54 protein-coding genes, 2 tRNA genes and 3 rRNA genes (2 of these 59 only partly in view) are annotated in these 57,294 nt (G+C 57.5%); 17 read left to right on the top strand and 42 right to left on the bottom strand.

Annotated features, from left to right (window positions below):
* The 9 genes from DWY76_RS03070 to DWY76_RS03030 form a co-directional block, all read right to left on the bottom strand.
* Positions 1-596, bottom strand: partial view of an NFACT RNA binding domain-containing protein gene (locus tag DWY76_RS03070; protein ID WP_120079778.1) — the 5' end (the start) only. 1,159 nt of this gene lie to the left of the window's left edge; 596 of the gene's 1,755 nt are visible here — the first part of the coding sequence; the start codon lies at positions 594-596; its stop codon lies beyond the left edge, outside the window.
* A gap of 192 nt (positions 597-788) precedes the next feature.
* A complete protein-coding gene (locus tag DWY76_RS03065; protein WP_120079776.1) occupies positions 789-1,565 on the bottom strand; it encodes a Nif3-like dinuclear metal center hexameric protein in 777 nt (258 codons plus the stop codon).
* Positions 1,566-1,653: 88 nt separating this feature from the next.
* The gene (locus DWY76_RS03060) at positions 1,654-2,364 is read right to left on the bottom strand and encodes a class I SAM-dependent methyltransferase (protein WP_120079774.1); all 711 of its coding nucleotides are present in this window, start codon (positions 2,362-2,364) and stop codon (positions 1,654-1,656) included.
* A 1-nt stretch (position 2,365) separates the two neighbouring features.
* Complete coding sequence (locus DWY76_RS03055; RefSeq protein ID WP_005938058.1) at positions 2,366-2,620, bottom strand: DUF1858 domain-containing protein; 255 nt, start codon at positions 2,618-2,620, stop codon at positions 2,366-2,368.
* 108 nt (positions 2,621-2,728) lie between these two features.
* Positions 2,729-3,598, bottom strand: a complete 870-nt coding sequence (locus DWY76_RS03050) for a YitT family protein (RefSeq protein ID WP_165852555.1) — start codon at positions 3,596-3,598, stop codon at positions 2,729-2,731.
* Positions 3,599-3,712: 114 nt separating this feature from the next.
* The gene (locus DWY76_RS03045; protein WP_120079770.1) at positions 3,713-4,414 is read right to left on the bottom strand and encodes a P-II family nitrogen regulator; all 702 of its coding nucleotides are present in this window, start codon (positions 4,412-4,414) and stop codon (positions 3,713-3,715) included.
* A gap of 12 nt (positions 4,415-4,426) precedes the next feature.
* The gene (locus DWY76_RS03040) at positions 4,427-5,974 is read right to left on the bottom strand and encodes a DUF1538 domain-containing protein (protein ID WP_120079768.1); all 1,548 of its coding nucleotides are present in this window, start codon (positions 5,972-5,974) and stop codon (positions 4,427-4,429) included.
* Between the two features lie 153 nt (positions 5,975-6,127).
* A complete protein-coding gene (locus DWY76_RS03035; protein ID WP_120079766.1) occupies positions 6,128-7,444 on the bottom strand; it encodes an NAD(P)-dependent oxidoreductase in 1,317 nt (438 codons plus the stop codon).
* A gap of 138 nt (positions 7,445-7,582) precedes the next feature.
* Positions 7,583-8,788: a nucleotidyltransferase family protein gene (locus DWY76_RS03030; protein WP_120079764.1), complete on the bottom strand. Its 1,206-nt coding sequence runs from the start codon at positions 8,786-8,788 to the stop codon at positions 7,583-7,585.
* 255 nt (positions 8,789-9,043) lie between these two features.
* Here DWY76_RS03030 and DWY76_RS03025 point away from each other — a divergent pair, with 255 nt between their 5' ends.
* Both DWY76_RS03025 and DWY76_RS03020 read left to right on the top strand, forming a co-directional pair.
* The gene (locus tag DWY76_RS03025; RefSeq protein WP_097774388.1) at positions 9,044-10,240 is read left to right on the top strand and encodes an acetate kinase; all 1,197 of its coding nucleotides are present in this window, start codon (positions 9,044-9,046) and stop codon (positions 10,238-10,240) included.
* A gap of 308 nt (positions 10,241-10,548) precedes the next feature.
* Entirely contained in the window at positions 10,549-10,836 is a 288-nt protein-coding gene (locus DWY76_RS03020; RefSeq protein ID WP_005921120.1) for a zinc-ribbon domain containing protein, read from the top strand.
* Between the two features lie 113 nt (positions 10,837-10,949).
* Here the strand turns inward: DWY76_RS03020 and DWY76_RS03015 are convergent, their stop codons facing one another.
* Complete coding sequence (locus tag DWY76_RS03015; protein ID WP_120079762.1) at positions 10,950-12,542, bottom strand: phospholipase D-like domain-containing protein; 1,593 nt, start codon at positions 12,540-12,542, stop codon at positions 10,950-10,952.
* A gap of 212 nt (positions 12,543-12,754) precedes the next feature.
* Here DWY76_RS03015 and udk point away from each other — a divergent pair, with 212 nt between their 5' ends.
* Positions 12,755-13,384 carry a uridine kinase gene (udk, locus tag DWY76_RS03010; protein WP_097781254.1) on the top strand — a complete coding sequence of 210 codons (630 nt, stop codon included), beginning with the start codon at positions 12,755-12,757 and terminating at the stop codon, positions 13,382-13,384.
* A 129-nt stretch (positions 13,385-13,513) separates the two neighbouring features.
* Here the strand turns inward: udk and atpC are convergent, their stop codons facing one another.
* From atpC to DWY76_RS14485, 16 genes are all read right to left on the bottom strand, one after another.
* A complete protein-coding gene (atpC, locus tag DWY76_RS03005) occupies positions 13,514-13,912 on the bottom strand; it encodes an ATP synthase F1 subunit epsilon (protein ID WP_005938085.1) in 399 nt (132 codons plus the stop codon).
* A 3-nt stretch (positions 13,913-13,915) separates the two neighbouring features.
* A complete protein-coding gene (gene atpD / locus DWY76_RS03000) occupies positions 13,916-15,310 on the bottom strand; it encodes a F0F1 ATP synthase subunit beta (protein ID WP_005938088.1) in 1,395 nt (464 codons plus the stop codon).
* Positions 15,311-15,336: 26 nt separating this feature from the next.
* The gene (gene atpG / locus DWY76_RS02995; protein WP_005938091.1) at positions 15,337-16,185 is read right to left on the bottom strand and encodes an ATP synthase F1 subunit gamma; all 849 of its coding nucleotides are present in this window, start codon (positions 16,183-16,185) and stop codon (positions 15,337-15,339) included.
* 17 nt (positions 16,186-16,202) lie between these two features.
* Positions 16,203-17,723, bottom strand: coding sequence for a F0F1 ATP synthase subunit alpha (atpA, locus tag DWY76_RS02990; RefSeq protein ID WP_097774385.1), 1,521 nt, complete (start codon positions 17,721-17,723; stop codon positions 16,203-16,205).
* 51 nt (positions 17,724-17,774) lie between these two features.
* Positions 17,775-18,314 (bottom strand): ATP synthase F1 subunit delta, encoded by a 540-nt coding sequence (gene atpH, locus DWY76_RS02985; RefSeq protein WP_097781253.1) that lies wholly within the window; start codon positions 18,312-18,314, stop codon positions 17,775-17,777.
* A complete protein-coding gene (gene atpF, locus DWY76_RS02980; RefSeq protein WP_120079760.1) occupies positions 18,311-18,817 on the bottom strand; it encodes a F0F1 ATP synthase subunit B in 507 nt (168 codons plus the stop codon). Before atpF ends, atpH begins: the two co-directional genes overlap by 4 nt.
* A 36-nt stretch (positions 18,818-18,853) precedes the next feature.
* Positions 18,854-19,135, bottom strand: coding sequence for an ATP synthase F0 subunit C (atpE, locus tag DWY76_RS02975; protein WP_005930278.1), 282 nt, complete (start codon positions 19,133-19,135; stop codon positions 18,854-18,856).
* A gap of 53 nt (positions 19,136-19,188) precedes the next feature.
* Positions 19,189-19,932, bottom strand: a complete 744-nt coding sequence (locus DWY76_RS02970) for a F0F1 ATP synthase subunit A (RefSeq protein WP_120079749.1) — start codon at positions 19,930-19,932, stop codon at positions 19,189-19,191.
* A gap of 3 nt (positions 19,933-19,935) precedes the next feature.
* The gene (locus DWY76_RS02965; protein ID WP_005938105.1) at positions 19,936-20,436 is read right to left on the bottom strand and encodes an ATP synthase subunit I; all 501 of its coding nucleotides are present in this window, start codon (positions 20,434-20,436) and stop codon (positions 19,936-19,938) included.
* A gap of 22 nt (positions 20,437-20,458) precedes the next feature.
* Positions 20,459-20,719 carry an AtpZ/AtpI family protein gene (locus DWY76_RS02960; protein ID WP_044953278.1) on the bottom strand — a complete coding sequence of 87 codons (261 nt, stop codon included), beginning with the start codon at positions 20,717-20,719 and terminating at the stop codon, positions 20,459-20,461.
* A 459-nt stretch (positions 20,720-21,178) separates the two neighbouring features.
* Positions 21,179-22,597 (bottom strand): glycogen/starch synthase, encoded by a 1,419-nt coding sequence (locus DWY76_RS02950; RefSeq protein WP_097774381.1) that lies wholly within the window; start codon positions 22,595-22,597, stop codon positions 21,179-21,181.
* Positions 22,598-22,763: 166 nt separating this feature from the next.
* Positions 22,764-23,891: a glucose-1-phosphate adenylyltransferase subunit GlgD gene (gene glgD / locus DWY76_RS02945; protein ID WP_005938113.1), complete on the bottom strand. Its 1,128-nt coding sequence runs from the start codon at positions 23,889-23,891 to the stop codon at positions 22,764-22,766.
* Positions 23,885-25,078, bottom strand: coding sequence for a glucose-1-phosphate adenylyltransferase (locus DWY76_RS02940; protein WP_005938116.1), 1,194 nt, complete (start codon positions 25,076-25,078; stop codon positions 23,885-23,887). The genes glgD and DWY76_RS02940 overlap by 7 nt, the downstream gene beginning before the upstream one ends.
* Before the next feature lie 87 nt (positions 25,079-25,165).
* Positions 25,166-27,328, bottom strand: a complete 2,163-nt coding sequence (glgB, locus tag DWY76_RS02935) for a 1,4-alpha-glucan branching protein GlgB (RefSeq protein ID WP_120079745.1) — start codon at positions 27,326-27,328, stop codon at positions 25,166-25,168.
* Positions 27,329-27,634: 306 nt separating this feature from the next.
* A complete protein-coding gene (locus DWY76_RS02930; protein WP_223388534.1) occupies positions 27,635-28,669 on the bottom strand; it encodes a 3D domain-containing protein in 1,035 nt (344 codons plus the stop codon).
* Positions 28,670-29,146: 477 nt separating this feature from the next.
* Positions 29,147-29,275, bottom strand: a complete 129-nt coding sequence (locus tag DWY76_RS14485; protein ID WP_279221591.1) for a hypothetical protein — start codon at positions 29,273-29,275, stop codon at positions 29,147-29,149.
* Between the two features lie 141 nt (positions 29,276-29,416).
* Between DWY76_RS14485 and DWY76_RS02925 the strand changes: the two genes are divergently transcribed.
* From DWY76_RS02925 to DWY76_RS02905, 6 genes are read left to right on the top strand one after another with little or no spacing between them, the layout of a single operon-like run.
* Positions 29,417-30,877: a hypothetical protein gene (locus DWY76_RS02925; protein ID WP_133300781.1), complete on the top strand. Its 1,461-nt coding sequence runs from the start codon at positions 29,417-29,419 to the stop codon at positions 30,875-30,877.
* A gap of 18 nt (positions 30,878-30,895) precedes the next feature.
* A complete protein-coding gene (locus DWY76_RS02920) occupies positions 30,896-31,288 on the top strand; it encodes a hypothetical protein (protein WP_097774377.1) in 393 nt (130 codons plus the stop codon).
* The gene (locus tag DWY76_RS14480; RefSeq protein ID WP_263287078.1) at positions 31,288-31,401 is read left to right on the top strand and encodes a CD1375 family protein; all 114 of its coding nucleotides are present in this window, start codon (positions 31,288-31,290) and stop codon (positions 31,399-31,401) included. Before DWY76_RS02920 ends, DWY76_RS14480 begins: the two co-directional genes overlap by 1 nt.
* Positions 31,394-31,789, top strand: coding sequence for a D-Ala-D-Ala carboxypeptidase family metallohydrolase (locus DWY76_RS02915; RefSeq protein ID WP_120079741.1), 396 nt, complete (start codon positions 31,394-31,396; stop codon positions 31,787-31,789). The genes DWY76_RS14480 and DWY76_RS02915 overlap by 8 nt, the downstream gene beginning before the upstream one ends.
* 14 nt (positions 31,790-31,803) lie before the next feature.
* Positions 31,804-32,031 (top strand): hypothetical protein, encoded by a 228-nt coding sequence (locus DWY76_RS02910; RefSeq protein WP_044953283.1) that lies wholly within the window; start codon positions 31,804-31,806, stop codon positions 32,029-32,031.
* Between the two features lies 1 nt (position 32,032).
* A complete protein-coding gene (locus DWY76_RS02905; RefSeq protein WP_005938144.1) occupies positions 32,033-32,284 on the top strand; it encodes a phage holin in 252 nt (83 codons plus the stop codon).
* A 434-nt stretch (positions 32,285-32,718) separates the two neighbouring features.
* Here DWY76_RS02905 and lepA read toward each other — a convergent pair whose 3' ends face one another.
* From lepA to DWY76_RS02885, 4 genes are read right to left on the bottom strand one after another with little or no spacing between them, the layout of a single operon-like run.
* Positions 32,719-34,530 carry a translation elongation factor 4 gene (lepA, locus tag DWY76_RS02900; RefSeq protein WP_120079739.1) on the bottom strand — a complete coding sequence of 604 codons (1,812 nt, stop codon included), beginning with the start codon at positions 34,528-34,530 and terminating at the stop codon, positions 32,719-32,721.
* Between the two features lie 20 nt (positions 34,531-34,550).
* A complete protein-coding gene (gene alr / locus DWY76_RS02895) occupies positions 34,551-35,753 on the bottom strand; it encodes an alanine racemase (RefSeq protein ID WP_120079737.1) in 1,203 nt (400 codons plus the stop codon).
* A 3-nt stretch (positions 35,754-35,756) separates the two neighbouring features.
* On the bottom strand, positions 35,757-36,536 hold the full coding sequence (locus DWY76_RS02890) for a tRNA 2-thiocytidine biosynthesis TtcA family protein (protein WP_120079735.1): 780 nt from the start codon (positions 36,534-36,536) through the stop codon (positions 35,757-35,759).
* On the bottom strand, positions 36,533-37,102 hold the full coding sequence (locus DWY76_RS02885; protein WP_097781246.1) for a hypothetical protein: 570 nt from the start codon (positions 37,100-37,102) through the stop codon (positions 36,533-36,535). The genes DWY76_RS02890 and DWY76_RS02885 overlap by 4 nt, the downstream gene beginning before the upstream one ends.
* A 310-nt stretch (positions 37,103-37,412) precedes the next feature.
* Here DWY76_RS02885 and rplM point away from each other — a divergent pair, with 310 nt between their 5' ends.
* The 3 genes from rplM to DWY76_RS02870 all read left to right on the top strand — a co-directional run bounded on the left by rplM (position 37,413) and on the right by DWY76_RS02870 (position 39,107).
* Positions 37,413-37,841, top strand: a complete 429-nt coding sequence (gene rplM, locus DWY76_RS02880; protein ID WP_005938158.1) for a 50S ribosomal protein L13 — start codon at positions 37,413-37,415, stop codon at positions 37,839-37,841.
* A gap of 17 nt (positions 37,842-37,858) precedes the next feature.
* On the top strand, positions 37,859-38,257 hold the full coding sequence (gene rpsI / locus DWY76_RS02875; protein WP_005938160.1) for a 30S ribosomal protein S9: 399 nt from the start codon (positions 37,859-37,861) through the stop codon (positions 38,255-38,257).
* A 295-nt stretch (positions 38,258-38,552) separates the two neighbouring features.
* Positions 38,553-39,107: a hypothetical protein gene (locus DWY76_RS02870; protein ID WP_133300780.1), complete on the top strand. Its 555-nt coding sequence runs from the start codon at positions 38,553-38,555 to the stop codon at positions 39,105-39,107.
* A gap of 107 nt (positions 39,108-39,214) precedes the next feature.
* Here the strand turns inward: DWY76_RS02870 and rrf are convergent.
* The 12 genes from rrf to DWY76_RS02810 all read right to left on the bottom strand — a co-directional run bounded on the left by rrf (position 39,215) and on the right by DWY76_RS02810 (position 53,027).
* Positions 39,215-39,331 (bottom strand): 5S ribosomal RNA (gene rrf, locus DWY76_RS02865).
* Between the two features lie 127 nt (positions 39,332-39,458).
* Positions 39,459-42,293, bottom strand: a 23S ribosomal RNA gene (locus tag DWY76_RS02860).
* A 207-nt stretch (positions 42,294-42,500) separates the two neighbouring features.
* A tRNA-Ile gene (locus tag DWY76_RS02855) sits at positions 42,501-42,577 on the bottom strand.
* Between the two features lie 3 nt (positions 42,578-42,580).
* Positions 42,581-42,656: transfer RNA gene (locus tag DWY76_RS02850), tRNA-Ala, on the bottom strand.
* Positions 42,657-42,776: 120 nt separating this feature from the next.
* Positions 42,777-44,287, bottom strand: a 16S ribosomal RNA gene (locus tag DWY76_RS02845).
* The 16S, 23S and 5S rRNA genes sit together here with 2 tRNA genes alongside, the layout of an rRNA operon.
* 441 nt (positions 44,288-44,728) lie before the next feature.
* Positions 44,729-45,400: a sigma-70 family RNA polymerase sigma factor gene (locus DWY76_RS02840; RefSeq protein ID WP_097776626.1), complete on the bottom strand. Its 672-nt coding sequence runs from the start codon at positions 45,398-45,400 to the stop codon at positions 44,729-44,731.
* Between the two features lie 27 nt (positions 45,401-45,427).
* Entirely contained in the window at positions 45,428-45,862 is a 435-nt protein-coding gene (gene spoIIAB / locus DWY76_RS02835) for an anti-sigma F factor (protein ID WP_005945484.1), read from the bottom strand.
* A 3-nt stretch (positions 45,863-45,865) separates the two neighbouring features.
* Positions 45,866-46,183 (bottom strand): STAS domain-containing protein, encoded by a 318-nt coding sequence (locus DWY76_RS02830; RefSeq protein ID WP_120079732.1) that lies wholly within the window; start codon positions 46,181-46,183, stop codon positions 45,866-45,868.
* A gap of 96 nt (positions 46,184-46,279) precedes the next feature.
* The gene (locus DWY76_RS02825; protein ID WP_097780824.1) at positions 46,280-47,545 is read right to left on the bottom strand and encodes a folylpolyglutamate synthase; all 1,266 of its coding nucleotides are present in this window, start codon (positions 47,543-47,545) and stop codon (positions 46,280-46,282) included.
* Positions 47,546-47,548: 3 nt separating this feature from the next.
* A complete protein-coding gene (locus DWY76_RS02820) occupies positions 47,549-48,061 on the bottom strand; it encodes a VanZ family protein (protein WP_243111902.1) in 513 nt (170 codons plus the stop codon).
* A 1-nt stretch (position 48,062) separates the two neighbouring features.
* Positions 48,063-50,768 (bottom strand): valine--tRNA ligase, encoded by a 2,706-nt coding sequence (locus DWY76_RS02815; RefSeq protein ID WP_097780825.1) that lies wholly within the window; start codon positions 50,766-50,768, stop codon positions 48,063-48,065.
* Positions 50,769-51,239: 471 nt separating this feature from the next.
* Positions 51,240-53,027: a bifunctional homocysteine S-methyltransferase/methylenetetrahydrofolate reductase gene (locus DWY76_RS02810; RefSeq protein ID WP_120079730.1), complete on the bottom strand. Its 1,788-nt coding sequence runs from the start codon at positions 53,025-53,027 to the stop codon at positions 51,240-51,242.
* A gap of 151 nt (positions 53,028-53,178) precedes the next feature.
* Here DWY76_RS02810 and DWY76_RS02805 point away from each other — a divergent pair, with 151 nt between their 5' ends.
* The 5 genes from DWY76_RS02805 to DWY76_RS02785 all read left to right on the top strand — a co-directional run.
* Entirely contained in the window at positions 53,179-53,784 is a 606-nt protein-coding gene (locus DWY76_RS02805; RefSeq protein ID WP_097776630.1) for a GNAT family N-acetyltransferase, read from the top strand.
* The gene (hflX, locus tag DWY76_RS02800) at positions 53,781-55,046 is read left to right on the top strand and encodes a GTPase HflX (RefSeq protein WP_120079728.1); all 1,266 of its coding nucleotides are present in this window, start codon (positions 53,781-53,783) and stop codon (positions 55,044-55,046) included. The genes DWY76_RS02805 and hflX overlap by 4 nt, the downstream gene beginning before the upstream one ends.
* 531 nt (positions 55,047-55,577) lie before the next feature.
* The gene (locus tag DWY76_RS02795) at positions 55,578-56,018 is read left to right on the top strand and encodes an Lrp/AsnC family transcriptional regulator (RefSeq protein WP_005945452.1); all 441 of its coding nucleotides are present in this window, start codon (positions 55,578-55,580) and stop codon (positions 56,016-56,018) included.
* A gap of 151 nt (positions 56,019-56,169) precedes the next feature.
* Positions 56,170-56,727 carry a DUF4358 domain-containing protein gene (locus DWY76_RS02790; RefSeq protein ID WP_005945446.1) on the top strand — a complete coding sequence of 186 codons (558 nt, stop codon included), beginning with the start codon at positions 56,170-56,172 and terminating at the stop codon, positions 56,725-56,727.
* A gap of 103 nt (positions 56,728-56,830) precedes the next feature.
* Positions 56,831-57,294: the beginning of a glycosyltransferase family 2 protein gene (locus DWY76_RS02785; RefSeq protein ID WP_120079726.1), read on the top strand. The gene runs 538 nt beyond the window's last position; 464 of the gene's 1,002 nt are visible here — the first part of the coding sequence; the start codon lies at positions 56,831-56,833; its stop codon lies off the right edge, out of view.

The following is a 57,294-nucleotide window of genomic DNA, read 5'->3' as shown; positions in this document are numbered from 1 at the left end:
GCCACGGTCTTGTTGAGGGCATCTGCCACCGGCAGATCTCTCTGGCAGGCTGCTGCCACGATGGACGCACTGCTCACCAGCAGGAAGTCCGGTCTTGCAGGCTTGGGCGGCGTGGTGTAGGGCAGGCCCGGCAGCAGCTGGCGCACATCGCTGTCCTCAAAATCCACGCGCTTGAGTGCGTCAATGATCTTGCCGTTCTGCACCAGAACCAGATTGGAGTAGCGGCCCATCAATTCGGCACACAGGGTGTTGCGCACAAGGTCGCCCATCTCGTTGGTGCACTGAAAATCAAAATAGACGATGCGGTCTCCCGGCTCCATGTGCACGTCCAGCAGCCTGCCGCCGGTAAGATGCTTGCGCATCAGCATACAGAAGGAGGGCGGCGTTTCCGGGTTTTCAAAGCTTTCTTCGGTCAGGCACACGCGGGCGGAACCGCTGCGGGCCGAAAGCAGCAGCGCATAGGTATCCGTGCGGGTGCGCAGGGTGAGCACCAGCTCATCACGGGTGGGTTCAAATAGTTTTGCGATCTTGGCGTCGGTCAGCGTTGCTTTGAGCTCTGCTGCCGTAAGGGCCAGTGTCGCGGCATCCAATGCCATAGTGTTTACCTCATTTAACGATTTTAAATGGCCGCCGCATTCGCTTTGGCCATAATCAGCGGAATTTTTATTTGTATTTGTAATTCGGCCAAGCCTGCGGGCTTTGCCGAATTACTCTTTCACAGAAGAGGCTGCAGCGGCAATCTTCATCTCAGCCGGAAAATCGCCGCAAGAAAAAGCAGCAGCTTTCCCTTATAAATACGTATACGGGTCCCGGTTTTCAGTGCTCACCAGCACGTCCAGCTCCGGCAGGGCGGCGCGCAGCTTTGCAGCCACGGCGGCAGTCACCGGAAATTCGGTGGCGTAGTGGCCCGCCGCAATGAGCGAAAGGCCCAGCCGCTTGGCATCGATGGCGTGGTGGTGGTTGGCTTCACCGGTCAGCAGGCAGTCCGCGCCCATAGCAATGGCATCTGCAAACAGGCTTCCGCCCGCACCGCTGATGACCGCCAAGCGCTTGACCGGCTTACCCGCATCCACAAACTTCACCTGCACCGCCGGGCCGTTCTTCGGCTGGTTGCAGCGCGCAGCAAGCTCCTGCTGTGCCTTGCGGGCAAGCTCCGGAACCGCGATTTCTTCAATGGCTCCCACACGGCCGCAGCCCTCGGCAAAGGTTTCCATATTCTTCATGTCAAAGATGCCTGCCAGCACTTCGTTCACGCCGCCCTCGGCAGCATCCAGATTGGTGTGCATACAGATGGCAGAAATGCCCGCCTGCACCAGCTGGAAAGGCACATCCTGCGGGCCGATCTTTTTGAGCGGATCAAAAATGACCGGGTGGTGGGACACGATCATCTCACACTGCTTTGCGGCGGCTTCGGCCACCACCTCGGGGGTGATGTCCAGTGCTGCCAGCACCCGGTGCATCTGCCCGCCGCAGTCCACCAGCAAGCCGGGATTGTCCCAGCTTTCGGCCAGTTCCAGCGGCGCGATGGCCTGCATTGCTTCGTATACCTGATTAACTGTTATCATATCTTCACCATCCTCGCCCTCTCCGTCATTGCTTACGCAATGCCACCTCTCCCATGGTGAGAGGCCTTGGCATTCCATGCAGCGTTCATCATTTTGCCAAAGGCTCTCCCTTTGGGAGAGCTGGACGCGAAGCGGCCTGAGAGGGCAAGCCAGCTAATAAACTATCGATTTCCTGCGCCAGTTCGCTGCCATCCGGCACGCCAAGGCGCATCCGGGGCAGCTTTGCCTTCTGCCAGTCGGCGTAGCCTTTTCCCTCGGGCCACTCTCCCGTACTGCCAAACAGGCACTCGGCAAAGGTGGGCGCATACACCCTGCCGGTGTACTCCGCCGCCATCACCGCGTACCAGCGGCCCGCCGCCTGCACCGGGCGGTCGGCTGCAAAGGAGAAGCCATGCTCCCACAACCAGCGGCGCAGCGCGTCGTGGCGGGTGGCCGGGATCATGATGATCCGCGGCCCTCCCACGGTGAACACCCACGGGGCTTTCTCTAAAATTTCCCAAGTGGTCTGGGCGGAAACGCCCGCCAGCACGATGCTGCCTACTTCGTTCTCCGTAAGCACAGAAAGACCGTCGCCAAGCCGAAGCTCAGCGCGGTCTTTACAGCCTGCATGTTCCAGCGTCTGCTCTGCCTTTGCCAGCGGGCCGGGCCGCAGGTCGGCACCGATCACCTTCGGGTATTTTCCCGAAGCCGCCAGCACCGCCGTCAGCTTGCCGTGGTCGCAGCCGATGTCTGCCACCGGCTCTCCCGGCCGCACAAGCTCTGCAGCGGCAGCCAGACGCGCATCCAGTGTGGGCAGCAATTTATGCCTTCTTTGCGGCCAGATGCTCGTTCAGCTTCTCGATCAGCTCATCGCAGTCCACGCCGTGGACAGCACAGGCCTCCTCGATGCTCTCGCCGCGGGATGCAGGGCAGCCCAGGCAGTGCATGCCGATCTCCATGAAGTAGGGAGCGGTGGTCTGGTCCATATCCAGGATATCGCCGATGATGGTCTCGCGGGTCACCTGCTTTGCGTCCTTGTGTTCTTCCTTCTTGAGCATATTGAAAATATCAAACATGATGGTTTTCCTTTCCTGTTGGGTAAAATCACGGCATCACCTACCGTTCTTCTATACTATACCCTAAACCGGTACTGTTTTTCAAGTATCTGCTGGGATTTTCAGCGTTTACTGGTAATTCTTATCCAGCGAGAAGCCGCGCCCGCTCACCTCGGTCACATGGCTCACGATCATAAAGCAGGTGGGGTCGATGGCATGGGCCAGCTTTTCCAGCTTCGGCAGCTGGCGGTTGCTCACGATGCTCAGCAGCACCTGCTCCGGCTCGTGACTGTAGCCTCCCTCGCCATGCAGCACGGTCACACCGCGGTCCAGCTGGGTGAAGATGGCCTCGCGGATATCATCGGCGTGCTGGCTGATGATCTTTACCTCGGTGCGGGTAGTGCCGAAGATGAGCACCTTGTCCAGCACCACTGTATACACGATCACCATCACGATGCCGTACAGACACTGCTGCAGCGGGCTGAACGCCGCCTGCATGCAAAGGATGAGCATATCGAACACCAGCATACTGGCCGACACCGGGATGTGGAAATATTTGTTCAGCACCAGCGGAGGGATGTCCATGCCGCCGGTGGATGCGCCTGCCCGGATGGTGATGCCCAGCGAAATGCCTACGCCGAGGCCTGCAAAAATGGTGTTGAGCACCAGATCATCGGTGAGCACAAAGCCTGTGAACACCCGCTCCCACAGGGCCAGAAACAGGGGGCTGAGCACGGTGCTGGCAATGGTGGTGATGGCAAAGCGCCGCCCCAGCAGCACCCAGCCCACCGTAAGCATGGTCATGTTGATGACGAACAGCACACCGGACACCGGCAGTCCCAATGCACGGTTGATGCCCAGTGCGATGCCGGTGGCACCGCCGGTGATCAGGCCTGACGGCACAAGAAACAGCACCACCGTGAGCGCATACAGTGCATTGCCCGCGATGATGGACAGCGAATTGAATGCGATCTGCTGCTCATATGAAAGCTTTATCATCTTTTGTCCCTCATTCTTGAATTTCTTTCTTCTATGATAACGAAAAAATCCGCATTTATCAAGCGTTTCGCCCATAAATGCGGAATAATCCCGGAATAAATTACATTTTGTTGTTTACTGCGCAGAGGTTTCCTGCACCGGTTCTTCGTCCTCCAGCAGACGCAGACCGGCGGTATCCGTCACCGGCAGCGAGAACACGATCGCGCCCGCCTTTGGCCCGGCACCGTCCATGATGGCTTTCATGATGCGGTTCTTTTCCGGCGTGCGGGCCACGATGAGCACCAGCTCTTTTTCATTCACCAGCTCCACGCCAAGGAACTGGGCTGCGCCTTCCATGCCGGTACCCTTGGCGTGGATCACCGTGCCACCGCCGGCACCTGCTGCGCGGGCGGCATCCATAATGGTGCCGGTGTGGCCCTGATTGGCGATTACCAGCAGCAGTTCGTAACGGGTATCCTTCAAGGTGCTCTCCTCCTTCAATGTCAGCGGCTGGTGCTGGGTGAGGAACATCAGCGCCCTTCTGCCGCCGATGCTGCTCAGCGGCACCGTGAATGCAATGCCGGTGCCCGGCACGTCGATGCGCATTTTGCGGCGCAGGTCTGTCCGGACGGCCTTCCATATATCCTCTGTCACCACCGCCAGCAGCACGGCCTTCTCGGTCTTTTCCAGACCCAGCGTGGCCAGCGTTTCCCGCACCGCTGTGCCGCTGCCCACCGTGCGCAGGTTCACATCCACGCCGCGCTGCTCATACAGCTGCAAAAAGGCATCGGTGGAGCGGCGGTCGGTGATGGTCACCATCAAAAACAACGAACTCATGCCGAGCCCTCCTTACAGTTCAATGATATCATCGTCCGGCAGACCGGCAAAGGCCGCACCCATGGCCGCAGGCTGCAGCCGCCGGGCCTTGCGGGTGCGCAGCTGTGCCACAAGGCCCATCAGCTGCACCGTAATGAGCGGGGTCATGGCCACCATGGCCACCACGCCGAAAGCGTCGGTGACGATATTGCCGCCCACGGCCACGCAGGCACCCTGTGCCAGCGGCAGCAGGAAGGTGGCCGTCATGGGGCCGGATGCCACGCCGCCCGCGTCAAATGCAATGGCGGTGAACAGCTTTGGCACCACAAAGGAGATGCCGATGGCAAACACATAGCCCGGCACGAGGAACCACAGGATGGAAACGCCGGTGAGCACCCGCACCATGGCAAGGCCCACCGAGATGGAAACGCCTGCCGAGAGTGCCATGCCCATGGCCTTGGCCGAAATGGCACCGTCGGTCACCTCTTCCACCTGTTTGTTCAGCACATAGACGGCCGGCTCGGCCTTGACGATGAAGTAACCGATGAGCATTCCAATGGGAATGATGATCCAGCGGAAGCTCTGCCCGGCCAGCACCTGACCCAGATAATTACCGGCGGGCATAAAGCCCACATTTGCGCCGGTGAGGAACAGCACAAGGCCCACGTAGGTATACGCAAGACCCACCGCAATGCGGCCCAGCGACAGGCGGTCCATGTGCAGAGCCACAAATTGAAAAATGCCGAACATCACGATGATGGGCAGCAGCGAGACAGCGATCTCTTCCAGATACGTAGGCAGGCTGACATGGAACAGCTGCCACAGCTCCACCGAGTCGCTCACCTCCGGCAGCACCGGCGGGATATAGGTGCTGTCCGAGGCGCGGAACACGATGCCCAGAATGAGCACTGCCAGAATGGGGCCGATGGAGCACATGGCCACCAGACCAAAGCTGTCGTCCGCCGCATGGCGGTCGCCGCGGATAGCTGACACACCCACGCCCAGTGCCATGATGAAGGGCACCGTCATGGGGCCGGTGGTCACGCCGCCGGAATCAAAAGCCACAGCAAGAAATTCCTTGGGCACAAACGCCGCCAGAAGAAAGATCATGCCGTAGAAAAGCACCAGCAGCTTTGGCAGCGAGATGCCAATGAGCATACGCAGGAAGGCAAACACCAGAAACAGGCCCACGCCCGCCGCCACCGATAAAATAAGGGTGCGGTTCGGGATGGAGGGCACCTGATTTGCCAGCACCTGCAGGTCCGGCTCCGAAATGGTGATGAGGAAGCCCAGCAGAAAGCCGATGCCCAAGATCACCGGCAGCTTCCGGCTTTTGGTGATCACCGCACCCACGCGCTCGCCCATGGGGGTCATGCTCATCTCCGCGCCCAGTGTGAAGAACATGATGCCCACCACGATCATGGCGGCCCCCAGCAAAAAGCACAGCAGGATGCTGGGCGACACCGGCGCAATGGTAAAGCAGAGCACCAGCACGATGGCTGCAATGGGCAGCACTGCCTGCAGCGCTTCCAATAGTTTTTCCCGCAGTTTCGGGAGGGATGCTTTCAGGATAGCGTCCACCGCCTTTCGCCGTTTTATATCCAGTTTGTACAAATCATAAACAAGTATATGAATAGTATACAAGGCAAAAGCCGCCCCGTCAACAAACGGAGCGGCAAAGATCGGCAAAGACGCAAAAGCTTTACAGTTTCTTCCAAGTTTGTCTTTATTTCGTCAGATCTCCTGCTTTGCCAGCACGTCCGAGGTGGGGGTCTGGAACACCGGGATATTGGCATAGGGGTCAGCCACTTCTTCTGCAGGCAGGCTCTTCATGTAGGCATCCATGCTCTCGGCCACCTTCTTGGCCACAGCTACCGCCTCCACCACGGTGCGTGCGCCCATCACGGCATCACCGCCGGCAAATACGCCCTCGCGGGTGGTGCTGCCGTCCTCGCTGACGGTGAGCAGACCCTTCTGGTTGGTCTCGATGCCGGTAGTGGTCTTGACGAGGTTGCTCTCCGAGCCCTGGCTGACCGACACGATCACGCCGGTGTGGGGGTAGAAAATCTCACTGCCCTCCACCTGAGTGAACCTGCCATCTTCGCCCTTGACGGTATCGCGGCAGATCAGGCCGTTCTCGCGGATCTCCACCGGTGCTTTGCAGAAGCGGAAGCCCACGCCCTCCAGCTTTGCATAGCTCACCTCGTACTCGGAAGCACTGATGCAGCTCTCGTCGCGGCGGGCATAGCAGGTGACGTGGCGGGCACCGTTGCGGATGGCGGTGCGGGCGCAGTCCATGGCAGAGTTGCCCACGCCGATCACGGCAATATCATCGCCCAGACGGAACGCCTTGGAGTTTGCCAGATAGTCGATGCCAAAGGCTACATTTCCCAAAGTTTCGCCCTTGATATGCATAGCGTTGGCCTTCCACAGACCGGCACCGATGAACACGCTCTTGTAGCCGTCGCGGAACAGATCATCGATGGTGATGGTCTTGCCGATGGTGGTGTTGGGCCGCACCTTGATGCCCTTCAGCTCCAGATGGCGGTACTGGAAATCGTCCAGCACGCTGTCCGGCAGGCGGTAGTTGGGGATGCCGTAGCGCATGACGCCGCCGATCTTATCGCGGGCATCAAAGATGGTCACATCGTAGCCCCAGCGTGCCAGCAGCACCGCAATGGTCAGGCCCGCCGGGCCGGAGCCAACGACTGCCGCCTTCATGCCGTTTTTGGGGGCAGGGCCGGCGGTCATTTTGTTGGCGTAGGTCGTGGAAATGTAGTCCTCAATAATGGAGAAGTGCACCGGGTCGTGGCTGGGCATCCGGTTGCGCACACAGTGGCCCTCGCACTGGTTCTCGTGGTTGCACACCAACGCACAAACGGTGGTCAGCGGGTTATTCTCAAACAGCATTCTGCCAGCTTCGTCCATCTGGTTTGCCTTGAGCAGCCGAATGACCTCCGGGATGTTGGTGTGGATGGGGCAGCCCTGCTGGCACAGCGGCTTTTTGCAGCCCAGACAGCGGTTGGCTTCGTCCAGAACGTGAAGTGCCATGAAGTTTCCTCCTTATTGCGTGCGGTTTTCTGATTCCATTCTCATTTTGTTGTATCCAACATTGCATTGCTTTAATCATACACCACAAACCGTCCGGACACAAGTGTTTCTGCATAAATTTTTTTCGATTATTTTTTGTCAATTCGTCAAAAAGATAATTTTTTGACGATATACTCCCCCCATCGGCCCGGGCACCCGGCGGCACAGTGCGCCAAAATCGCTGGCTCCTGCCTGTGCCGCCGCCATGCGGGCGCAGTCTGCATTTTCTTTTTCCAGCTTTGCCAGCGAATGGCTCACCGGCAGGGCCGTATTTTTGAGCATCGGCAAAGCTTCCCGCCGGGCTCCCAGCAAATGCAGATAGGGCGGCAGGGCAGGCACGGTATCTGCCGTATAGCCCAGCGCCGCATCCATGGCAAGGCGGCGCATCCGCGCCCGGGGGTAACGCACAGTGGTCAGCGCGTCCAGCAGCTGGGGCAGGCCGGTGCAGCTGCGCACGGCGTTCTCCAACCGGTGGTCCAACCCCTCGGAAACGCCCCGCACTGCGGCAAAAGGTTCCGGTCGTGCACAGGCCGCCCGCAGCAGAGCCAGCTCACACCGGCCCGCAGCGGCATGATCCGTATACATTCCGTCGATTTCCGCTTTTTTATACAGTTCCAGTGCTTTTTCCGGCACATAAGGAGTCAGCGCATCCGCGCCCTGCTCTGCCCAGAGGGCGCGCAGCGCGCTGGCGCTGGCAAACTGTGTGTGGCCGCTTTCGGCAAGGGCCTGCCCGTGGCCCGCCCCCACGCGGGGCAGCGGCACCGGGGTCATGGGTGCCTCCTGTTCCAGAATGGCCTTGCAGTATTCCACTGCCAGATTGTTGTTGGGCTTATCCAACAGCGCAGCCAGTGCCGTGCCAGGGCAGAGCGCTTCCACCGCCGCTTGCCGCGCCGCCGCAAAGCTGCGGGCACCGGCTGCAAGCTGGCGCTTCAGCTCGGTGCGGTAGGCTGCGCTGTTCAGTACCCGGGCAACTTCCATCAGCAGGGCTGCGTCCGGCGTCTCTGCCCCGAACACCAGTGCATCGCACCCGGCGGCGGCAAGGATGCGCACCCCCGCCCGGGCAAAAGCCTCTGCCCCCGCACAGGCACAGGGCGCAGGCAGCGCAAATATCAGATCTGCCCCGCACTGCAGGGCGGCCTGCACCCGCACCGCTTCCGGCAGTAGCGGCAGTGCGCCGCGCTGGGTCAGCCCGCAGCTCATGGCCACCGCCACATGCTGTGCTCCCAGCGCTTTTGCCTGCGCCAACTGCCATGCATGGCCGTTGTGAAAGGGGTCGTACTCTGCAATGATACCGGCAAATTTCATAGATAAGCTCCTCTGCAGGGCTGCTGCGCCCTCGGAAAGATTGTTAAATTTATATCGTATATACAGAAAACTGCAGTGGTTTTGCGCATTTGTGGGCAGGATGTACAAAAACCTTGTACACAAGCTTTACCGCTTTGCCCGGGTTGCGGCTTGAAAAGCCGCCCACCCTATTATATAATAAACACAGGAATCTGTAAAATTCTGTCCTCAGGTTTAAAAAGAGGGCAGACCAAAAACATACAGGAGGCAACACAGATGAAAGTTCTGGTTATTAACTGCGGCTCTTCTTCCCTGAAGTATCAGCTGATCGATATGGACGGCGAGAAGGTGCTGTGCAAGGGCCTGTGCGAGCGCATTGGCATGGAAAGCAGCATGATCACCCATGAGGCAAACGGCCACAAGGCCACCACGCCCGCCATCTTCCCCACCCACACCGAGGCTTTTGCCGAGGTCGTGAAGAAGATGACCACCGGCGAAGGCAAGTGCATCAACGACGTCAGCGAGATCGATGCCATCGGTCACCGTGTCGTGCACGGCGGCGAGAAGTTCAAGGAGAGCTGCCTGATCACCGACGAGGTCATCGAGACCATCCGCGAGCTGAGCCCTCTGGCTCCCCTGCACAACCCCGCCGGCATTCTGGGCATCGAGGCCGCACGCAAGGTGTTCGGCAACATCCCCATGGTGGCTGTGTTCGATACCGCTTTCCACAGCACCATGCCTCCGAAGGCTTATATGTACGCCATTCCGTATGAGTACTATGAGAAGTACGGCGTGCGCCGCTACGGCTTCCACGGCACCAGCCACAAGTACGTTGCGCACAAGGCTGCCGAGTATCTGGAAGAGCCCATTGAGCGCCTGAAGCTGATCACCTGCCATCTGGGCAACGGTTCCTCCATTGCCGCTGTGGATCAGGGCAAGGTCGTGGACACCTCCATGGGCATGACCCCGCTGGCCGGCCTGATGATGGGCACCCGCTGCGGCGACCTGGACCCCTCTGTGGTCAACTACTTGAAGTACACCTTGAACATCACCGGCCACGAGCTGGACGAGATCCTGAACAAGAAGTCCGGCCTGCTGGGCATCTCCGGTGTTTCCAGCGACAAGCGTGACGTGGAAGAGGCAGCTGCTGCCGGCAACAAGCGCGCACAGCTGGCTTCCGACATGCTGAACTACCAGATCAAGAAGACCGTTGGCGCTTACATCGCTGCAATGGGCGGCGTGGATGCCATCGTCTTCACCGGCGGCATCGGCGAGCACGATGCAATTGCCCGTGCAAAGGTCTGCCACCACATGGATTGGCTGGGCATCCGCATCGATACCGAGAAGAACAAGCACCCCGTGGGCGATGTGTGCGAGATCACTGCCTGGGGCGCAAAGGTGCGCACTCTGGTCATCGCTACCGACGAGGAGCTGATGATCGCCCGCGACACCAAGGAAGTCATTGAGAAGTAACCGTTTTCCAAAGGGCTTTGCAGGGGCTGCTGCACGGAATGTGCGGCAGCCCCTTTTTCATCTTCCGGCAGTTATTTTACCCAAATCAGCCCTGTCGGATTGTGCTATCTATACAAATAACAAGGCGAATGGTTGTTTTTTGGTTGACAAATTTCAAAAAGAACGGTACAATAGAAAAGTCCTCAATTGGAGGACGTCCATTCATTCAAGCCCCTGGTAAGCTTACTGATCAGCGCGATGGTCCCAAAACCAAAGGTATGGTTACAATCCTTCCGTGGGCAAGAACTAACTAAAGAGGAGATACTACTATGTTTGAAGACAAGACTCTGGTCTGCAAGGACTGCGGTAAGGAATTTGTTTGGACTGCTGGTGAGCAGGAGTTCTACGCATCTCGCGGCTTCGAGAATCAGCCCCAGCGCTGCAAGCCCTGCCGTGACGCCCGCAAGAACGGCGGCGCACGCAGCAACAGCGGTGAGCGTCAGATGTTCGATGCTGTCTGCGCAGCTTGCGGCAAGGCTTGCAAGGTTCCCTTCCAGCCCCGTGAGGACCGTCCGGTCTACTGCTCTGACTGCTTCGCTCGCATGAAGCAGAACTAAGCGCTGATTTTTATTTAAATCGGTAACAAAAGGCCCGCTGTCGAAAGGCAGCGGGCCTTTTTGTATTCAGAGCTTCTCCAGTCTGATTACGCAGCCATAACGGAGGAAGTCTTTCACACCAGCGGCGCAATAAACTTGAGCAGGATGCCCGCCAGATGCAGCAGCTTTTTGCCCTGCCAGATGCTTTCTTTCGTCTGCTCCACCCTGCGGCACCGGGTGAGCGTATCCTGAAAATCCGCTTCCATGTTGGCAATGCAGTCGGTGCCGCGCATCCAGACCGCGTTTTCAAAGTGATGGTACAGGCTGCGGTAGTCCAGATTGATGGTGCCTGCCACGGCTTCCACACCGTCGGCGATCACGATCTTCGCATGGGTAAAGCCGGGCTGCCACTCGCTGATCTTCACACCCGAAGAAATCAGCGCCTTGTAGTGGGTCTTGGCCAGTGCATAAACGAACCACTTATCCGGCTTGCCGGGCAGGATCAGGTGCACATCCACACCGCGCTCTGCCGCAAAGCGCAGGGCCGTTTCCAGCTCGCCGTCTAAAATCAGATACGGCGTGATGATGTGCACATACTTCCGGGCGCGGTTGAGCATATCCATGTACACCATTTCGCCCACCCGCTCACCGTCCAGCGGGCAGTCTCCGTAGGGCACCACAAAGCCCTTGGCGTTTGCTGCCGCCGGGATGGGATCGGACAGGAACTGCTCAAACTCTGGCTGGCGCAGGATGCTCCACATCTGCAAAAACAGTGCCGTCATGGAGCGCACGCCTTCGCCTTCCAGCATCAGGGCCGAGTCCTTCCAGCGGCCATACTTTTCTATGTGGTTGATGTACTCATCTGCCAGATTCACGCCGCCGGTAAAGCCCACCTGGCCATCAATGACCAGAATTTTGCGGTGGTCGCGGTAGTTGTAGTGAGTGGAAACAAAAGGCGTGACCGGCGAGAACACCTTGCACTGGATGCCCAGCGCTTCCAGCCGGCTGGGGTAATCCCGCGGCAGGGTGGAAAACTCGCAGGTGCCATCATACATCACCCGCACATCCACCCCCTGCGCCGCCTTGCGGGCCAGCACTTCCAGAATGCGGCCCCACATCAGGCCTTCATCCACGATGAAATATTCCAGAAAGATGTATTTTTTTGCCGTTTCCAGCTGGCGCAGCATTTCATCGAACATAGCTTCGCCGCCGTTGAAGTAGGTGGCCACCGTGTCGGCATAGACCGGAAAGCCGCCGCCCTTGCCCCGCAGATACCGTGCCAGCGGCATCGCTTCGGGTGCCTGCGCCTGCAAAAGCTCCACGGTCTGCTCATTCTGCGGCAGCTGGGCGCGGGTCTGGCCCTCCAGATCCAGCAGGCGGCGCTTCAGGGCATTGTGGCCCACATCACTTTTGGTGTACCAGAACAGCGGCACGCCCAGCACCGGCATCAGCGCTGTGACCACCAGCCATGTAATGCGCACGCTGTTGTCCATGTCCTGATTGAGCAGATAGACCATCATTGCCGCTGTTACCAGCAGGGTGCCGCCAAAATAATGCGGCAGCAGCTCGCCGAACCACTGCAGCAGGCTGAACAGCGCGAACGCCTGTAAAAGCAGCAGAACCAGCACTAGGCCAAAACGACTGAAAATAGCGTGTACCACGCCCTTCTGTCCCCGTTTGAGCAGGCGGATGCCGCCATCCTCAAACACCCGGACCTTGTCCTTCATATTTTGCTGAAATTGTTTTTTTTTGCATGGCATTTTCCCTTATCTCACACATTTGCAGCCCTGGGGCTGTAAAAATGTGCCGGTTTGTGTTATGATGTACAGGAACAAGCCCGCCCGGCGCTGTGTCCCGGACAGGCAGCTTTGCACCTATTATAATCCATTCCTGCCCTTTTTTCCACCCAAAGCGGCAGGATGATGCAGGAGGGATCCCTATGAATAATCTGATCATTGGCATTGCAGGCGGTTCCGGCAGCGGCAAGACCACCCTTGCTCTGCGGCTGAAGGAGCGTTTTGGCGAGGATGAAGTGCGCCTGATCTCCCACGACAGCTATTACAAGCGCCACGACGAGCTGCCCTTTGAGGAGCGCTGCAAGCTGAACTACGACCACCCGGATGCTTTTGACAACGCCTTGCTGATCTACCATCTGCAGGAGCTGAAGGCAGGCCGCGCCATCGACTGCCCGGTGTACGACTACTCCAACCACAACCGCAGCGACAAGGTGCAGCACATTGAGCCCGCACCGGTGCTGATCGTGGAAGGCATCCTGCCCTTTGTGGAGCCGGAGCTGTGCGCCCTGTTCGACTACAAGATCTATGTGGACACCGACGCCGACGAGCGCATCCTGCGCCGTCTGGTGCGGGATGTGAAGGAGCGGGGCCGCAGTCTGGACAGCGTGATCAATCAGTACCTGACCACCGTCAAGCCTATGCACGAAGCCTTTGTGGAACCCAGCAAGCGCAACGCAGACATCATTGTGCCCAACGGCGGCGAGAACACCGCTGCGGTGGAGATGCTGGCCCATCACATCCGCAACCTGATCGAGAAGGCCAATATGATGTAACGTCTTTACGATTTAAATGCCCTCCGCATTCGCTCTGGGCATATTCAGCGGAAATCTTATTTTTAGTTTCATCATGCACGCAAAAGGAGCCACTGCACAGGTTGTGCAATGGCTCCTTTTCTTTTTGTTTTAGTGGATAGAGGTACGCACCAGTGCGCGCTTGAGGCGTGCCTGAGCCAGCTCGTAGTCCCGCTTGTCGAGGTTCTTCTGCGCAAGGATCTCCTCCGCGCGCTTCTTGGAAGCCTCGGCGCGGGCCTGATCGATCTCCTCGGCCCACTCCCATGTGGTGGCGACCAGACGCACTTCGCCATCCAGCACGCTCAGCAGCCCGCCCATGCAGGCGGCGCGGCGGCGCTGGCCCTCGGCATCCACGATATGGGCTTCGCCCATGCCCAGCGCGGTGCAGTAATCCCCGTGTTTGGCAAGGATGGCCAGATCGCCGTCAATGGCGCGGCAGACGATGCGCTCGGCCTGCCCGTCAAAGGCGCAGCCGTCCGGCGTGACCACCGTCAGATGAAAGGTCGTCATGGTTTACCCTTTCTTCGCTTTTGCGAACACGTCATCGATGGTGCCCGCGAACAGGAATGCGCTCTCGGGCAGCTCGTCGCACTCGCCGTTCAGGATCATCTTGAAGCCGCGCAGGGTCTCCTTGAGCGGCACATACTGGCCGGGCATACCGGTGAACTGCTCTGCCACGTGGAAGCTCTGGCTCAGGAAGCGCTGCACCTTGCGGGCGCGGCTGACCGTGCGCTTGTCTTCCTCGCTCAGCTCGTCCATGCCCATGATGGCAATGATGTCCTGCAGCTCCTTGTAGCGCTGCAGCACCTTCTGGACGGCGCGGGCGATCTCGTAGTGCTCCTGACCCACGACCTCCGGGCTGAGGATGCGGCTGGTGGAATCCAGCGGGTCCACAGCGGGGTAGATGCCCTGCGAAGCAATGTCACGGCTCAGGACCGTGGTGGCATCCAGATGGGTAAAGGTGGTGGCAGGGGCCGGGTCGGTCAGGTCATCGGCGGGCACGTAGACGGCCTGCACCGAGGTGATGGAACCCTTGCGGGTGGAGGTGATGCGCTCCTGCAGAGCGCCCATCTCGGTGGCCAGCGTGGGCTGGTAGCCGACGGCAGAGGGCATACGGCCCAGCAGTGCGGACACCTCAGAGCCTGCCTGGGTGAAGCGGAAGATGTTATCGATGAAGAGCAGCACATCCTGATTCTTCACATCGCGGAAATACTCTGCCATGGTCAGGCCGGACAGTGCCACGCGCATACGGGCTCCTGGGGGTTCGTTCATCTGGCCATAGACCAGCGCAGTCTTGTTGATAACGCCGCTCTCGGTCATTTCGCCGTACAGGTCGTTGCCCTCACGGGTGCGCTCGCCAACGCCGGTGAACACCGAGTAGCCGTTGTGCTCGGTGGCGATGTTATAGATCAGTTCCTGGATCAGGACCGTCTTGCCGACGCCTGCACCGCCGAACAGACCGATCTTGCCGCCCTTTGCGTAGGGGCAGATCAGATCCACGACCTTGATGCCGGTCTCGAGGATCTCGGTGGTGGACTGCTGCTCCTCGTAGCTGGGAGCAGGGCGGTGGATGGGCCAGTAGGCCTCCGGGGCCGGGGCGGGCTTGTTGTCCACGGGCTCACCCAGCAGGTTGAACACGCGGCCCAGACACTGGTCGCCCACGGGCACTTTGATGGGTTCGCCGGTATCCACGGCTTCGGTGCCGCGCACCAGACCATCGGTGCTGTTCATTGCAATGCAGCGCACCACGTTATCGCCGGTGTGCTGTGCCACCTCGACCACCAGCTTTTCGCCGTGGTTGTCGATCTCGATGGCGTTGAGCAGCTCCGGCAGCTGGCCATCCTCAAACTGGATGTCCAGCACCGGGCCGATGACCTGGAGCACCTTGCCGATATGTTTTTCGGACATAGGCTACAACTCCTTTTTGATAGGTTTTAAATCTCCGCGCCGGCCACGATCTCGGTGATCTCCTGCGTGATGGCAGCCTGACGGGCACGGTTATAATACAGGTTCAAATGGTCGATCATCTCACCGGCGTTCTTGGTGGCGGCATCCATGGCAGTGCGGCGGGCGGCAAGCTCACTGGCTACGCTCTCGCACACGGCACCGTAGACGATGCCTGCCACATACTCCGGGATGATCGCGCTGAATACTTCCTCGCTGCTGGGCTTGTACAGGATCTGGCTGCGGCGGGCATCCGCCTTCTGCTGCTCGGTAGGTTCGATGGACAGCGGCAGCACCTCCATGGTGGCTGCGGTCTGGGTCATCATGGAATCGAACCGGGTGTAGCAGATCTTCACCGCATCGTACTCGCCCTTGAGATATCCTTCCGTGATCTGGCGGGACAGCTGGAAGCACTCGCCCACCGAGACATCTGCCGCCAGCAGCACCTCCTGCGTGAACAGGGGCACCTCGTGGTGGACGAAATACTCTGCCGAGCGCTTGCCGATGGGCAGCACCAGCACTTCGCCTTCTTCGGCCCCAGCCTGCTTGAGCACGTTGGAATTGTATCCACCGGCAAGGCCGCGGTCGCCTGCAATGACGATGAGCAGGGTGCGCTTCACTTCGTCACGGCGCAGGTAGGGGTTGCGGGCGCGGGGGTCGGCCGCGGCGATCTTGGTCAAAGTCTCATGCAGCGTTTCAAAGTAGGGGCGGCTGTGCTCCACCCGTTCCTTGGCGCGGCGCATTTTGGAGGAAGCCACCAGTTCCATTGCCTTGGTGATCTGCATGGTGCTCTCTACGCTTTTAATGCGCAGCTTGATGTCCTTCATGGAACCAGCCATGCGTTACGCCTCCTTCCTTAGTGCGCCTTGACGAAGCTGTCGGTATAGGCTGTGAGCACGCTCTTAAGCTGCTCCTCAGTGTCCTTATCCAGATTGCCGGTGGTGCGGATGGTCTCCATGACGGCGGCACCCGCAGCATTGTTGTCTAGATATTCGTACAGTCCCTTCTCATACTCGGCCACGTCCGGCACCTTGACCTTCACAAGGTGATCGTGAATGGTCGCATACAGGATGGCCACCTGCTTTTCCACAGGCACGGGAGCGGAGCGGTTCTGCTTGAGCACTTCCACAATGCGCTCGCCTTGTGCAAGGCGGGCCTTGGTGTCGGCATCCAGATCGGAACCGAACTGTGCAAAGCTCTGCAGCTCGCGGTACTGGGAATAGATCAGCTTCAGGGTACCGGCGACCTTCTTCATGGCCTTGATCTGGGCATTGCCGCCCACGCGGGACACCGAGATGCCGGGGTTGACTGCCGGCATGACACCGGAGTGGAACAGCTCCGTCTCCAGGAAGATCTGACCATCGGTGATGGAAATGACATTCGTGGGGATATAGGCGGAAACATCGCCCGCCTGCGTCTCGATGATGGGCAGAGCCGTCAGGCTGCCGCCGCCCAGCTCATTGGAGAGCTTGGCCGCGCGCTCCAGCAGACGGGAGTGCAGATAGAACACGTCGCCGGGGTAAGCCTCACGTCCCGGGGGACGGCGGATCAGCAGCGACAGTGCACGGTAGGCCACGGCGTGCTTGGACAGATCGTCGTAGATGATGAGGACGTGCTTGCCCTGATGCATGAAATATTCGCCCATGGCACAGCCGGAGTAGGGTGCGATATACTGCAGGGGCGAAAGCTCGGATGCCGTTGCGGACACCACAATGGTGTAGCCCATAGCACCGGCCTCAGTCAGGCTCTGCACAAGGTTTGCCACGGTAGAGCGCTTCTGACCGATGGCAACGTAAATGCAGATGACGTCCTTGCCCTTCTGGTTGATGATGGTATCGGAGGCGATGGTGGTCTTGCCGGTCTGGCGGTCGCCGATGATCAGCTCGCGCTGGCCGCGGCCAATGGGGATCATGGAGTCGATGGCCTTGATGCCGGTCTGCAGCGGCTCCTTGACCGGCTGACGGTCGATGATGCCGGGAGCGCGGCTTTCAATGGCGCGGAACTCGGTGGTCTCGATGGGGCCTGCACCGTCGATGGGCTGGCCCAGCGCGTTGACCACGCGGCCGATCATGGCTTCGCCCACCGGCACGGACACCACCTTGCCGGTGCGCTTGACAGTGCTGCCTTCCTTGATACCGACGTCGGAGCCCAGCAGAACGATGGAGACAGTGTTCTCCTCCAGATTCTGGGCCATGCCGTATTCGCCGTTATCAAACTGAAGCAGCTCACCTGCCATGCACTTTTCCAGACCACTGGCGCGGGCGATGCCGTCGCCCACCATAATGACCGTGCCGGTCTCGCTCTGCTCGATGGCATTTTCGTAATGCTTGATCTGCGCACGGATGATCTTGGAGATCTCTTCAGGTTTCAGTTGCATCTTTGTTTGTTCACCACTCAATTCTTAAAAATCTTTCGGGTGGAAATTCGATCACAGTGTCACGGAAGCAATGTCCCTGCGCAGGGCCGCCAGACGGTTCTGCACCGTGCCGTCCAGCTCGGTGCCTTCAATATCCAGCCGGATGCCGCCCAGCACTGCCGGATCGACCTTTGTTTTCAGGTCGATGGTCTTGCCGGTGAGTTTTTCCAGCTTTTCGTGCAGGCTCTTTGCCTGCTGCTCCGTCATTGCCACTGCAGTGGTCGCCGTTGCTTCCAGAATGCCGTGCGCCTGATTGTAGCGCACACGGTAAGCCCGTGCGCAGCCGGACAGCTCCCGCAGGGTGCCCTTCTCGCACAGGATCTTCAAAAAGTTCAGCACATAGAGGTGGACCTGATCCCGCAGTGCTTCATCCAGCAGGCCGCAGCGCTCTCTTTTCGGGATGCTGGGGGTGCTGAGCAGATGCAGGTAGTCCGGGTTTGCCTTAAAAAGCGCCACGGCTTCGTCCAGCTCACCCAGAATGCGGGCCTCCAGCCCTTCCTCCGCCGCCAGATCGTACAGGCTTCCGCCGTACATCCTTGCAGTCTCGGTCATGATGCTTCACCCACATTTTTGATAAATTCGTCGATCAGATTCTTGTGGTCCTTCTCGCTGATCTCACGCTCCACCACCTTGGAGGCGATCTCCATGGCGATGCCGCCGATCTCGTCCTTGACCTCGTTCACGGCCTTCTTGCGCTCCTGCGCAATGTCGGCTTCGGCCTTCTGCTTGAGGGCAGCAGCCTGTGCGCGGGCCTCGCCCACGATCTCTTCGCCGCGGGCGGTGGCCGTCTTCTGCGCATTGGCAACGATCTCGTTGGCCTCGGCGCGGGCATTCTGCAGGTTCTGCTCGTACTCTGCCTTCATGGCTTCGGCTTCAGTGCGCAGCTTGGTGGCATCGGCGATCTGGCTGTCTGCCTTCGCCTTGCGCTCTGCGATCACGTTTTTGACCGGATTCAGCAGGAACTTTTTGAAGATGAACAGCTGGATCATCAGGTTGCAGATCTGGGCCAGAAAGGTCCAGCCGTCCAGCGTGATCAACGCCTGGTACAGTTCCATAAGCGTCTCCTTTCGTTATTTTGTAAAAGGTTCCGCTTATGCCAGGAACTTCATGAACATACCGGGTGCCAGGAAGATCAGCAGCAGGCCGGTGACGAAGCCGTAAATACCGGTGGTCTCGGAAAGTGCAACGCCCAGAATCAGGGTGCTGGTAACGTCGCTCTTGCACTCGGGCTGACGGCCCACAGCTTCACAGGCAGCAGCTGCTGCGTTGCCTTCGCCGATACCGGGGCCGATACCTGCGATCAGTGCGCAGCCTGCGCCGATGCCGCAGCCTGCCAGAGCGATACCACGAGCGAGGTACTGAAAGTCAGTCATAAGATTTGTCCTCCAAAAAAGTTTTTTGTTTTGGGAGATGCCGTTGTGAGGGCTTATTCCTCACCGGCAGCACGTTTGATGAAAATTGCGGTCAGGGTACAGAAGATGAACGCCTGAATGCAGCCGCCGAACCAGTCGAAATACAGGCCCGTAAAGGCCGGGATGCCGATCTGGAACAGCTGGATCTGACTCAAGGCACCCGGCAGCCAGCCGAAAATGACGTGGCTCAGGCTTGCCAGCGCCCAGTACAGCAGTGTGGAAATGACCGTACCGGACAAGATGTTGCCAAAGTGACGGAACGCCATACTGACGGGGGTGGAAACCTCCGACAGCACATTGATGGGTGCCATGATGAAGATGGGGTCCAAAAGACCTTTCAGGTAGGAAAGGATGCCGTTGGTCTTGATCTTGTAGTACATGATCAGCACGAACACCACAATGGCCCACGCCGCCTCGGTGTTCAGGTCGGCTGTGGGGCTCCACAGGCCGATGACACTGATGAGGTTGCAGCCGATGCTCAGAGCGAAGATCGCGCCGATGAGCGGGATATACTTATCAAAGTGATAGCCCATGTTGTCGTGCACGAACTGGTCCAGCCGTTCTACGATGAACTCGGCGGCGGCCTGCCGCTTTGAGACATTTTCCAGCTTGAGGTTGCTGCCCAGCCAGATGGCAAGACCCGAAAGCAGCGCCATGACGATCCAGGTGCTGACTAAGGTCTGGGAGATCTTGAAATCACCCAGCAGGGGGATGTCCGTATGGATGGTATACAGGATCTTTGCGCCGTTCAGTTCCATTTGTTACGTTTCACCCCCTTCGTCACGGGGTTCAGCTTCCGGCTCCGGTGCGGGTTCGGGGTCGTCCTCCACAGAGACGTCCACCGAAGGCCCGGCCGGTGCAAGAGGCTTGTACTTGCCGGTTATTTGCAGGTAGTAGATCGTAACGCGCGGGAAAAGCAGGGGCAGAACACCGGCAAACGGCTGGAACACCGGTGCCCCGATGGCAACGATGATCCACACCGCCTGCAAAAGCATCCGGACATTGTAGGAAGCCTGCAATGTCGCTTTGCGCCGTTTCTCATCCTGCTCGTCGATGACCTTCTGGCACACGAGGCAGATGCCCGCAAAGTTGCCGATGGCCACGGCCGCGCCGATGAGACTGCCCAGAACAACAGTGTAATCAAATTTCACCCAGCCAACCAGGTGCAGAGCTGCAAAGATCACCCACATGACGGCGGTACAGATGGCCGTGCCGCAGGCAATGCGGGTCAGCTCCTTTTTGGATTCCGGCTGCAGTTTCATAAAGGGAAACCTCCTGTTAAGTTTACTGATGCGAGTTGAACCCCACCCGCTTTGGTTTTTCCTTTTTGGTGCGGTCCATGTGTTCCTTTGCAAAATACCAGAAGTTCTGTGCCCCGGCAGCAAGCCCCAGCAGGATGGCCGGCAGGAACACCCATTCCGGCCAGCTCCAGTTGTTCACCGCCCACCATGCACCGCCCAGACACATGACCAGCGGCAGCAGCATATTCAGGCCCAGCTGGGTCAGCCAGACAAGATCCTCCAGTGCCTTATACCAGCCCTTCAACCTGCGTTTCCTCCCTGTGTGATGTGCCTTTGCAAAAGCCAGATTCTGGATTCTTTGCCAAGGATTTGCAGTCAGCAAAAAATCTTATAACGATAGTATAATTCAAACCGGCCGTTTTTTCAATCAATTTTCCACTGTTTTCTAGTAAAATTTCATAGTTTGTTTACACTAATGCCGTAACTGTACGCCCTGTATGGAGTTTGTGCGTCTGCGGGCGCATCAATACCAAAAGTTTGATGGATCTGTTGTGCAGAATGCAAAAAAAAACGGGCGAACCCTCTCAGGCGCTGACGCGCCAGCTCTCCCGAAGGGCGAGCTTTTATGCATCTTTCGGGCAGCACAAATAAAGCTCCCCCTTTCGGGGGAGCTGCTGAGCGAAGCGAAGCTGAGAGGGTCACACAAAAAAGCCGCCCGGCTCTTTGGGAACCGGGCGGCAGCCGTTATGTAGTTTTCAGGATATTACCAGAGGTTTGCGGTCTCGTTGTACAGTCCCTCGTAGCTCTTGGCGGAGACATCCCAGCTGAAATCGCACTCCATGCAGTGGTGCACGAGGTTCTTCCAGTTCTCCTTGTCATAGTAAGCATTCTGTGCGTTGCAGCAGGCCACATACAGCTCGTGGGCATTGTAGCCCGCAAAGGTGAAGCCGTTGCCCTCACCCATGGTGCTGTCGTGGATGGAGTCGCGCAGACCGCCGGTCTCGCGGACGATGGGAGGCGTGCCGTAGCGGCAGGCCACCATCTGTGCCAGACCGCAGGGCTCGCTCTTGGAAGGCATGATGAAGGCATCTGCGCCTGCGTAGATCTCCTGCGACAGGGCCGGCTCGAAGCCGATGTAGGTGCCAACGCGGCCCGGGTGGCGTGCGCACAGGTCGGAGAAGAAGTTCTCGTACTGGCTCTCGCCGCTGCCCAGAATGACCAGCTCGATGCCGCGATCCACCAGGCCATCGGCGATGCTCTGCACCAGATCAAAGCCCTTCATGCCGACCATGCGGCTGACCATGGCAAAGACGGGGCTGCCGTCCTTGTTCAGGCCGAACTTATCCTGCAGGGCTTCCTTGCACTTTGCCTTGCCCTCTTCAAAGTTGGTGATGTCGTAGTTGAAGGGGATGTTCTTATCCGTAGCGGGATCGTTGGAATCGGTATCGATGCCGTTCAGGATGCCGCACAGCTTGTACTGCTTCTCGCGCAGCAGAGCGTCCAGACCATAGCTGAACCACGGGTCGAGGATCTCCATGGCATAGGTGGGGCTGACGGTCGTGATCTTATCGGCAGTCTCGAAAGCACCCTTCATGAAGTTTGCGCAGCCGTCGTACTCTACGATGTGCTGGTCGCGGCGGCCGATGCCGCAGGTGTCCTCCAGAATGTCGGTGCCGTACTTGCCCTGATAAGCGATATTATGGATGGTGAAGATGGTCTTGATGCGGTTGAACTTATCCAGATGGCGATAGTACAGGTTCAGGTACACCGGCACCAGAGCGGTCTGCCAGTCGTTGCAGTTGATGATATCGGGGGTGAAATCGATGTAGAACAGGGTCTCTAAAACGGCGCGGGAGAAGAAGGCGAAACGCTCGCCGTCATCGTAGAAGCCGTACAGGCCGCGGCGCTTGAAGTAATACTCGTTGTCCAGGAAGTAGTAGGTCACGCCGTTCCGCTCGGTCTTGAACAGGCCGCAGTACTGGCTGCGCCAGCCCACGGGGACGGAATAATTGGTCACGTACTCCAGCGTATCACGGAACTTCAGGTCGCCGTACAGGGGCATAATGACGCGGGCATCCACGCCGTCCTTGACCAGAGCCTTGGGCAGGGCACCCGCAACGTCGGCCAGACCGCCGGACTTTGCAAAAGGGGCAGCTTCCGAAGCAGCATACAGGATTCTCATAGGATCGCTCCTTCCATATAGTGGGATATTTTCGTTCTCCCCCACCGCCCTTGCAGGCAGCACGAACCATTTTTACAAAAGAGCAGGCGGGGGCACACAGATGCCCCCGCCCCTCTCAAGAGGGGCTACCGGGGAGGAAGCCGCCCCTATGGATAACTCAGTAAAATCAGACGGTGTGCTTCTTCTGCACGTACACCGGGAAGCTCTCGGTGCCGGACAGCTTCTTGCCGGCAGTGATCTTCACGTTCTTATCGGTAACAACGCAGTCCAGCTCGGCATTGGCTTCCACAACGGTGTCCTGCATGAGCACGCAGTTCTTGACGACGGCACCCTTCTTGACCTTGACGCCGCGGAACAGCACACAGTTCTCCACCGTGCCCTCGATGACGCAGCCGTCGGCCAGAATGGAGTCGGTCACCTTGCAGCCCGGCACATAGCGGGTGGGGTTGTCGTCGCGGATCTTGGTGTAGACCGGGCTCTTCTTGGGGAACAGCTTTTCCAGATTCTCGTCATCGGTCAGCTTGAGGTTCTCGTCGAAGTAGCTCTTCATGTCACAGACATGTGCCACATAGCCAGTGTACTCCAGAGCGTGGATGTTCAGGATGTTGACATTGTGGGCCAGAATATCGCGCTCGAAGTAGATCAGGCCGCGGGAGGTCGCATCCCGGACCAGCTTGAGCAGGGTCTCGCGCTCCAGAACATAGATGTTCAGGTCAAGATTCTGCACGCCGGGGCGGTAATCGTTGAACAGCAGCTCGGTCACACGGCCGTCGGCATCAACGGTCAGGGTGTAGTTGTCATTCTTGCGGCCCTCGGGGATCTCGGTCTTCTGGTAAGCGACGGTCACATCGGCACCGCTTGCCTGATGAGCGGCCAGCAGGGCGTTGAAGTCGTAGTTCAGGGCAACGTTGGCATCGCTCATGACCACGTACTTTTCCTTCTGGTTCTCCAGGAAGTTCATGATGGAGCCCAGAGCTTCCACACGGCCGGAATAGATGCGCACGCCCTTCTCAGCGAAAGGCGGCACGATGTTCAGGCCGCCGTGACGGCGGGCCATATCCCACTCACGGCCGGTGCCCAGATGATCCATCAGGGAGTGGTAGTTCTTGCGCACCACGATGGAGACATTGGAGATACCGCAGTTTGCCATGCTGGACAGAACAAAGTCCACCATACGGTAGCGGCCCGCGAAGGGGATCGAAGCCATTGCGCGCTCGGTCACCAGCTCGGGGACGGTATTATCATAACTGTTGGGGAAAATAATACCCAACGCATTGGTGTTCTGGCTCAGCATACTTCCATACCCTCCTTGACGGATTCAAAGACTTTGGCACCTTCCTTGACGGTTGCGCCTGCGCCGACGGTCAGGCCGGTGCCCACATGGGCAATGGGGCCATCGCCGCCCACTCGTGCACCTGCACCGACCACAACATCCTCCGCCAGGATGCAGCGTTTGACAACAGCACCAGCCTTGACCACAACGCCGTCCATCAGGACTGCGTCCTCAACGGTAGCGCCCTCTTCCACAACAACGCCTGCGCTCAGCACAGAGTGATGCACATTGCCGTAGATCTTGCAGCCCTCCGTGACGAGAGAATCCTGCACCACAGCGCGGGGGCCGATCTTCTGCGGAGGCAGGACCGGGTTGCGGCTGTAAATCTTCCACTTCTCGTCGAAGATATCGATGCCGGAGTTTTCGGGATCCAGCACTTCCATGTTGGCTTCCCACAGGCTGTCGATGGTGCCCACGTCACGCCAGTAGCCGGCAAAGCGGTAGGCGTACATCTTGCGGCCGTCGCGCAGCAGGGCGGGGATGATGTTCATGCCAAAATCGTTCTTGGAGTTGGGGTCTGCTTCGTCCTCTTCCAGATACTTCTTCAGCACATCCCAGTTGAAGATGTAGATGCCCATGGAAGCCAGATTGGACTTGGGTACCGGGGGCTTCTCCTGGAACTCGGTGATGCGGTCGTTCTCGTCAGCCACCATCAGGCCGAAGCGGGAGGCTTCCTTCCAGTCCACTTCCATAACAGCCACAGAGAACTCTGCGCCCTTTTCCTTGTGGAAGCGCAGGAAGTCGGCATAGTCCTGCTTGCAGATCTGGTCGCCGGACAGGATGATCACATACTCGGGATCGTAGCTGTCGATGAAGCCAATGTTCTGGTAGATGGCGTTTGCAGTGCCCTTGTACCAGTCGGTGCCCTTTGCCTGCTCGTAGGGCGGCAGGGTGTGCACGCCGCCGTGCAGACGATCCAGATCCCAGGGCTGGCCGTTGCCGATGTACTCGTTCAGCTTCTGGGGCTGATACTGGGTCGCGATGCCAACGGTGTCGATGTTGGAGTTCACGCAGTTGGACAGCGGGAAGTCCACGATGCGGTACTTACCGCCGAAGGACACTGCGGGTTTTGCCGTTTTCTGTGTCAGCGCGTACAAGCGCGAGCCACGTCCACCGGCAAGGATCATTGCCACAATTTCTTTTGCCATAGCTTTATTCTCCCCTTTAACATTAACATTTCCGTTGTTCGGAAATGAGCGTCAACATGTGCGGTATGGGTCGGCCGAAGTGCCGGGTCATTCCTTGGGCTCTTTCGGTTTGCGGGTGCTTTTTGCGGGTGCTTTTTCCGCCTTGGGTTCTGCCTCTGCCTTGGGCTTGCGGGCGGTCTTTTTCACTGGCTTTTCCTCTGCAGCGGCAGCTTCTGCCTTGGGCTTGCGGCCCGGCTTCTTTACCACCTTTGCTGCAGCTTTCTCCGCAGCGGTCTTTGCCTTTTTGGCTGCGGTCTTTTTTCCCGCCTTATCGGTCTTGTCCGCTGCGGCCTTGCGGGTGCGCTTGGCGGGCACTTCAAAATACAGGGTGCTCATGGGCGGCAGGGTGATCGTGATGCTCTGCTCAAAGCCGTGCATCGGCTTTTTGTGGGTGCGCACGGCCTTGTTGTGGACTGCGCCGGAACCGCCGAACTCTGCATCGTCGCTGTTCAGGATCTCCTTGTAGGAGCCTGCCACCGGTGCGCCCAGAGTGTAGCCCTCGCGCAGGACGGGGTTGAAGTTGCACACCACAAGGATCTGCTTGCCGGAAGTGTCCTTGCGCAGGAAGGCGATGACGCTCTGCTGCGAGTCATCCGGCACGATCCACTGGAAACCCTCCCAGCTGTAATCCACCTGCCAGAAGGCGGGATGCTCCTTGTAGAAGGCGTTCAGGGTCTTGACGTAGGTCTGCAGCTCGGTGTGCTTATCGTAGCCCAGCAGCATCCAGTCCAGCGGCTTTGTCTCATTCCACTCGGCGAACTGGCCGAACTCCTGACCCATGAACAGCAGCTTCTTGCCCGGGTGGGCCATCATGTAGCCAAAGAAGGTGCGCAGGTTTGCAAACTTGGCGTCGTACTCGCCGGGCATCTTGTTGATCAGGCTGCCCTTGCCGTGCACCACCTCATCGTGGCTGATGGGCAGCACAAAGTTCTCGCTGAAGGCGTAGAAGAAGCTGAAGGTGACCTTGTTGTGGTTGCCGGAACGGAAGAGCGGGTCAGTCTTCATGTAGCTGAGCATATCGTTCATCCAGCCCATGTTCCACTTGAAGTTGAAGCCAAGGCCGCCGTCCGAAGCAGGCTTTGTGACCATGGGCCATGCAGTGGATTCTTCCGCGATCATGTACTTGTGGGGGTGACGGCCCAGCACGGTGTCGTTCAGCTTGCGCAGGAAAGCAACAGCCTCCAGATTTTCCTTGCCGCCGTTCTTGTTCGGCTCCCACTCGCCCTGCTTGCGGTTATAGTCCAGATACAGCATGGATGCCACCGCGTCCACGCGCAGACCGTCGATATGGTACTGCTCCAGCCAATACAGTGCGCTGGAGATCAGGAAGCTCTGCACCTCGCTGCGGCCGAAGTCGAACACCATGGTGCCCCACTCCTTATGTTCGCCGCGCTTCGGATTCGGGTCCTCGTAGCAGGCTTCGCCATCAAAGTTGTACAGGCCGAACTGATCCTTCGGGAAGTGAGCAGGCACCCAGTCCATGATCACACCGATGCCGGCGGCATGGAGCTTATCCACAAAAGCCATCAGGTCCTTGGGGGTGCCGTAGCGGCTGGTGGGTGCAAAATAGCCGGTGACCTGATAGCCCCAGCTGCCGTCAAACGGATATTCCATGACCGGCAGCAGTTCCACATGGGTATAGCCCATCTCTGTGATATACGGGATCAGCTCGTCTGCCAGCTCGGAATAATTGTAGGGCTTGCCGCCCTCCTTCATCTTCCAGCTGCCGGCGTGCATCTCGTAAATATTCATCGGGCTGTTGATCACATCAGCCTTTTTCTGTGCTGCCTGCCATGCATCATCGTGCCACGCAAAACCACTGATATCGTAGACCTTGCTGCCGTTGGACGGGCGGGTCTCGGCGTGGAACGCATAGGGATCGGCCTTATAGACCAGATCACCTGCGCGGGTGGTCACGCAGTATTTATAAACATCATATTCCTTCATGCCCGGGATGAACAATTCCCATACGGAATCGCCATCCACCTTGCGCATCGGGTGGCTGCCCGGCTTCCAGCTGTTAAAGTCGCCCACCACGCTGATGGCTACAGCATGGGGTGCCCACACGCGGAACACCACACCTGCTTCACCGGCACGTGTTTCCATGTGTGCGCCAAAGTAGCGGTATGCTTCACAGTTATTGCCCTGTTTGAACAGATACACCGGCAGGTCCGATGCATTGCTCTGGATCTTCTCCTCGGTCGGTTTCATAGACTGCTCCTCCCCGTACAGATGCACAAAGCGCACCTGTAGCTTTTTACCCTTTTATATTAAAGAATTTCGGTCTGTTTTTCAAGAGTTTCGCCGCATTTTACTGTAAAATTTACCATAATCTTTTCATTGATATTTTTCTCTTATATACATACCCGCTAAATTTTTACAAATTTTATGGTGAATCCTGCCAATCTGACAATAAAAAAGAGCCTCTGCGCACCCTCCCAAAAGGAAGGTGTACAGAAGCTCTCTGTTTCTGTTGAAAATTTTCAGTTCCGGTTTCCCTGGTTCTTTTCGGCCTGCTCAGTCCACCACGTAGACGTTCACCTGAATGGCTCCATTGATCACGCTCTCGGCGTAGGTCTCGTAGAACAGGTCCACAAGGATCTGGCCCTTCTGCACGGCAATGCCGGTATCGGTAGCCACCGCATAGCCGTACACGAACTTGCCGTCGGTGGAGGTGATATACAGCTTGGTGCCGTAGGGGATCACGTCCGGGTCCACAGCCACAGTGCCGTAGCCCAGACCCAGACCGGAAGAACCCTTGCCGGTCTTGGAATAGTAGCCGGTGGCCTTTCCGGTGAGCACCTTGCTGTAAGAGGCGGGTGCATTGGTGGTGCCGTCCGGTCCGGTCAGCGGGGAGACCGGCGCGCCTGCGCCATAGGTCTTTACGATGTGGTTGGTCGGCTCCACAGTGGTGGTGGAATCCACCACGATGCTGTTTTCCAGCTCGCCGTCCACATAGCGGTCGCGGGTGGTGATAGTCTGCTGGCCTTCCGCACCATGGCGCACCGTGGTGGCGCGGCCGGTGTTGCGGAAATACAGGCTGGTGTAGACGTACTCGGTATCGTAGGGGATGGCCTGCGTCTCCACACGGTCGGTGTAGTCCACGCGGTGCACCGTGATGGTGGAACCTGCGCTCACCAGCTGGTCCAGAGCAGGCTCGGTGTAGTCGTCACCCTCCAGGGTGATACCGGCACGCTTCAGGGCATCCGCCACGGTGCCGAACACCATTTTGACGGGGTACTCCTGACCGTCGGCAGTGATGCTGACGGAGAATGCGCGCTCAATGTTCAGGGCGGCAAGGTTGCCGCTGTAGGCCGTGTAATAGACCTGATCGCCCTCTTCGGACTGGATGCCGGAAAGGTTCATAACCTGTGCAGGGTCGGTCTCGGAGGTGAGGATCACCTGCCGGGCACCATTGGAGTCTGTGACGTAGGTCAGCCGCAGATTCGCAGCGGTCACACTGAGTGTAGCCACAAGGCACACGACCATGACACAAAACGCCAGCACACGGGGAGAGACTGCATGCTTGCAGTCAGACAATGCTTTCTTCAATTTTACGGAAGCGATACGAGACAACTCCTCTCTTTTCAAAATTGGCTGCGGCTGCGGACATGTTTTTCATGCCCCGGCCGCCCGGACTGCGGGGCGGGCAGAAGCCATCTGGCCCCACAATCAAATACGATGCCCTCTTTTTGGTAAAATCGAGCATCGTATACAATTTGGACTCCGCTGCGGAGGGTGCAGTTGCCCTCCCGGCCCGGACCCCATCTGCCCGCGCCGCGCCGTATATAAGACGGCTTTTTACTTCATCCAGATAAATTTTAAACGCTGCAACGTCTGTTGGTTCCGTTGAGCGAGTCTTATTTTACCAGCCCAATGGCCATTTGTCAAATCACCTTCTCATACTTTGTTAGTTTTTTGACGTTATTTTTTGTGCAACTTTAACATTGTTTTCTCCAAAATATTGTTTTTTCGGTTATTTCCTTCCGATTTTCGACCTGTTTTCTGGGGTGTTTTGTTCACGAATTTTTAACATTTATTTTGGACTTTTTGCACCGGAAACTGCACTTTTGGGTTCGTTTTCCCATGCGGCAAGCGGCCAAAAATCGCTGGTTTTCCGTACAAAGCCACCTCTTTTTCATCCCATTTTTCACCCACAAAGAACTGTGCGAATTACCCATGAAAAGCGCCTTCCGGCAAAATGCCGAAGCACAGAAATTTGTGCAGCAAAAGACCACACTGGCAGCTGCCGGGCAGCGGCTGTACAATCAAACAAAAAACAGAAAGGAAGGTTTTCAAGTGAACATCAAGATCATTCAAAGGCAGTGCGGCGGCACCGAATTTCTGTCCCAGCCGCACCGCCTGCACCTCGGTGCACAGAACGCTGCCGGTGTGGACGAGCTGTGCTTTACGCTGCCGGAAGCATGGGCCGGGTGCACCGTTGCGCTCTACCTGCGCCGCAGCGACGGCACCCTGCTGGCACCGGTCTCATTGGACACGCAGCACTGCGTCACCGTGGACCGCCGCCTGACCGGAAGCACCGGCGGACAGTGGATGCTGGCAGCCATCGATGCCAGCGGCTACGCCGCCTATACCCGGCCCGGCAGCTACGACACCTACGCCATCCTGCCCACCGACGGCGGCGCGGAAGAGCTGCCGCCCTCGCAGTATGAGCAGTTCGTGGCGCGTGTGCTGGAAAGTGCCAGTACCGCTTCCACCGCCGCGCAGCGTGCCGCAGCCAGTGCTGCAAGCACGGCATCCAATGCGGCACAGGCCCAGACCGCGGCACAGCGCACCAGCGCCGACAGTGCCGCTGCATCCCGCTGTGCAGCCCGTGCCGAGGCTGCTGCCGCACGGGCAGAGGAGCTTGTGCCTACCGACGGTCAGGTAGTGAGCGTGAACGGCAAAAGCGGCATCGTAAAACTGACGGCGCAGGATGTGGGGGCGCTTCCCTGCCCGGCAGTTCCGGTCTCCGGCCAGCTGCTTCGGGTGCTGAGCGTGGACCCCAACACCGGGGCCGTGTTGACCGATACTGCCGCCATGCCGGATCTGTCGCCCTATCTGCGCAGCAGCACGGTGCCCACGGCTTCGGCCCCCGGCGCAGTGCGGGTGGACCCCGCCTGCGGCATCAACGTGCGCAGCGACGGAACCCTGATCATCGCACCAGCTGCCCGCGAACAGCTGGACAGCATGACGGATGCACTTCTGCCGCTGACCGCAGCCCTGCTGCCTTATGGCGTGAAGAAGGCTCTGACCACCGCCGCAGCCGCCGGGGAATGGACCGCTGCCGAAAAGGCAAACGCCCTGCGCACCTTCGGTGCCGATTTTTCTTCCTATTATACAAAGGAAGATGTCGATGCTCTGCTGGCCGCACCCAGCTCCGCTGCCTACCCGGTGGGCAGCATCTACCAGAGCACCAACCCCACCAGCCCTGCCGCCCTGTTTGGCGGCACATGGGAGCAGATCGCATCGGAGCGCGTGCTGATGGGTGCCAGCAGCAGCCACGCAGCGGGCACCACAGTAAAGGCCGGACTGCCGAACATCACAGGCTCTTTTGTCGCGGATGTAAAAAAGGGTGAACATAAGGTATCCGGCGCATTCACTGCCGGCGACCTGATCGCATCTACGGGCGAATACAATTCCTTTTCTGATGTATATAAGTTCAGTCTGGATGCATCCAAGTCTAATGCCATCTACGGCCGCAGCGCCACCGTGCAGCCTGCCGCCTACTATGTGCACATCTGGCGGCGCGTGGCCTGAGAAAGGAGGTTTTGAACCATGAAGATCATTGACGAGAACGGTGCAGCCATTGAAAACCCTGACCTGACGCTTGGGTATCTGGTGGACGACACCGAGCCAGTGGAGCACCCCGCCGTGGAAGGCGTGGAGGAAGTGAGCCACTACGAGACCGTAACGGAGTATCCCGGCGGCGGCAGGGATGTGCGGAAGGTCATCGACGTGCCGGGCGTGCCTGCGCAGGCCGCATGGACCGAACAGGTGCCGGTGCAGAGATACATCCGCTATACGGAAGAAGAATTGGCCGCGCGGGAAAAAGAGCGCCAGCAGGCCGAGGAAGCAGCCCGTCTGCCCGAGACGATTGCCAGCCTGACCTGCCAGCTGACCGACCTGCAGCTGGCCCTGTGTGAACTGTACGAAGGAGGTGGTGTGTAATGGCAAGGATCTATGCGGCTCTGATCCGCAAGGGCATCAAAACGCTGGAGGATGTGCCCGCCCGGCTGAGGGATGCCGTGGCAGCGCTGCTGCAGGAGGACGGCCATGCTTAACGTTTACTCCCGCGCAAGGGACGGCGAAACGCTGCTGAGCCGCAGCTTCCGCGCAAAGGAATTTGCCTGCAAAGACGGCACCGACCCTTTGTTTGTGGACAGCGAACTGGTGCAGGTGCTGCAGGCCATCCGTGACCATTTTGGCGCACCGGTGGTCATTACCAGCGGCTACCGCACCGCCGCACACAACAGGGCTGTGGGCGGGGCGGTTTACAGCCAGCATCAGTATGGCCGTGCCGCGGATATCCGGGTGTCCGGCGTGCCGGTGGAGCAGCTTGCCGCCTACGCCGAGACCCTGCTGCCCGGCACCGGCGGCATCGGCCGCTACCCCGCAAAAGGCTTTGTCCATGTGGATGTGCGCAAAGCAAAAAGCCGGTGGACCGGGTAAAGGCGGTGAACGGAATGGAAACGATCTTATCCGCTGTCATTGCCGGGGCCGTGACCCTGATCGGCGTGCTGATTGCCAACAGCCGCAGTCAGGCCGTGACCGACACCAAGCTCGAAGAGCTGACCCGCGAGGTGCGCGAGCATAACAATTTTGCCCGCCGCGTACCGATTTTAGAAGAACAGATGAAGGTGGCCAACCACCGCATCGCTGACCTTGAACAAAATGAGAAAGTGAGGAATTGATATGAACTTTGGTAAAATTTCTGCCGCCACCATCGCCCGCACCGCTGTGCTGCTGCTTGCCCTGACCAATCAGGTGCTGAGCGCTCTGGGCAAACCTATGCTGCCCATTGAGAGCCAGACTGTGGAACAGCTGGTGACCGCCGGCATCACCACCGTGGCCGCGCTGATCAGCTGGTGGAACAACAACAGCTTCACCTCTGCAGCCATTCAGGCCGATGCCGAATACGCCCGCCTGAAGCAGAAAAGTGAGTGAGAAAGCCCTCGAAGCAGTGTATCAGTAGTACTTTTTGACTGAAAAGTATTACTGATGCAGTCATCTTTCACAGCAGCCCCGGAAGGCACCCAGACAGCCTTTCCGGGGCTTTTTTGCTGCCCAGATGATTCGTTCACGCAGATTCAAAAACGTTTCGCGCAGGTTTCGATGACTTTTGCACTGAAATCATGTATAATCCGGGCAGAAGCAAATCGGAAAAGAGCAGTCAAGAGACTGTAAGCGGCCCCCTAACGCCCCAACGTAAAGGGACTGTTGCAAAATAGTCCCAACAAAAAAAATGAGATAGGTTTCCCCGAAAGGGGGTGCCTATCTCATTTTTTGTTGTAAACTGAGATTGTGAAAAAACAGAGAGAACCCGCGCGCTGGGTGCATTGCAGCATACCAGAGCGCGGGTTCTCTTTGATCTATAAAGTTTAATCGTCGTCGCTGTCCAGCTTGAGCACAGCGGTAAAGGCTTCACTGGGCAGGGAAACGCTGCCCAGCTGACGCATCTTCTTTTTGCCTTCCTTCTGCTTTTCCAGCAGCTTCTTTTTGCGGGAGATGTCGCCGCCGTAGCACTTGGCAAGCACGTCCTTGCGCATGGCCTTGACCGTTTCACGGGCAATGATCTTGCCGCCGATGGCAGCCTGTACCGGGATCTCGAACAGGTTGCGGGGGATGTTATCCCGCAGCTTTTCGCAGATGCGGCGGCCCTTGGCGTAAGCGTTATCGCGGAACACGATCATGGACAGCGCGTCCACAGGGTCGCCATTGAGCAGGAAGTCCAGCTTGACAAGGTCGCTCTCGCGGTACTCCTTAAACTCATAATCGTAGCTGGCGTAGCCCCGGCTGCGGCTCTTGATGGCATCAAAGAAGTCGTACACGATCTCGCCCAGCGGCAGAGCATAGTGCAGATCAACGCGCACATCGTCCAGATACTTCATGTCGATCAGCACGCCGCGCTTGTTCTGGCACAGATCCATCAGGCCGCCCACATAGTCGTTGGGGGTGTACAGGTGCACATCCACAAAAGGCTCTTCCTGCTTGACGATATTGGAGGGGTCGGGGTAGCTGGAAGGATTGTCGATCATCTCCACAGTGCCGTCGGTCAGGGTAAGGCGGTAGCGCACGCTGGGCGTGGTGGTGATGATATCCAGATCAAATTCCCGTTCCAACCGCTCGGTGATGATCTCCATGTGCAGCAGGCCAAGGAAACCGCAGCGGAAACCGAAGCCCAGCGCGGCGCTGGTCTCCAGCTCAAAGGTGAGGGAGGCGTCGTTCAGCTGCAGCTTTTCCAGTGCATCCTTCAGGTCGGGGTACTTGGCACCGTCGGCGGGGTAGATGCCGCAGAACACCATAGGCTTGACCTGACGGTAGCCGGGCAGTGCTTCGGCGGTGGGATTATTGGCCAGCGTGACGGTATCGCCCACGCGGGTGTCCTGCACGGTCTTGATGCTGGCGGTCAGATAGCCGACCTCACCAGCCTGCAGCTGGGCACAGGGAGAAAGGTTGGTAGCACCCATGTGGCCCACTTCTACCAGCGTGAACTCCGCGCTGGTGGCCATCATGCGGATGGTATCGCCGGGCTTCACGGTGCCCTCAAACACACGGATATAGACGATAACGCCCTTGTAGCTGTCGTAGATGCTGTCGAAGATCAGCGCCTTCAGCGGGGCATCCGGGTCGCCGGTGGGAGCAGGAATGTCGGTGACGACACGCTCCAGCACCTGATCCACATTCAGGCCGGTCTTGGCAGAGACGCGGGGCGCATCCAGACAGGGCAGGCCGATCACGTCCTCCACCTCCTGCGCCACCTCGTCCGGGTGGGCGCTGGGCAGGTCGATCTTATTCAGGATGGGCACCAATTCCAGATCATGCTCCAGCGCCATGTAGGTGTTGGCCAGCGTCTGAGCTTCCACGCCCTGGGTGGCATCCACCACAAGGATGGCACCCTCGCAGGCGGCCAGACTGCGGCTGACCTCGTAGGCAAAGTCCACGTGGCCCGGGGTATCGATGAGGTTGAACTCGTAGGTCTTGCCGTCCTTGGCGGTATAGTTCATGGTGACGGCACGGGCCTTGATGGTGATGCCGCGCTCGCGCTCGATGTCCATGTTGTCCAAAATCTGGTCTTCCATGGTGCGCTCGTCCACACTCTTGGTCAGCTCCAGAATACGGTCCGACAGGGTAGATTTGCCGTGGTCAATGTGTGCAATGATGCAGAAATTGCGGATATTGTCTCTTGCCATGTAGTTCCTCCGGGAGAAATTTAAGCTTCCAGTATCCAATCCTCGACATCCACGATCTTTCCGTGCTCGAGGTAGACGCGGTGCACGCGGCGGGACACGCCGCACAGCACCTCGTAGGAAATGGTGTCGGTCTTGCGGGCGATGGTCTCGGCAGTATCACTGACGCTGCCGCCCCACAGGATGGCTTCGTCGCCCTCGTGGATGTCCGGGATACCGGTCACATCCACCATCATCTGGTCCATGCACACGCGGCCCAGCACCGGGCAGGCCTTGCCGTGGATCTCCACGATGCCCTTGCCGCAGCTCAGCTGGCGGGGATAACCGTCCGCATAACCGGTGCACAGGGTGGCCACCAGCGTGGGCTTATCGGCGGTGAAGCGGCGGCCATAGCTGGCGCTCTGACCGGGCTGCATTTCCTTGACCATGCTCACCACAGTCTTGAGGGTCATCACCGGCCGGAACTGCCCAAAGCGCACCTCGTCGCTGGGGTCGTAGCCGTAGAGGATGATGCCGGGCCGCGCCATGCAGCGCTCCCGGGCCAATCCCTCGGGCCAGTCCGGGTGCAGCATCACGCCCGCAGAGTTGTCACAGTGGACGGTCTGTGGCTCGCGGCCTGCCGCCTTGAGCGCATGGAACGCTCTGACGAACAGTGCGTGCTGCTCCGCGGTGTAGGCAACGTTCTCTTCGGCGGTGTCGTCGGCCACCGAGAAGTGCTGGAACAGGCCGGTCATCTCAAGGCCCGGCAGCGCACACACAGCCAGCATTTCGCGGATGGCGGCATCAAAATCGGTGCGCAGGGCAAAGCCGATGCGGCCCATGCCGGTATCTGCCTTGAGGTGGATCTTTACTCTGCCGCCTGCCTTTACGGCAGCAGCGGAAAGGTTCTGCGCCTGTTCGGTGGAGTAGCACGCTACGGTGATATCCTCGTGGATGAGGGTCTGGGCGTACTCCGGCTGAACATGGCCCAAAATAAGGATGGGCAGAGTCTGCCCGTCCTGACGCAGCTGCACGGCCTCGGTCAGGCAGCTCACTGCCAGCCATGCTGCACCCTCCTGCGCAAAAACGCGGGCACACTGCACAGCGCCGTGGCCGTAGCTGTCGGCCTTGACCACCGCGCACAGCGGCAGGTCGCCGGCCCGGGCTTTGACGGCCCGGAAGTTATGCCGCAGGGCATCGAGGTCGATCTCGGCCCAGACGTGTTTTTCAAAAGGTTGAGTCTTCATGATTCATTCTTCCTCGTTTGTAATTGCAAAGCTGCCGCGCCCGGTGTGGACGGGCCGCCAGCCATCGATGCCGCTCTCCTGCAGTGCGTGCAGGGTTTTCTGGCGGAAAGCATGGTCGGTGCGGCAGCGCTCCTTGACGAACTCCTTGGTCTGTTCGCGCACGGTCACGCCGTCGGCAGGGCAGACGCTCTTGACGATGGGCAGCCCCTCGGCGTTCACTGCGGAAATGACCTCCTGCTCGGTGGCCAGCAGCATGGGCCGGATGAGGGTGAGGTCCCGGCGCGAAAGATAAGTGACCGGCGAGAAGCAGCCGATGCGGCCCTCCCGCCAGAGATTCATGTAAAAGGTCTCCACGGCATCGTCCAGATGGTGGCCCAGCGCCACCTTGTTGCAGCCCAGTTCCTGCGCCGCCGTGTGCAGTGCGCCGCGCCGCAGCTTGGCGCACAGGGCGCAGGGGTTCTTCTCCTTGCGGTAGTCGAACACCACAGGGCCGATCTCGGTGCGGCGGATCTCATAGGGGATATCGTACCGGGCAAACAGCTCCTGCAATACGGTGTAATCCATGGGCCTGCCGCCGAACTGCGGGTCCAGCGTGACGGCCTGCACCGTAAAATCAAAGCCGATGTACTTGCGCAGCTCGGCAAGGCCGATGGTAAGGGCCACGCTGTCCTTGCCGCCGGAAACGCCCACCATCACTTTATCGCCGGGGGCGATCATTTCATAGTCCTGCACAGCCTTGCGCATCAGGCCGCACAGACGCTGCATTGCACGGGAACTGCTCATGACAGGGTCACACTTTCCACAAGGTTCACAATGTCGTTGATGGAGGCAAGCTTTGTCAGGCCGGAAACATACACCACGTCACCGCTGGGGTAGGTAATGGTGGCCAGCACCGCATAATACGCCTGAATGTCGCAGCGCACGGCCTCCACCTCGGCACCGTCCACGGTCAGGTTCACCTTGCGGGGCTTGATGACGCCATAGGCCTGCTTGAGGTCCTTCTCGGACGCATCGATAAAGTCCGCATAGCTGTCGGCAGTGCCGCGCTGCAGCAGCACAGCTTCGTAGTCCTCACCGTCGGCGCTGTCTGCCGTGGCGAGTTCCAGCACGGTGCCAAGGGTGCTGTCCTCGGTCATCTGGCATACCTTCCAGATGGAACTGTCATAGTAGACGGAAACGCCGTTTGTGCCGGTGTAGTGGGTGTCCGGGTTTGCGGGCACGCTGCGGTTGACCAGTAGCGTTAAAATAATGTAAGCAATGATGCCCAGAGCAACAAAGATGCCCATAGCGGCCAGAAGCTTGGAGGTGCGGCGCTGGGCAGAGGCGTTGCGGTCGATGTCGTTTGGCATGTAAAAAATTCTCCTTGTATCAGTGCGCAGCAAAAGCTGCCATATCCTTTATAGTATACCACACCGGCAGACAAAATTGTAGCGGGCAGCGGCAGAAAATGTGCGGCCGTGGGCAGAAAATTTTGCAGAAAATGCGTTTTTAGAAATAATGAGGATTCAAGAGAAAACGTGAGATTTTGCAAGATTGAAAAAATTACAATGAAAAAATCAAAAAATGCTGTTGACAGGCACCTTTTTATGATGTATACTGACACTCGCGCCCCAGAAAGGCGCCTGAAACGTACAAAAAGCTTATCAGGAGGAAATAGATATGAGCACTACTCTCGTGAAGCCCGCTGAAGTCGAGCGCAAGTGGTACCTGCTCGACGCTGCCGGCAAGAGCCTGGGCCACGTCGCTGCTGAGGCCGCTGTTCTGCTGCGCGGCAAGCAGAAGGTCGATTATACCCCCAACGTGGACTGCGGCGATTTCGTTGTTGTCATCAACTGCGATCAGGCTGTTCTGACCGGCAAGAAGGCTGAGCAGAAGTTCCACATCACCCACAGCAAGTACATCGGCGGCCTGAAGAAGGTCCAGTACAGCAAGCTGATGGCTGAGCACAGCGATCTGGCCATGACCTACGCTGTCAAGGGCATGATCCCTTCCAACACCATCGGTGCTAAGGCTCTGACCCGCCTGCACTGCTACCAGGGTGCCGAGCACGCTCACGCAGCTCAGAAGCCCGAGAAGATCGAGTTCTAAGAAGGAGGCAATCGAACATGTACGAAACCAAACCTTATTTCTACGGCACTGGTCGTCGTAAGGATTCCGTTGCCCGCGTTCGTGTTTACACCGGCACTGGCAAGATCACCATCAACGATCGTGATATCGACAACTACTTTGGTCTGGAGACCCTGAAGCTGATCGTCCGTTCTCCGCTGGTCCTGCTGGGCCTGGAGGGCAAGTACGATGTCGTCGTCCGCGTTTCCGGCGGCGGTGTTTCTGGTCAGGCTGGCGCTATCCGCCACGGCCTGAGCCGCGCTCTGCTGCAGCAGAACGAGGAGAACCGTGCTGCTCTGAAGAAGGAAGGCTTCCTGACCCGCGATCCTCGTATGAAGGAACGTAAGAAGTACGGTCTGAAGGCTGCCCGTCGTGCACCTCAGTTCTCTAAGCGCTGATTTTACCCATATTGCAAACTTTGCAGCTCTGCCTTGGCAGAGCTGCTTTTTTATTGCAAGTTTTCTGCTGAACTGGGGGTGCACGATTGCGCACATCATGCGGTTGCCCCGCATTTTTTTGATTCCTATACATCCTGCCTAAAAAGTAGAGAATTATTTTTCACAATGCGCGCGAAAGGGGTTGAAACCTGCGTGAATGCAAATTGACCCGGGGGAAGGGGATGTATTACAATAAACAAGAAAAGGGGGTAAACCCCGACTGTAAAGGATGGAATCAGAAAGGATGTGTTTTATCGTGAGAAAAATCTCAAGACGGGCAGTTTTGCTTTTAGGCGGCGCATTGACACTGACTGCACTGACAGGCTGCTGGCCCAGCGGCATCAGCAGTTCGGAGCAGACAAAAAATGCAGTAAAGACTGCACTGAAAGCGGCAGTTAAGCAAAACTATAATCTGGTCGAAAACAAAGCGCTGAGCGTGAATGCACAGGCCATTCTGAAGGCATATCTTAAGGAAGTTGAGGCTGGAAACACGGATGTCTTTGAGCCTCAGAATGTAACCAATTTTTGCCCGACAGATGTAACTGTCGGTGACGACGGATTCGGAACGGCTGTCTTTTCCATGCCGGAGAATGCTGTTGATCCGCAGGCGTGGAAAAGAGCTGCGAATGCATTGGTGGCAAATTTTCTGTGTTATTATCAATACAATGGCAACAATGTTGAGTTCTGCGTTGAAATTGTGAAGCAGGAGGCCGCAGATGGACAAGGTGAAGCGGCAGACTATATGGTGATTTTTGCCAAAAAACATGATGGGGAGGAAGGCGGAGAAATCTGGACGCCGCCGGCACTCTGATATTTTTTGATACCAGCATCCCTGTATAAACTCGGAGAAAAAGATTTGACAAAGCTTTCCGGCAAAAGAAAAACGCCTCAGAATTTCTTCTGAAGCGTTTTTGTTCAAGTCGGCGACTACCTATTTTCACGCGCCGTTTCCAGCGAACTATCTTCGGCACAAGTGAGCTTAACTTCTGTGTTCGGAATGGGAACAGGTGGAACCTCACCGTCATCGACACCGACCGATTTGACTGAACCAGTATAACATGTTTGTTGTACTTTGTCCAGTGTTTCTTAGAAGGACGTGCCTTCAAAACTGAATAATCACTGCTTACATTTTTTCGTTGACTCTTAGAGTCTCAAGCGAATTGTGGTCAAGCCCTCGACCTATTAGTACACGCTTGCTGAATGGATCGCTCCACTTACACATCGTGCCTATCAACCTTGTAGTCTTCAAGGGGTCTTACTTGTTTGAAACAATGGGATATCTTATCTTTGGGTCGGCTTCACGCTTAGATGCTTTCAGCGTTTATCCGATCCGTACATAGTTGCCCAGCTATGCTCTTGGCAGAACAACTGGTGCGCCAGAGGTACGTCCGCTCCGGTCCTCTCGTACTAGGAACAGCTCCCATCAAATATCCTGCGCCCACGACAGATAGGGACCGAACTGTCTCACGACGTTCTGAACCCAGCTCGCGTACCGCTTTAATTGGCGAACAGCCAAACCCTTGGGACCGAATACAGCCCCAGGATGCGATGAGCCGACATCGAGGTGCCAAACCTCCCCGTCGATGTGGACTCTTGGGGGAGATCAGCCTGTTATCCCCAGGGTAACTTTTATCCGTTGAGCGATGGCATTTCCACTCACATACCACCGGATCACTAACTCCAACTTTCGTTACTGCTCGACCCGTCAGTCTCGCAGTTAGGCTCGCTTCTGCGTTTGCACTCTTTTGCTTGATTTCCGTTCAAGCTGAGCGAACCTTTGAACGCCTCCGTTACTCTTTAGGAGGCGACCGCCCCAGTCAAACTGCCCACCTAACAATGTCCCCCGCCTTGATTCAAAGGCGCAGGTTAGAATTCCAATATCGCAAGGATGGTATCCCAACGGCCACTCCACAAGCGCCAAAGCACCTGCTTCCCAGTGTCCCATCTATCCTGTGCATGCAACATCGAAACCCAATATTAGGCTACAGTAAAGCTCCATGGGGTCTTTCCGTCTTGTCGCGGGTAACCGGCATCTTCACCGGTACTACAATTTCGCCGGGCGGGCTGTTGAGACAGTGCCCAAATCATTACGCCTTTCATGCGGGTCAGAACTTACCTGACAAGGAATTTCGCTACCTTAGGACCGTTATAGTTACGGCCGCCGTTCACTGGGGCTTCGATTCAATGCTTGCACATCTCCTCTTAACCTTCCAGCACCGGGCAGGCGTCAGCTCGTATACGTCATCTTTCGATTTAGCACAAACCTGTGTTTTTGGTAAACAGTTGCTTGGGCCGATTCTCTGCGGCTGCATTGCTGCAGCACCCCTTCTCCCGAAGTTACGGGGTCAATTTGCCGAGTTCCTTAACAACCCTTCTCCCGTTGGCCTTAGAATCTTCTTCCTACCTACCTGTGTCGGTTTGCGGTACGGGCACCGCAGAAATACACACAGCTTTTCTCGCCATCTTCCATCCCGGACTTCGGTACTAATTTCCCTCGATCGCTACCGGAACCAACACCCGGCTCCGAGACTTCATATGTGTCCCTGTGTTTAACTCTTTTGGTGGTGACGGAATCTCTACCGTCTGTGCATCGGCTACGCCGTTAGGCCTCACCTTAGCTCCCGACTGACCTGGAGCGGACGAACCTTCCTCCAGAAACCTGAGGCTTTCGGCCATGCAGATTCTCACTGCATTCGCGCTACTCATTCCGGCATTCTCACTTCTATACACTCCACAGCCGCTTGCGCTACTGTTTCACCGCGTATACAACGCTCCCCTACCCAGCATGTAAACATGCTGCCTAAGCTTCGGTGTCAGGTTTAGCCCCGTTAAATTCTCCGCGCAAAGACGCTCGACCAGTGAGCTATTACGCACTCTTTGAATGAGTGGCTGCTTCTGAGCCAACATCCTGGTTGTCTACGTATCTTCACATCGTTTTCCACTTAACCTGACTTTGGGACCTTAGCTGTAGATCTGGGCTGTTTCCCTTTTGACAATGACATTTATCTGACACTGTCTGACTCCCAAGCATCAATACTCTGGCATTCTGAGTTTGATAAGCTTCGCTAACCTCTCGGCCGCTAGGCTATTCAGTGCTTTACCTCCAGGTATCTAACTTGAGGCTAGTCCTAAAACTATTTCGGGGAGAACCAGCTATCTCCGGGTTCGATTGGAATTTCTCCGCTACCCACAGTTCATCCGCCGCCTTTTCAACGGAGGTCGGTTCGGTCCTCCATGGAATTTTACTTCCACTTCAACCTGACCATGGGTAGGTCACCCGGTTTCGGGCCCATTATATGCAACTTAACGCCCTTTTCAAACTCGCTTTCGCTTCGGCTCCAGACCTTAAGTCCTTAACCTTGCTGCATACAATCGCTCGCCGGACCGTTCTACAAAAAGTACCCTATCACGCTTTGACGCGCTCTAGGTGCTTGTAGGCACAGGGTTTCAGGTTCTTTTTCACTCCCCTCCCGGGGTGCTTTTCACCTTTCCTTCACAGTACTATACGCTATCGGTCACTGGGTAGTATTTAGGGTTGGAGGGTGGTCCCCCCGTATTCCGACCAGGTTTCACGTGTCTGGCCGTACTCTGGAATTCGCTCGGCTCTTGTCGTTTTCACCTACGTGGTTCTCACACTCTCTGACCGGCCTTCCCATGCCGTTCGGTTAACAACTTAAGTCCTAAATGCGCTCCGTACCCCGAAAGTATTTCTACTCTCGGTTTGCCCTCTTCCGCGTTCGCTCGCCACTACTTACGGAATCTCGTTTGATGTCTCTTCCTCGCCCTACTTAGATGTTTCAGTTCAGGCGGTTCCCTCGATATACCTATTTTGAAGTTCAGTATAACGTACCTGAGTATGAACCCAGGTGAGTTTCCTCATTCAGAAATCTCCGGATCAATGCTTATTTGCAGCTCCCCGAAGCTTATCGCAGCTTATCACGTCTTTCATCGGCTCCCAGTGCCAAGGCATTCGCCCTGCGCCCTTGTTCGCTTGACCTTTCAAACGTTCTCTTAAGAACATTTGGTATCCTCTTGATTCTCTCTTGCCAACGAAGATTATTGTTACCCTTCCTTTTGAAATTGCAATATTTCTTAAAAAAGAACTTACTATAATCTTTGTTTCGCAGTTATTATTCAGTTTTCAAGGTACGTCTTGGTGATGTTCCTCAAAGCCCGGTCTCCCGGTACTTTGATTTTCATCACATGGTGGGCCAAAATGGACTCGAACCATCGACCTCACGATTATCAGTCGTGTGCTCTAGCCAGCTGAGCTATTGGCCCATGTGGTGGAGATTAAGGGAATCGAACCCTTGACCCCCTGCTTGCAAAGCAGGTGCTCTCCCAGCTGAGCTAAACCCCCACATTAGGAATTGAGTTCCCTTTTCAGGGCCCTCAAAATCGAACAATATCTACTCTGCTTGTTTGTTACCTGTCCGAAAGATCTCCATCTTCGATGTCGCTCTTTCGCCTGACTCCTTAGAAAGGAGGTGATCCAGCCGCAGGTTCTCCTACGGCTACCTTGTTACGACTTCACCCCAATCACCAGTTTTACCTTCGGCGGCGTCCTCCTTGCGGTTAGACTACCGACTTCGGGTCCCCCCGGCTCTCATGGTGTGACGGGCGGTGTGTACAAGGCCCGGGAACGTATTCACCGTGGCATGCTGATCCACGATTACTAGCAATTCCGACTTCGTGCAGGCGAGTTGCAGCCTGCAGTCCGAACTGGGACGTTGTTTCTGAGTTTTGCTCCACCTCGCGGTCTTGCTTCTCTTTGTTTAACGCCATTGTAGTACGTGTGTAGCCCAAGTCATAAAGGGCATGATGATTTGACGTCATCCCCACCTTCCTCCGTTTTGTCAACGGCAGTCTGGCCAGAGTCCTCTTGCGTAGTAACTGACCATAAGGGTTGCGCTCGTTGCGGGACTTAACCCAACATCTCACGACACGAGCTGACGACAACCATGCACCACCTGTCTCCTTGCTCCGAAGAGAAAACATATTTCTATGCCTGTCAAGGGATGTCAAGACTTGGTAAGGTTCTTCGCGTTGCGTCGAATTAAACCACATACTCCACTGCTTGTGCGGGCCCCCGTCAATTCCTTTGAGTTTCAACCTTGCGGTCGTACTCCCCAGGTGGATTACTTATTGTGTTAACTGCGGCACTGAAGGGGTCAATCCTCCAACACCTAGTAATCATCGTTTACGGTGTGGACTACCAGGGTATCTAATCCTGTTTGCTACCCACACTTTCGAGCCTCAGCGTCAGTTGGTGCCCAGTAGGCCGCCTTCGCCACTGGTGTTCCTCCCGATATCTACGCATTCCACCGCTACACCGGGAATTCCGCCTACCTCTGCACTACTCAAGAAAAACAGTTTTGAAAGCAGTTTATGGGTTGAGCCCATAGATTTCACTTCCAACTTGTCTTCCCGCCTGCGCTCCCTTTACACCCAGTAATTCCGGACAACGCTTGTGACCTACGTTTTACCGCGGCTGCTGGCACGTAGTTAGCCGTCACTTCCTTGTTGGGTACCGTCATTATCTTCCCCAACAACAGGAGTTTACAATCCGAAGACCTTCTTCCTCCACGCGGCGTCGCTGCATCAGGGTTTCCCCCATTGTGCAATATTCCCCACTGCTGCCTCCCGTAGGAGTCTGGGCCGTGTCTCAGTCCCAATGTGGCCGTTCAACCTCTCAGTCCGGCTACCGATCGTTGCCTTGGTGGGCCGTTACCTCACCAACTAGCTAATCGGACGCGAGGCCATCTCAAAGCGGATTGCTCCTTTTCCCTCTGGTCGATGCCGACCCGTGGGCTTATGCGGTATTAGCAGTCGTTTCCAACTGTTGTCCCCCTCTTTGAGGCAGGTTCCTCACGCGTTACTCACCCGTTCGCCACTCGCTCGAGAAAGCAAGCTCTCTCTCGCTCGTTCGACTTGCATGTGTTAGGCGCGCCGCCAGCGTTCGTCCTGAGCCAGGATCAAACTCTTTATAAATGACATTTATCACTTCTAAAGTGTTAAATCTTGTTCGCTCAGTACGCAATCGCTTGCGTCCTGTGTGAATTACTTTTGGAATTGTTTTTAGTGTTTTTCCAAACACTTAAAAGGTTCCTTACAAGTTTTTCGATATTGTTCAATTTTCAAGGTCCTGTAGCGCCTCAGCCTTGCGGCTGAAAGCTTATTTATTTTATCACTTTCGTGATAAGCTGTCAAGCACTTTTTTGAATTATTTTTGAGTTTCATGTCGAAGCTCATCGATTCTTCACGTTAGGACGTTCCTTCTGGAGTGTTTCATTCTGTCGGATGTCCGCCTGACAGTAATGTATTTTAGCACAGCCTTTTGCAAAAAGCAAGCATTTTCTTCATATTTTTCGCAAAAATCCGGCTTTTGGCTTTTTGCCCAGTTTTTTCCTTTTAATCTGGAAAGTATGACATCTAATCTTCTAAAAGTCGGCGGCGCAGCTGCACCAGTATCTTGCGTTCCCGTCGGGAGATCTGCACCTGTGTGGTATGCAGCACCTTTGCAGTTTCACTCTGGGTCTTGTTGCCATAAAACCGCAGGCGGATCAATTGCCTGTCCTGTTCCGGCAAAGCGTGAAGCACCTCTTCCAGACTGATACGTTCTGCCAATGCTTCTTCCGGGGATTCTACTGGAATATCCATCTGCCGGTCCTCTTCTTCATTTTCCGGGGTCAGGCTCATAGCAGGCTGTGCCGCCTGAATGGCAAGTGTGATGTTCTCTGTAGGTTCATTCAATTCTTCCGCCAGCTGAGAAAGGGTCGGCTCCGTACCGCACACTTTCATGTGATGCTCCCGTGCCGCCTGTACGCGCATTCCTAATTCTTTTAAGGAGCGGCTCACCTTGACTGTGCCGCTGTCCCGGAACAGCTTTTTGATCTCGCCTAAAATTACCGGCACTGCATAGGTAGAAAAGCATACGCCGCGGCTCTCATCAAAATTATCGCAGGCTTTTACAAGTCCCATGCATCCGGCACTGTACAGGTCATCGTACTCTATGCCCCGCCCGCGGAAGCGCCCGGCGCAGGCGTGCACCAGCCCCAGATTCTGCTCAATGAATGCGTCCCGCCGGGTCTTATCCGATACCATGCTCCTGCCTGCCTTTCCTGTTATGTATCATTCTCTCTGGGCCAGACGCTTGATGAGCAGCACCTTTGTACCCTTGCCGGGCTTTGAGATGACCTTGACCTTATCCATAAAGCTCTGCATCACCGCAAAGCCCAGCCCGGAGCGTTCCTCCGGGTTTCCGGTGGTGAACAGCGGTTCCATGGCCTGCGGGATATCCGGGATGCCGATGCCCTTATCTGCCACCGTGATGTGCACCTCCCGCCCGGGATAGACTGCAATGCTCATGGCCACCGGCCCGATGTGGTCCGGGTAGGCATGGACGATGCAGTTGGTCACCGCCTCAGACACTGCCGTTTTGATATCGGCCAGCTGCGGCACGGTGGGGTCGTACCGGGCAAGAAAGGCTGCCGCTGCGCCCCGGGCGTAGCTTTCGTTCACACTGAGGGAATCGAACTGGATCTTTGTTGTGTTTTCCGCTTTCATGGTTTATTCCTCCTTCTGTCCTGCATCCGTGCAGGGGATGTGCGCCAGCTGCAGTACCTTTTCCAGCTGGGACGGCGTGTGCTGCACCCGCAGTGCCGTGCCCAGTGTGCGGGCAATGCGCTGCCGCCCCAGGATCAGCCCTACACCAGATGAATCCATAAATCCGACCCCGCCAAAATCCAGGATCATGGTCTGCGGGGCACGGCTGACCAGTGCATCATCCAGCTGGATGCGCAGGCTTTGCGCCGCATCGTGATCGATCTCGCCCGCAAGGTAGGCATAAAGCACATCGCCCGCCGGGCTGAAGCTTACCGTTGCCATGGTTTGTCCATCTCCTTTGCCAAAAATAAAAAGATCCCGTACACATGGTTTCAGTGTACGGGATCTTTCGTTTATTTTTTAGGGAAGCGTGTCGGCTCAGTTGTTCACCAGCAGTTCAGCCGCTTCCAGCGCGGCAGCTTCACCGCCGCAGACCAGCAGGCCGCGGCGGGTGTTGGCATGAGCCAGCTCCACTGCTTCGGCAATGCTGGTGCACATCTCGGCATCAAAATGATATTTTGCCTTTTCGGTCAAACGGGCCGTCATCTCGTCATCGCCGCCTGCCGGGGTGACAAGATACACCTTATCAAAGGGGTTCTCACTCATGCCGGGCATGGTGGACTTATCCTTTTTCTGCTCTTCAGGGGTCAGGCCGGTCTCCAGTGCGGAGAAGAACGCTTCGGCTCCCTCCTCCTCTGCCAGACCGATGATGGCGCTCATATGGCGCACCTTGGCCATGTTGAGCACACGCAGCAAGGCTGCTGCCTGCTGCGGGGTGCGGCAGGCATCCAGAATGATGAGTGGGCGCTGCGAGATGACCCGGATGCTGCTGCGGTTTTCCACCGCAGCCAGACCTTCCAGAATGGCATCGTCGGTAACATCAAAGCCCTTGCGGCACAGCGCCAGCGAAAGCTCCACAGCCATGGCAGCGCTGCCCGCCGCATGACGGCCCAGAAAAGCCAGCGGCACGGTATATCCGCCGTAGTCCACCTTGCTGGCAAACTTTTCTGCCTCCAGAAAGGTGATATCCTCCGGGTCCGGCACCACCAGCTCGCAGCCGCACTTGCCTGCGGCCACGATCAGCTCGCTGAGTACAGACTTGGGCTGCTCCGGCGCGGTGACGCAGATGCTTTCCTTGCGCATGACACCTGCTGCCAGAGCCGCAAGGCGCTCCACCGAGCGGCTCACACCGTCCGGGCCGACCGAGGTGACGGCGCACACCGGCATGCCGGGCAGCGCTTCCGCAAGGCCCGCATCCGGCAGTTCCACCACGGCCAGCGTGCAGCCCGCTGCGCCAAAGCAGTTGGCCGCAGCAGCCAGCTCCGCTGCATCCTGCGGCAGGGCTTCTGCTGCGGAAAGGGCATCCGCAGTCAGAGCCAGCAGGCCCTCGTCCACCGGGGCATCATCGATGCAGATGCGCTCCGACAGCGGGCGGCACCCGGCATGGTACAGGCCGGCATGGATCCCCTGTGCGTGCAGGATGGCCGCCAGCAGACGGGCCGTCACGGTCTTGCCTGCCGTGCCTGCCACGCCCACGAACTGCACCTTCTGCACCGGCGCGGTGAACGCGGCGCGCAGCTGTTCGGTGGAGGCAAAACCGTCCGGCAGGGCGGCAAAATACTGATTTGCCTGTTCGATGGTCATTGGTTACTCCTTATTACGATGATTGAACAACAATCTGCACAGCGCCATGAGCACCAGCGCCGTAAGGATGCCCGCCAGAACACCGGCTGAATCCAGCCACACATCGGTGACCTGACTGCTGCGTCCGGGCGAAAAGATCTGGATGGTCTCATCGGTCAGCGCAGTGAGCACGCCGCCCAGCATGGGCACGCTGATGTGCCAGACATACTGCCGGGTATACACCCGCATACACAGCATGAGCAGAAAGCCCTCCAGCATATACTCGCAGAAGTGTGCCAGCTTGCGCACGATGTGGTCGGTCAGGCGCTGGGCAAGGGCCGGATGGCCCAGACGGCGCAGAGCCGCCTGCAGCAGAGTGAGCACCCGGCTGCTGGACACAGTAGACACCGAGGCGATCTTCATGGAATTGGAAAAGATGAACGCGATGCAGCCGATGAGAGCAAGGGTAAAGATCACCCGCCCTGCGGTCACCCACGGCGAAGTGCGCTGTGCGCTGCTGTTATATTCCCCGCTCAAATCAGCCCAGAGCCTTGATGCTCTGCTCGATGTTGGCCAGCTTATCCTGGCTCTTGGCGTACTTATTGCGGATATCCTCCACCAGTGCCGCCGGGGCGCGCTCCACGAACTTGGGGTTGTTCAGCTGGTTCGCGAACATGGCCATTTCCTTTTCGGCCTTGGCCTTTTCCTTGTTCAGGCGGGCCAGTTCCTTGTCGCGGTCGATCAGCTCCATCATGGGGATGAAGCCGCGGGCGGCGTGGGTGGACACCTGCACCATGCCGTCGGTGCTGCCCTCGTACTTCTCGGTAAAGGTCACGTCGGTGGCAAAGGCGAACTTTGCCAGATAGACCTGTGCCTTCTGGAAGGGTGCTGCGTCGGCGGTCTCGATGATCATGCTGGTCTTTTTGGCGGGGTGGACATTCATCTCGGTGCGCATGGTACGCACGGCCTTGATGTAGTCCATGACCTTTTCAAAGGCTTCCTCTTCGTCGGCCCAGTTGTGAGCTTCGTCAAAGGTGGGCCAGCTCTGGGTCATGATGGTCTCGGCAGAGCCGGGCAGAGCCTGATACAGCTCTTCGGTGATGAAGGGCATGAAGGGATGCAGCAGCTTGAGGGCCTTGTCCAGCACATACACCAGCACACGGCGGGCGGTGTCGGCCTGCTCGGCATCGCCGGAGTTCAGGCGGGGCTTTGCGATCTCGATGAACCAGTCACAGTAGACATCCCAGATAAAGCTGTTGATCTTGGCAGCGGCCAGACCCATCTCGTAGTGGTCGAGGTTATCGGTCATGGCACCGGCCACCTGATTCAGCTTGGTGAGCACCCACTTGTCGCTCATGTCCAGCTTGTCCTCACTGGGCAGGCCCGGGGTAAAGTCCTCGGGCAGGTTCATCAGCACAAAGCGGGTAGCATTCCACAGCTTATTGGCAAAGTTGCGGGCAGCCTCCACCTTCTTTTCGATATAACGCATGTCGTTGCCCGGGGTGGAGCCATCCACCAGCATAAAGCGCAGGGCATCTGCACCGTACTGGGCAATGACTTCCAGCGGGTCGATGCCGTTGCCCAGACTCTTGGACATCTTGCGGCCCTGACTGTCGCGCACGATACCGTGGATGCAGACAGTGCTGAAGGGTGCCTTGCCGGTGTAGGCCAGACCGGAGAAGATCATGCGGCTGACCCAGAAGCCGATGATATCGTAGCCGGTAACAAGGGTGTTGGTGGGGTAGAAATACTTGAGGTCTTCGCTCTCTTCATTGGGCCAGCCCAGTGTGCTGAAGGGCCACAGAGCGGAGGAGAACCAGGTATCCAGCGTATCGGGGTCCTGCGTGAGCTTTGCGCTGCCGCACTTGGGGCAGGCGCAGGGAGCGGACTTTGCCACCACGGTCTCGCCGCAGTCGTCGCAGTACCATGCCGGGATCTGATGGCCCCACCACAGCTGACGGCTGATGCACCAGTCGCGGGTGTTCTTCATCCAGTTCATATAGTTCTTGGTGAAGCGCTCGGGCACGAACTTGATCTCGCCCTTTTCCACGCTCTCGATGGCGGGCTTTGCCAGCGGCTCCATCTTGACGAACCACTGCTTGGACACCATCGGCTCGATGGTGGAGTGGCAGCGGTAGCAGGTGCCAACCTCGTGCTTGAGGGGCTCGATCTCCTTCAGGAAGCCGCCTGCTTCCAGATCGGCCAGAATGGCCTTGCGGGCCTCGAGGGTGGTCATGCCGGCGTACTTGCCGCAGTCCAGCACCTCCGGCTCATTGATGGCGTTCTTGCCGGCGGCGAACAGGGCATCGGCAGCAGCCTTGTCGGCAGCACCGGTCATGTGGCCGTCGTAGGTGAACACACGCACGATGGGCAGGTCGTGGCGCAGACCCACTTCAAAGTCGTTAGGGTCGTGAGCGGGGGTGATCTTGACCACACCGGTGCCCTTGGTCATGTCGGCGTGCTCGTCGCACACAATGGGGATCTCCTTGTTCAGCAGGGGCAGCACCACATGGCAGCCGTGCAGATGGGCATAGCGGGGGTCATCGCCGTTGATGGCAACAGCGGTATCGCCCAGCATGGTCTCGGGACGGGTAGTAGCCAGCTCCAGCATCTCGCCGGTCTCCTTGACCGGGTACAGCAGGTGCCAGAAGCTGCCGTCCTTCTCCTCGTACTCCACCTCGGCATCAGAAATGGAGGTGTTGCAGTGGGGGCACCAGTTGACCATGCGGTTGCCGCGGTAGATCAGGCCCTTGTCGTACAGGCGCACGAACACTTCCTTGACAGCCTCGGAGCAGCCCTCGTCCATAGTAAAGCGCTCACGATCCCAGTCGCAGCTGCTGCCCAGCTTCTTCAGCTGGCTGACGATGCGGTTGCCGTACTTGGTCTTCCATGCCCATGCACGGTCCAGAAAACCATCGCGGCCCACCATCTCCTTGGTCAGGCCCTCGGCACGCATGGCCTCCACCACCTTGGCTTCGGTAGCGATGGATGCATGGTCGGTACCGGGCACCCACAGGGCGGCATAGCCCTGCATCCGCTTGGTGCGGATGAGGATGTCCTGCATGGTGTTATCCACCGCATGGCCCATGTGCAGCTGACCGGTGACGTTCGGAGGCGGCATGACGATGGTGTAGGGTTTCTTGTCGGGGTCTGCCTTCGTGTGGAAGTAGCCGCCGTCCAGCCAGAACTGGTAGATGCGGTCTTCCACCTGGCTGGGATCATACTGTTTTGCAAGTTCTTTCATAGGGTCCTCCCAGTAAAAAATGATGAAGTGGGACGAAAAAAGCCGTCCCACGGAACGTTCCATGGGACGGCTGTAATAACCGCGGTACCACCCAAATTGCGCAGAGCATCCTGCGCCCCTTGATGCCCCGGTAACGTGGGACAGCTCCGAGAGCGGCTTGCTCTTCAGCTCACCGCTCCTGCTCCAAAGTGACAGCACACCGCCGGGCCATACCGGGTTTTCAGCAGCCCCCGGCTCTCTGGATGGCAAAAGCGATACACACTCTTCTTCAACGCATTTATAAAAAGAATATAGCGTTTTTTGTGCGATTTGTCAATTACTTTTTCTTCAAAAGAATTTATCCCGATGCATCTTACGGTTTGGGCCTTATTCGTGAAAGCGCGTTTGGAGTGGCCCACAGGCCACGACAAACGCAAATATAAAAAATATTTTTTCCGCTATCAATGGCCAGAGCAAACGCATCGGCCATTTTCAATCCGCGATCCCTTCATCCTTCAGCCTTGCAATGAGCCGCTCCATCAGAGCGATGCGGTTGAAGGGGGTCATCAGGTAAAAGCCGTCTGCATAGGGCGCTGCAGCCTGCGCGGCCTTCACCGAAACTTCCAGCCCCAGCTCTTCGCCCTGCGCACGGTCCAGCCCGGCAAAACGCTCGATGATCTCAGCATCCACATGGATGCCGTTGACCTCGTTCTCCATAAAGATGGCGTTGCGCTGGCTCACCACCGGCATGATGCCGGCCAGAATTTTCGCCTTTTCGCCCAGCGTTTCGCGGGTCTTTTTCAGGTTCACCACCGCCTGTGCGGAGAGCACCGGCTGGGTAAGAAAGCCGCTCATGCCATTTTGCAGCTTTTCCTGTGCGCGGCGCAGCTCCACATCAAAGTTGCGGGCGTTCAGATTCAGCGCACCGAACACGGTGAGGGGCGAGGGCATCTCCCGGCCCTCCCCTGCCAGCGAGACGATGTACTGCGCCAGCTTGCGGGAGTTGAACTGGTACACGTTTTTCACCTCGTCCCGCTCCGCGGTGGGAATGGGGTCGCCGGTGATGGCCAGCACCTCCCGCACGCCCTCGGCGTACAGGCCCAGCAGCAGGGCCTTTGTGGCGTTCAGATTGCGGTCGCGGCAGGTCATGTGGGGCAGCACGTTCAGCCCCAGCTCCCGGTGCACCCGGCAGGCCACCAGCGAAGAATCCATCCGTGCCCGGGCAATGGGACAGTCCGCAATGGTCAAAAGGTCTGCACCAGCAGCCTGCAGGCGGCGTGCACCGTCCAGATAGCCGGTCATGTCGGCATCCTTGGGGCTGTCCAGCTCAATGGCGATCACCTTTTTGCCCGCGTTCAGCTTGCGCAGGAAGGCATCATCTTTTTCCACCTCCGGCTTTGCGGCAGTGGAGACTGCTGCTGCCGGGACTGCAGGCAGTGTTTCCGGCAAGGCATCCAGTGCCGCACGCAGGGCCGCAATGTGGGCAGGCGTAGTGCCGCAGCAGCCGCCCAGAATGCGCACACCCTCGGCAGCAAGGCGGGCCAGCTCCCGTGCAAAATATTCCGGCCTGCCCTGATACTGCACCCGGGTGCGTGTGACCACCGGGTAGCCCGCGTTGGGCATCACTGCAAGCGGCAGCTCTGTCTCGCCAAGCTGCTGCACCAGCGCACGCATGGCACCGGGAGCAGAAACGCAGTTCAGGCCCACAGCATCCACTGCACCGCAAGCAGTCATGCTGCGCACAAGCTCTGCGCAGTGACGGCCCTCGCGGGTGTAGCCGTCCGGCAGCACTGCAAAGGACACCAGCACAAAGGCATCCGGCACGGTCTCCTTGATTTTTTTTGCCGCTTCGGCCACACCGGCATCGCTGCTCAGCGTCTCAAACAAAAAGTTCTTTGCACCCAATGCGACAAACCGCTCGGCAAGGGCCGTATAGATCTGTGCCGCCGGGAGTGCCTCGGTGTCCGGGGCCGGGCCAAGATCGGCAAACACGGCAGCGCTGGTCTTTGCAGCGGCCTGTGCAGCCAGTTTCCAGCCTTCGTCCGCCATGGCCTCCCACATGGGGTTCTGCGCTGCTGCCATGCGCGGCAGGCCGAAGGTGTTGGTCTTGATAGCATCGGCACCCGCTTCCAGATACGCGCGGTGCACGGTCAAAATGCCGTCCGGGTCCAGCAGGTTTGCCTGCTCACATTCCTGCCCGGGCTTTGCCTTATAATATGTACCCATGCCGCCATCGAACAGCAGCGGGCGCTTTTTTAAAATTTCACGCACATCCTTCATGAGGGAGTTCTCCTTTTTCCTACAAAAACGCTTGGCTTTCAGTTTAATGCACAAATGCCGTCCGGTCAAGCGTTTTTTCACGGCGGCGCTTGCAGGAACGCAAAATTTGTGCTATCCTATGCATACTTTATAAAGTGGGGAGGTGTGTGCCATGCGCCATGCCGGAACGCAAACGCTTGAGACCGACCGGCTTTTCCTGCGCCAGCTTCTACCCGAGGATGCCGAGCAGATGTATACGAACTGGGCATCCGACCCGGAAGTGACCCGCTTTCTGCGGTGGGAGCCGCACAAAAACGCGCTGGAGACCGTAGGTCTGCTGGCGGCATGGGCCACCCTTTACCCGAACCCGGACTACTACCAGTGGGCCATTGTGGAAAAGGCTTCCGGGCAGGTGTTTGGCAGCATCAGCATCTTCAATGCTCTGCTCGGTGACCCGGCACAGAAAGCGCTCTGGCCGCAGCAGGACTGCACAGACGGCATCTGGGAAGCAGGCTACTGCATCGGGAAGCACTGGTGGAACCATGGTTTTGCAACCGAAGCTTTAAAAGCAGCAGTAAACTACTGGTTTGAGAATACAGACGGCGGCTGGCTCACCTGCTGCCACGCAAAAGAGAACCCTGCCAGCGGCCGGGTGATGGAAAAAGCAGGCTTTCTCTACCACCACGATGCCATTGATCATAAATTTGACGGCACACCGGTGGAGTGCAGAAGCTATCTGCTGACAAGAGAACGATATAACAGAAAGGACTTACCTTGAGCGAACTTTACGATATTTTGGTAGAAACACCCCCGACGAAGGTCATTCTGCTGGCGCTGGATCAGGGCCTGTGGGACTGCGAACGCAGCCTTGCAGAGCTTTCCGCCCTGTGCGAAGCAAACCACATGGAAGCCGTGGCACAGGTGACCCAGAAGCGCCAGACCCCGGAGACCGGCATCGTGCTGGGCAGCGGCAAGCTGGAGGAAGCATCCCTTGCCGCCGAAACGCTGGGCGCGGAATGCGCCGTATTTGACGGTGAACTGACCGGCAGCCAGATCCGCAACATCTCCAATGCGCTGGGCGGACTGGAAGTGATCGACCGCACCATGCTGATCCTTGAAATTTTCCGCAGCCGCGCCGTCACCAACGAGGGCAAGCTGCAGACCGAACTGGCCCTTCTGCGCTACCGCCTGCCCCGTCTGCAGGGCTTGGGCGAAGCGCTCAGCCGTCAGGGCGGCGGTGGCGGCGGCGGCGGTGGTGCACGCCGCGGTGCCGGTGAGACCAAGCTGGAACTGGACCGCCGCCATGTGCATGCCCGCATCGATGCGCTGGCTGAAAAGCTGGCCGAAATGGAAAAGCGCCGGGGCGAGAGCCGCAAGGCCCGTGCCAAGACCGGGATGCCGGTGGTCAGCCTTGTAGGCTATACCAACGTGGGCAAATCCAGCCTGATGAATGCTCTGTGCGGCCCCAGCGTAGCTGAAGCGGACATGCTGTTCGCCACACTGGACCCCACCAGCCGCAAGCTGATACTGCCCAGCGGCATGGCGGTGCTGCTGGTGGACACGGTGGGCTTTGTGTCCCGCCTGCCCCACAATCTGGTGGAAGCCTTCAAGTCCACGCTGGAAGAAGCGGCATGGTCGGACGTGATCATCCGTGTGGCAGACGCAGGCGATGAGCAGCGGGAAGAGCAGCTGGCCGTCACGGACGAGGTTCTGGACGGGCTGGACTGTGCGGACATCCCCCGCCTGACCGTCTACAACAAGTGCGATAAGCCGGGTGCCATGAGCTTTGACCCGGACATCCTGCTCACCAGTGCCAAGACCGGCTACGGTCTGGACACCCTGCTGGCAAAGCTGGACGAGGTGCTCAGCGACCGGGTGCACACCTTAAAGGTGCTGCTGCCCTACGATAAACTGGGCCTTGCCGCCCCCATGCGGGAGCGCGGCAGCGTGCAGGTGGAGGAATACCGGGAGGACGGGCTGTATCTGGAGGGCATCGTCAAGACGGAAGACCTGCACTGCTTTGAAGGGTATCTGGTCTGATAGGCGTACACGATCTAAATCGCCTCCGCTGTGCTCCGGCTATCATCAGCGGAATAATATTTTGAGATAGAACAAGCCCGGAAAGTCTGCGGACTTTCCGGGCTTGCATTTTCACGGGCGGGGTCGCAGCCGAAAGCAGCTGCTCTATGGGTCGAGTACATTGTCTGCCACTGCTTTTTTCAAAAAGAAAAAATCCCCAACAAACACAAAAACCCGCCTGGCAGCGGGCTTTTGTGTATAGAGGGGTGGGAAAGTATATAAAGTGGTGAATCTCAAATTCAAAGCGGCAGGCGCTTTCTGTTCTGCGCTGCCTTGCATGATGTATTATACCCCTTTTTGTTTTCTTGTCAAACAAAATTTTCCGGTTTTGCTTTAAATTAAGTCTTTACTTTTTCGATAAAACTTTATATAATTAACGCAAAGCAAAGCAAAAGCAAATTTTTTGACTTTTGTATGTTTGCACCAACAATAAAACTTTACTTTCAAAAAATTTTATACAATCCAACATATTTTCAAAAAGGAGTATTCCCCATGGATGATCTGGATCGTAAGATTCTCTCCCTGCTGGCAAAGAACGCACGGATGCCGGTCAAGGAGATCGCCGAGCAGGTATCACTGACCAGTCCTGCTGTTTCCAGCCGCATTCACAAGCTGGAAACGGATGGCATCATCAGCGGCTACACCGTCACCCTGAACCGCCCCGCTGACCGGATGTATGTGGATGCCCTCATCAGCCTTTCGGTAGCACCTTCCAAGCAGGATGCCTTTCTGGAGCTGCTGCAAAGCAGCAAGGAAGTGCTGCAGTGCTACCACGTCACGGGTGCATACACCTTCCTTGTCAAAGTGAGCTGCGGCAGCATGCCCCAGCTGGAACACCTGATCCTGCAGTTCCAGAAGCTGGGCACCACCAGCACCCAGATCATCCTTTCCACGCCGGTGAACCACGGCGAGCTGGATGCCCTTATGCTGTAACGCTGTTCATAAAATGGTTACGTTTGCGGTGCAATTCTGCCGGGGTGTTCTTTCGTATTATGGATAGCAGGCGCAAAACAGCACACAATAGCTTCAAAACCGCTGCGCCCGCTTTCACACGAAGATTTTCACACACGAAAGGACTTCATTTATGAAACGTATCATTGCTTCCCTGCTTGCCGGTCTGTGCCTGCTTGCTCTGGTGGGCTGCTCTGCCGGCAGCAAGGCCGACTCTGCCGCCCCGAAGGACTACTCCCAGATCATCCACGATGCCCGCACCGACGAGGACAACGAATACGATATGATCTTTACCAAAGGTGAGGACGGCAAATTCACCGCCATCGACGGCTACAGCGCCGAGTATGAGGCCGACCAGCTGAATGACGAGCTGAAAGACATCGTGTTCCCCCTGCTGGGCCTTGAGGACGGCAGCTACGAGAGCTTTGCCGCCTCTGTTTCCTCCATGATGGTGCGCAGCTACGCCGTTGCCATCGTAAAGCCAGCCGAGGGCAAGACCGATGCCGTGAAAGCCGCACTGGAAGCCTATGTGCAGAGTGAGCAGCAGTCCATGGAGCACTACCTTGAGGATCAGTATCTGGTCGCCAAGGCGGCCACCGTCACCGTAGCTCCCACCGGTGAGGTGGTTCTGGTGTGCGCCGAGGATCACGACACCATTCTTTCCAACATCGAGAAAGCCCTTGCCGCATAATTTTTGCCCTGCCGAAGCCGCATCCTGCCGGGATGCGGTTTCTTTTTGTGTGCAGATATGCTATACTGTTCCCGTGAACTTGCACTGAAATACAGGAGTATTTATGTATAAAGCGACTATCGTGATCCCGAATATCAACGGCAAGGGCTGGCTGAAGGATTCTATCGAGTCGGTCTATGCCCAGACCGAACAGAACTTCCGGCTCATTGTGGTGGACAACGGTTCCACCGACGAAAGCCTTGAGCAGGCCCGCAGCTATTGCAGCCGCGAAAATTTCACCCTCATCGAAAACGGCACTAATACCGGCTTTTCCCATGCAGTGAATCAGGGCATTGCGCTGGCGGACAGTGAATATGTGGTGCTGTTCAACAACGATGCCTTTGCCGAACCCCAGTGGCTGGAAGAGCTGATCCGCACCGCTGAGACCGACCCGAAAATCTTTGCAGTGCAGAGCCTGATGATCCGACACTTTGACCGGGAGCTGGCCGACGATGCCGGCGATTATGTCACCTGGATGGGCTTTGCCTGCAAGACCGGCGATGGCCGCCGCGCAAGCCGCTACACCCG

It is taken from the genome of Faecalibacterium sp. AF27-11BH (assembly GCF_003603005.1).
In the GTDB taxonomy this organism is placed as follows: Bacteria; Bacillota; Clostridia; order Oscillospirales; family Ruminococcaceae; genus Faecalibacterium; species Faecalibacterium taiwanense.
Note: the sequence above shows the minus strand (reverse complement) of the source record. Positions and strands in the feature narration are given on the sequence as shown.

Excerpts from the sequence above, each read along its gene's own strand:
- DWY76_RS03065 (WP_120079776.1), bottom strand. The coding sequence starts at position 1,565 with ATGATAACAGTTAATCAGGTATACGAAGCAATGCAGGCCATCGCGCCG.
- DWY76_RS03055 (WP_005938058.1), bottom strand. The coding sequence starts at position 2,620 with ATGTTTGATATTTTCAATATGCTCAAGAAGGAAGAACACAAGGACGCA.
- DWY76_RS03050 (WP_165852555.1), bottom strand. The coding sequence starts at position 3,598 with ATGATAAAGCTTTCATATGAGCAGCAGATCGCATTCAATTCGCTGTCC.
- DWY76_RS03045 (WP_120079770.1), bottom strand. The coding sequence starts at position 4,414 with ATGAGTTCGTTGTTTTTGATGGTGACCATCACCGACCGCCGCTCCACC.
- DWY76_RS03035 (WP_120079766.1), bottom strand. The coding sequence starts at position 7,444 with ATGGCACTTCACGTTCTGGACGAAGCCAACCGCTGTCTGGGCTGCAAA.
- DWY76_RS03030 (WP_120079764.1), bottom strand. The coding sequence starts at position 8,788 with ATGAAATTTGCCGGTATCATTGCAGAGTACGACCCCTTTCACAACGGC.
- DWY76_RS03025 (WP_097774388.1), top strand. The coding sequence starts at position 9,044 with ATGAAAGTTCTGGTTATTAACTGCGGCTCTTCTTCCCTGAAGTATCAG.
- DWY76_RS03020 (WP_005921120.1), top strand. The coding sequence starts at position 10,549 with ATGTTTGAAGACAAGACTCTGGTCTGCAAGGACTGCGGTAAGGAATTT.
- DWY76_RS03015 (WP_120079762.1), bottom strand. The coding sequence starts at position 12,542 with ATGAAGGACAAGGTCCGGGTGTTTGAGGATGGCGGCATCCGCCTGCTC.
- udk (WP_097781254.1), top strand. The coding sequence starts at position 12,755 with ATGAATAATCTGATCATTGGCATTGCAGGCGGTTCCGGCAGCGGCAAG.
- atpC (WP_005938085.1), bottom strand. The coding sequence starts at position 13,912 with ATGACGACCTTTCATCTGACGGTGGTCACGCCGGACGGCTGCGCCTTT.
- atpD (WP_005938088.1), bottom strand. The coding sequence starts at position 15,310 with ATGTCCGAAAAACATATCGGCAAGGTGCTCCAGGTCATCGGCCCGGTG.
- atpG (WP_005938091.1), bottom strand. The coding sequence starts at position 16,185 with ATGGCTGGTTCCATGAAGGACATCAAGCTGCGCATTAAAAGCGTAGAG.
- atpA (WP_097774385.1), bottom strand. The coding sequence starts at position 17,723 with ATGCAACTGAAACCTGAAGAGATCTCCAAGATCATCCGTGCGCAGATC.
- atpH (WP_097781253.1), bottom strand. The coding sequence starts at position 18,314 with ATGACCGAGACTGCAAGGATGTACGGCGGAAGCCTGTACGATCTGGCG.
- atpF (WP_120079760.1), bottom strand. The coding sequence starts at position 18,817 with ATGGAACTGTACCAGGCGTTGATCACGCTGGACGGCTGGACCTTTCTG.
- atpE (WP_005930278.1), bottom strand. The coding sequence starts at position 19,135 with ATGACTGACTTTCAGTACCTCGCTCGTGGTATCGCTCTGGCAGGCTGC.
- DWY76_RS02970 (WP_120079749.1), bottom strand. The coding sequence starts at position 19,932 with ATGGAACTGAACGGCGCAAAGATCCTGTATACCATCCATACGGACATC.
- DWY76_RS02965 (WP_005938105.1), bottom strand. The coding sequence starts at position 20,436 with ATGAAACTGCAGCCGGAATCCAAAAAGGAGCTGACCCGCATTGCCTGC.
- DWY76_RS02950 (WP_097774381.1), bottom strand. The coding sequence starts at position 22,597 with ATGAGAATCCTGTATGCTGCTTCGGAAGCTGCCCCTTTTGCAAAGTCC.
- glgD (WP_005938113.1), bottom strand. The coding sequence starts at position 23,891 with ATGCTGAGCCAGAACACCAATGCGTTGGGTATTATTTTCCCCAACAGT.
- DWY76_RS02940 (WP_005938116.1), bottom strand. The coding sequence starts at position 25,078 with ATGGCAAAAGAAATTGTGGCAATGATCCTTGCCGGTGGACGTGGCTCG.
- glgB (WP_120079745.1), bottom strand. The coding sequence starts at position 27,328 with ATGAAACCGACCGAGGAGAAGATCCAGAGCAATGCATCGGACCTGCCG.
- DWY76_RS02920 (WP_097774377.1), top strand. The coding sequence starts at position 30,896 with ATGAAGATCATTGACGAGAACGGTGCAGCCATTGAAAACCCTGACCTG.
- DWY76_RS14480 (WP_263287078.1), top strand. The coding sequence starts at position 31,288 with ATGGCAAGGATCTATGCGGCTCTGATCCGCAAGGGCATCAAAACGCTG.
- DWY76_RS02915 (WP_120079741.1), top strand. The coding sequence starts at position 31,394 with ATGCTTAACGTTTACTCCCGCGCAAGGGACGGCGAAACGCTGCTGAGC.
- DWY76_RS02910 (WP_044953283.1), top strand. The coding sequence starts at position 31,804 with ATGGAAACGATCTTATCCGCTGTCATTGCCGGGGCCGTGACCCTGATC.
- DWY76_RS02905 (WP_005938144.1), top strand. The coding sequence starts at position 32,033 with ATGAACTTTGGTAAAATTTCTGCCGCCACCATCGCCCGCACCGCTGTG.
- lepA (WP_120079739.1), bottom strand. The coding sequence starts at position 34,530 with ATGGCAAGAGACAATATCCGCAATTTCTGCATCATTGCACACATTGAC.
- alr (WP_120079737.1), bottom strand. The coding sequence starts at position 35,753 with ATGAAGACTCAACCTTTTGAAAAACACGTCTGGGCCGAGATCGACCTC.
- DWY76_RS02890 (WP_120079735.1), bottom strand. The coding sequence starts at position 36,536 with ATGAGCAGTTCCCGTGCAATGCAGCGTCTGTGCGGCCTGATGCGCAAG.
- DWY76_RS02885 (WP_097781246.1), bottom strand. The coding sequence starts at position 37,102 with ATGCCAAACGACATCGACCGCAACGCCTCTGCCCAGCGCCGCACCTCC.
- rplM (WP_005938158.1), top strand. The coding sequence starts at position 37,413 with ATGAGCACTACTCTCGTGAAGCCCGCTGAAGTCGAGCGCAAGTGGTAC.
- rpsI (WP_005938160.1), top strand. The coding sequence starts at position 37,859 with ATGTACGAAACCAAACCTTATTTCTACGGCACTGGTCGTCGTAAGGAT.
- DWY76_RS02840 (WP_097776626.1), bottom strand. The coding sequence starts at position 45,400 with ATGGTATCGGATAAGACCCGGCGGGACGCATTCATTGAGCAGAATCTG.
- spoIIAB (WP_005945484.1), bottom strand. The coding sequence starts at position 45,862 with ATGAAAGCGGAAAACACAACAAAGATCCAGTTCGATTCCCTCAGTGTG.
- DWY76_RS02830 (WP_120079732.1), bottom strand. The coding sequence starts at position 46,183 with ATGGCAACGGTAAGCTTCAGCCCGGCGGGCGATGTGCTTTATGCCTAC.
- DWY76_RS02825 (WP_097780824.1), bottom strand. The coding sequence starts at position 47,545 with ATGACCATCGAACAGGCAAATCAGTATTTTGCCGCCCTGCCGGACGGT.
- DWY76_RS02815 (WP_097780825.1), bottom strand. The coding sequence starts at position 50,768 with ATGAAAGAACTTGCAAAACAGTATGATCCCAGCCAGGTGGAAGACCGC.
- DWY76_RS02810 (WP_120079730.1), bottom strand. The coding sequence starts at position 53,027 with ATGAAGGATGTGCGTGAAATTTTAAAAAAGCGCCCGCTGCTGTTCGAT.
- DWY76_RS02805 (WP_097776630.1), top strand. The coding sequence starts at position 53,179 with ATGCGCCATGCCGGAACGCAAACGCTTGAGACCGACCGGCTTTTCCTG.
- DWY76_RS02795 (WP_005945452.1), top strand. The coding sequence starts at position 55,578 with ATGGATGATCTGGATCGTAAGATTCTCTCCCTGCTGGCAAAGAACGCA.
- DWY76_RS02790 (WP_005945446.1), top strand. The coding sequence starts at position 56,170 with ATGAAACGTATCATTGCTTCCCTGCTTGCCGGTCTGTGCCTGCTTGCT.